Source organism: Ascidiaceihabitans donghaensis, assembly GCF_900302465.1.
Classification (GTDB): Bacteria; Pseudomonadota; Alphaproteobacteria; order Rhodobacterales; family Rhodobacteraceae; genus Ascidiaceihabitans; species Ascidiaceihabitans donghaensis.
Genome location: NZ_OMOR01000001.1, coordinates 230687 through 286497, shown reverse-complemented (window position 1 = coordinate 286497; position 55811 = coordinate 230687). Strand labels below are relative to the sequence as shown.

The following is a 55811-nucleotide window of genomic DNA, read 5'->3' as shown; positions in this document are numbered from 1 at the left end:
TCGGTCTGTACCGGCGGGGGTGGTTGTAGACCAAATCAAACGCTTAGTGGACAAAGGCTTTAACGAGGTCGTGCTGACGGGTGTGGATTTGACCAGCTGGGGTGCTGATTTACCGGGCGAACCAAAACTGGGCGATCTGGTGATGCGAATCCTGAAGTTGATCCCCGATTTGCCAAGGCTTCGGATCAGTTCCATAGACAGCATCGAAGTCGACGACAACCTGATGCAGGCCATTGCCACTGAACCACGTCTTATGCCGCATTTGCACCTGTCGCTTCAGCATGGCGATGACATGATTTTGAAACGGATGAAGCGGCGGCACCTGCGCGATGATGCGATCCGCTTCACGCAAGACGCAAAAGCGTTGCGGCCAGATATGACATTTGGTGCCGATATTATTGCGGGGTTTCCAACCGAAACCGACGCAATGTTTCAGAACTCATTAAAGCTGGTTCAGGATTGCGATCTGACGTGGTTGCACGTCTTTCCCTATTCGGCGCGCCAAGGCACGCCAGCGGCCAGAATGCCGGCTGTGAACGGTGCCGACATCAAGCTGCGCGCCGCGGCGTTGCGGGCGGCCGGTGACGCACAAGTCAAAGCGCATCTGTCACAGCAAGTGGGGCAGCGTCACAACGTCCTGATGGAGAACGCCACGATGGGGCGCACCCCACAGTTTACCGAAGTTGTTTTTGACGTCCCGCAGACCGAAGGCGCCATCGTGCACGCCCAGATTAAAGGTACGCAAGGACAACAGCTGACCGCGTAATGCAGATGTGATAGCTTTTTGCAGCAGATGGGGTAAGGTCCGGCAGTCTTAGCAAAAGTTCCCTCTATGCCATTCTTTGATTTTATCGATACCTTACCACGTTACGCGTCAATTGACCGCCCACAAGCCAACCGTCTGAACTTGCGACGCAGGTTTATCATCGGTCCCGTGAAACCCTATTTCAAGAACGCGCGCGTACTTGATCTGGCGTCCCATGACGGGCGTTGGTGTTATGCCTTTGCGGCGGCTGGTGCACGCGAAGTGGTCGGGTTTGAGGGGCGACAGGAATTGATAGATTCGTTTCCCGATTTCCCCGATGAAGAGCTGCGGAACAAGGTACAATTGCACTGCACCGATATCTTTGACGGCCTGGATGCAGCGATTGCCGAGGGCGAACGATTTGACGTGGTCGGAGTGCTGGGCATCTACTACCACATTATGGATCACCAACGTCTGTTAAAACAAATTCGCGCCGTGAAACCAAAGCTTGTCATCATCGACAGTGAGTTTTCAACACGCGACAATCCGATCATTCAGCTGGTGCAAGAACGCACAGACCAAATTCTAAACGCTATACCGGAATACGACGGGCACGAGATCGCCGTCAAAGGCGTGCCGTCCTTTCGCGCGATGGAATTGATGGCGGACAGCGCCGGTTTTGATCTGGAATGGAACGATGTCAGCGATATTCCGCGGGGCAGGCGTGGCGGGGTCGCAGACTATTACCGAAAAACCAACATGCGCCGCGCCACTTGCTTTTTAAGACCAAAGGGCGACACGTAACGCTTAGGCTCAGGACCCATCAAACCAGCGCCACAGCATTAGTGGGTCCTGAGCCTATGTCCCGACAAACATATGGTTGGCTGGCGTCACACCGCGATCGTATGTGCAAAACGTGTCTGTGGCATCAGGTGTCGTTGTGTGGATTTTGATGTTTGTGATGACCTCGACAGCGCCCGCGTCCAAACACGCCTGTTCAGCGGCTTTCACAATTGTCAGCAAATGATCTAGATCACCCTGCATTGTGGTTTCCATCGCACCCACTTGAAACGGTACGCCCGCCGCCTGAACCACGGCAATCGCACGGTCCACGACTTCGAAATTATTGCCTTCCCTCAAACGGGGAATCACCTGAAACGCCAGCATCGTTTTCGTGTTTGGATTCATCTTTCATCTCCCCTGAAATGCAAAAGGCCCCACACGATGGTTCGCGCGGGGCCTTTCAAAACTTTGGATGCGTTTAGTGCTTACGCTTGTGCGGTGCCCAAAGACGCTTGTTTGTCAGGTACAACAGAACCGACAGGATCGTCAAAAACAGCACACCCACAAAACCGGCTTGCTTACGCGCCATCATTTTCGGCTCAGCCGTCCACATCAAGAACGCAGATACGTCTTCGGCGATGTGATGCAGGTCGTTCGCATGACCGTCTGCATATTCAACATCTTCACCGTACAACGGAGGCGCCATCGAAATCCAACCGCCCGGAAAGGCCGTGTTTTCGTAGAACGTAACACCTGCCTGTTCTTTTTCTTCACCGGTGTAGCCGGTCAACAGGGATGCGATATATTCAGGACCGCCCATGCCTTTGAAGAACTGGTTGATGCCCAAACCGTAGGGGCCGTGGAAACCTGCACGCGCTTTGGCCATCATGGACAAATCGGGCGCGTTTTCCAAACCGGATTCCGGGAAGAAATCGGCAGGGCCACGGGGACGATCGTCATCCAGCTCGGGATCAAAGATATCGAACTGCGCGGCATAGGCGCGGATCTGATCTTCGTCCATGTGCGGACCACCTTCGTCGGACAGCGTGCGGATCGGCACAAACTTCAGGCCGTGACACGCAGAGCAAACTTCGGTGTACACCTGCAAACCACGTTGCAGCTGGTTTTGGTCATATTTGCCGAAAGGACCTTCGAAGGAGTATTCGAAGTTTTCGACGTGCCCGGCACCGCCAGCGGCGAAGGCACCTGTGGCCAGCCCAAGGGCCGCCACAGCACTGATTGCGAGTTTCTTGAACATACGCATATCCTCTTATTCGGCTGGTTGCTGGGCAGAGCCCGCAGCCGCATCGCCACCGTAGTGTGCGTTAAAGTCATCTTCGATTGTCGCAGGCGGTGTGTCCGGTTTCTCGATCACGCCAAGCAATGGCAGAATGACCAGGAAGTACCCGAACCAATAGGCCGAGGCGATCAAAGACAATGTTGCGTATGGTTCTTCCGCAGGCATCGCACCCAGCCACATCAGGGCAAAGAAATCGACAACCAACAGCGCAAACCACCACTTGAACATTGGACGGTAACGGCCAGAGCGAACGCTTGATGTGTCCAGCCACGGCGCAAGCGCCATAACCGCAATCGCACCAAACATAGCTAGAACACCAAAGAACTTCGCATCGATGATCCCACCGGTCACAAAGGACGCGATTTGCACGACCCAAACCTCTGAGGTGAAGGCACGCAAAATCGCATAGAACGGCAAGAAGTACCATTCAGGAACAATATGCGCAGGCGTCGCCAGCGGGTTTGCTTCAATGTAGTTGTCCGGGTGCCCCAGATAGTTCGGCATAAACCCAACCACTGCGAAGAATACCGCCAGGATCACGGCCAACGCGAACAAGTCCTTGATCACGAAGTAGGGCCAGAATGGAAGCGTGTCTTTTTCTGCTTCTTCCTTGGACCCACGACGCACTTCAACGCCTGTCGGGTTGTTGTTGCCGGTGGTGTGGAACGCCCAGATGTGCACGATCACAAGACCGGCAATCACGAAGGGCAGCAAGTAGTGCAAGCTGAAGAAACGGTTCAGCGTGGCGTTGTCCACCGCTGGTCCACCCAAAAGCCATGTCTGCAACGCTTCACCCACAAACGGGATCGCACCAAACAGGCCGGTGATCACGGTCGCACCCCAGAAGGACATTTGTCCCCATGGCAAAACGTAACCCATAAACGCGGTGCCCATCATCATCAGATAGATAAGCATGCCGATGATCCATGTGATTTCGCGCGGCGCTTTGTAAGACCCGTAATACAAACCACGGAAGATGTGGGCGTACACGGCAATAAAGAACAAGGACGCACCGTTTGCATGCAAATACCGCAGCATATAGCCGCCGTTCACGTTGCGCATGATGTGTTCAACAGACGCAAAGGCGTTGTCGACATGCGGCGTATAATGCATCGCCAAAACGATACCGGTGATGATTTGCAACGCCAGACAGAACGTCAGAACAATGCCCCAGATCCACATCCAGTTCAGGTTCTTGGGTGTTGGGATCATCAATGTGTCATAAAGCAAACCAACAACAGGCAAGCGCGAGTGAAGCCACTTTTCGCCGCCAGTTTTGGGCTCATAATGGTCGTGAGGAATTCCAGCCATAGGTCTTTCTCCTTAACCGAGTTTGATCGTGGTTTCATCCACGAATTCTGCAGGGGGAACCGGCAGGTTCGTAGGCGCCGGGCCTTTGCGAATACGACCAGCTGTGTCGTAGTGCGAACCATGGCACGGGCAGAACCAGCCGCCAAAGTCGCCCGCATCACCCAAAGGCACACAGCCCAAGTGCGTGCAAACGCCCATCATCACCAGCCATTCGCCGTCTTCCGACAAGGCACGGTTCGCGTCAGATGCGTCCACGTCGCCCAGGTTTGCGTTTTCAGCGCCTTGATCCGGCAAATCAGCCAGATCAACAGCCCGTGCCGCTTCAATTTCTTCGTCTGTACGGCGACGGATAAAGACAGGCTTGCCCAACCACTTCACCGTGATTTGCGTGCCCGGCTCAACATCGGCAACGTCCACGCGGATCGACGCCAAGGCGCGCACATCTGCTGAGGGGTTCATCTGGTTGACCAAAGGCCAAACCGCAGCGCCTGTCGCGACCGCACCGGCGCCAGCTGTGGCGTAGTACAGAAAGTCCCGGCGGGTGCCTTCGTGTTCTTCGTGATCGGACACGTGGGTTCTCCATTTATTCAAGGCCAAACCAGGCCATTGGGCGTAAGGGCGGCGTCAAAACGCAGCCGTGCTGAGGCGGTATCTAGCTTGGTGAAGCGCACCCGTCCAGACACATCATTGACGCATCTGGTCGCAGGTAGAGGTTAAGTTTAAGAAAACAGGTATTTTTAAGTGTAATTGCGCTGCAATTTTCAAGGTGCGTCAGGCGTCTTACGCAAATTTATACCGAATCGGAGCGGGTTTTCAGACTGGCTTCGCGTCCAAATCTGAAAACCACCACATCGTGTCCTGAAAAAGCGGAACACATTCCGGTAAAGTCCGGCAGGTTCAGGCGTCCGTACTTACCCCGCAGGCGGCACCGTCGCTTTCATATCGTCGCGTTCTGCAAACTTGGCATACCAATCCGCCAAAGCGTCATTTCCTTTGCGCCAGTTGCGGGCGTCATGTCGGAAATCGACATAGCCCAGCGCACATGCCACCGCGATCTGTCCCATATCCAACGGTCCGTTTAAATGGCTCATCCAACGTGTGGTCAAGGCGGCACATCCGCTCACAATTTTACCCCACTGCGCGTCTGACCACTCATCCCATTGCTTGTCAGCCGGACGCATGCGCCCCTCATAGGTGACCAACAAAGCCGCATCCAGAATGCCATCCGCCGTCGCCTCAAGCGTCAGCGTGTCCCAGCGCCGCGCACCTGTCGGGTACAATGCCCCGCCTGCACGATCATCCAGATACTGGCAAATCACACGGCTGTCGTACAACGTCGGGCCATCCGGACGCTCAAGCGCAGGAATTTTATTGAGCGGGTTTTTTGCCTGTAGCCCGTCAACCGGATTAATGGGCGATGTTGAGGACGACACCAGCTCAACGTCGTCTGTTTGTCCTGTTTCGCTTAGCAAAATCATGACTTTGCGAACATAGGGTGAGGTCGGACTGTAATATAGCTTCATCGCAGGGTTCCTTTTGCAAGCGTCACATACACTATTGCCAGAGGTGCCGAAACTTACAACACGGTCATTTCCGAAGTCGCGCGACCATCATTTCGCACCCGACGCTCCACGCATCAAGGCAGCCAGCACGCGTGGATCAGTTCCGATTCCATAGGCATCAACCCCGTCAGCGGCCCGCAGCCGCACATCATCAGGCTTGTTCTGGCTTAGCTTCCACGTCCCGTCCACGCCCGTCACATCCATACGACACGGCACAATCTGGCGCATCATCTTGTGCAAAACGTCAGGGGTCATTTTGCTCGTGAGCCACGGGGGCTTGGGCAGCAGTTGGTCTTCAAAAAACGCAGATTGCCGGTCCAGCAAGTCATGCATCTTATCTTGGGGTTGCAACGTCAGTTCACCGCTCAAATGCACAGCCACATAGTTCCATGTGGGCACCTGATCGGGCACCTTGTACCAGTCCGGCGAGATGTAGCTATCAGGACCAGATACCGCAATCTTGCAACGCAAAGGCGTCTTTAAAGCGCGTGCAATCGGGTTGGAACGCACAAGATGAAGCTCCGCGGTTCTCCCATCCTCGGACAACAGAAACGGGATATGGCTGATGTGTGGGCCATCCGGCGCATTCACAGCTAGAACGCCAAATGCTGTCTCGCGGGCGTAGGCAAGATTGCGTTGTGCATCTTCGGTATGAAAGATCGGATTGGGATGCATCTGATTGGTCCACCATTTTTGCGCAGCGGCGATCGCCGACGTTCGAATTTTCATACAACATTTCACTTTGACCGAAGCGTCTTGAACGCTTCGTCACAGGTCGTTTTCTCTATTGCAGAGGACGCACAACTTCTGCAACTTAATCCTATTCTCAGGGCGGGGTGAAATTCCCCACCGGCGGTATGTGGGTTTGCCCCATGAGCCCGCGAGCGCCTCGGTTGTATAGCTTTCGAGGGTCAAGCAGATCAGGTGAGATGCCTGAGCCGACGGTCATAGTCCGGATGAAAGAGAATGTGCGTGTGACCTCCCGCTTGGGGGATCTCATTGCATGTAATCGCCTTGGGTGACGTGTCGAACCTAAAGGAGAACTATTATGACACACACCCGATACGCCTTTGTCAAAGCCGCATGGCACGCAGATATTGTGGACCGCAGCCTTGACGGGTTTTCAGAAACCATCCCCATGGACCAAATCGACACCTTCGATGTGCCCGGCGCGTTTGAAATGCCGCTTATGGCGCAAACGCTGGCAAAATCAGGCAAATATGATGCTGTGGTTTGTGCGGCTTTCGTGGTCGATGGCGGGATTTACCGGCACGATTTTGTAGCCTCTGCCGTCGTTGACGGCCTGATGCGGGCAGGAATGGACACCGGCGTGCCTGTGCTGTCGGTCTCCCTGACACCGCACCACTATCAGGAAACGGATCATCACAACACAATCTACCGCGAACACTTTGTGCAAAAAGGCCGAGAGGCCGCGGCGGCTGCGTTGCAAATTGTAGGGGCGCACAAAGCGCTAGCCTAAATACGCTTTCAAGGCAGACGGCGGGTTGTCCAACAATTCCGCCGTCGCAACTGGCGGGTTTGCCACACCATCTGCGACAAAGATGACCTGATCGGCCAATCGCCGCGCGTCGTCGGGGCTGTGGGTCACCATCAGCACCCCTGCCCCGGTTTCCATCGCGACACTCGCAACCAGATCAAGCATTTCTGCCCGCAAGGCCGGCCCCAAAGCCGCAAACGGTTCATCCAGCACCATCCACGGTTTGCCTTGCACCAAAGCCCGCGCCAAAGCTGCGCGACTTTGCTGGCCACCCGACAAAGCGGCTGGTTTGCGGTCCTCGAATCCCTCCAACCCTACACGATCCAAAGCGACGGAAATCTGTGCGGTTTCGGCCTGTGACAGACGCATCGCTGGCCGTATTCCCAGCCCAACATTCTGCGCAATACTGAGGTGTGGGAACAAGTTGTTGTCTTGAAACAGGATCGCCATATGGCGCTTGGATGGTAGGGCTTGGGTAATGTCGCGCCCGTCCAGTTGCACCTGCCCCTCGGCCACATCCACAAAGCCACATATCGCATTCACCAGTGTCGATTTTCCGGCACCGGACGGCCCAATCACAGCAACCTTGCAGCCAGCTTCAATCATCAAATCGGCGCGAAGCGAAAACGCACCCTGACACATCAGAACATTATTCAGCGATAGCATTGCGCCGCCCCCAAGCGTCTAAAATCCAGAACAGCCCAAAGGCCAAAACCAGCAAAATCAAAGCCGCGCCTGCCGCCGCCTCAGACCGGTAACTGCCCATCAAACGGTACATCTGCAGTGGCAGCGTTGCGCGGTCCGGGTCCGCGAACAGCGCGATAACGCCAAGATCGCCCACCGACAATGCCCCCGTCAAACCAGCTGCGAACCCGATCTGCGGGCGCAATCGCGGCAAAAAAACCCACATCCACAACCGCACACCTTGCAACCCCAGCGCTTGCGACAAACGGCTATAACTTTGCACCGTTTCGCGCATCACCGGCACCAAAATACGCAAGGCAAAAGGCAAAGCCATCAATGCGTTGACCAAGATTGTCACAACCAAGGCCCAATCGGCGGGGTCCGCGAACGGGAAGATGATGATAAACCACCCTGTCCCGATCATCAGCGGAGATGCCGCCAAACCCAACAGGCCTACCGTTTCCACCGATGCGCGACGCGTTGTGGCAATCCAACCCGCCAACGGCAAAGCAAGGGCCAGCAAAGCAAGAACAGAAACCAATGCAACCCACAGCGATGTCCATGCCGTTCCCCAAACATGCAAAGGCACATCACCCAAGCCACGCAAACCCGACAGCGTGATCGCCGCCAAAGGCAAAATCAGAAACAACGCCGCCGCGCCAATGAAACTGGCATCGATGCCGCGCTGAAGCCCACCGCGCACATCCCATCGCGTTTGCATCCGGTCCAAGCCGCCGCCAAAGCTGACCGGCGGGATCAACCATAGCGCCAGCACCGCTGCGCCCCCCGCCACCACAATCTGTAAAAGCGACAAAACAGCCGCCCGACCAAGGTCAAAATCAAAACGAAACGCCTGATAAATCGCCAGCTCGATCGTGGTCGCACGCGGCCCCCCGCCAAGGGTTAAGGCAACCGCAAAACTGGTCAGGCAAATCACAAACACCAGCGCAAAGGCCCCCGGCACAATGCGCAAAATCAAAGGCCATTCGATCAGGCGAAATACCATGCGTGGTGGCATGCCCAGTTGTGCCACAAGACGAAACCGTTCAGCCGGCACGCTTTGCCAGCCCTGCACCATCAGGCGCGTGGCCAGCGGCAAATTAAAAAACACATGCGCCAGAACAACACCAAAAAGCCCATAGATAGAGACTGTTTCAAAGCCAAACGCACGCAAGGCATCATTCAAAAGACCAGAGCGCCCGAAGATCGCAAGCAAGCCCAAAACCGCCACGATCACAGGCAGGATAAAAGGCGCGCCCAAAAGCGTGATCAACAACGACCGCCCGGCAAAGCGACGACGCGCCAAGGCACGAGCGACAAGAATGGCAAACAAACAGGAAAAAAAGGCAGACAAGATCGCCTGCCAAATGGTGAACCGCAGCGCCGCCCAATCGGCAGGCGTCATGGCAAATTCACCCTCCGCGCGCATCGCCACAGCGAGCAATGCGGACAGGATCAGCGCCGCGATCAAAACCGCGGCGCTGACCCCAAGCCTATGGCTTATTTGGAAAGCGCGTTTTGCCATTCAGGCAACGCAACATCACGCAAGGCATCTGCCTCATCCGCTGGGACCAACAACGCTTTGTCCGGTGAAATCAGTGTTTCAAACCCGTCGGGCAAACCGCCCGCAGGTGTCACCGCAGGATACATCCAATTCGTTGTGGGGATGATCGTCTGGAACGCATCCGACACCATGAATTGCAGGAATTGATCCGCCAGTTCCTGTTGGTCAGAGCCTTTCAATTTGCCCGCAACTTCGATCTGCAAATAATGCCCTTCGTCAAATGCCACAGCCGCTTTGGTTGCGTCTTCTTCGGCGATCAAATGATAGGCCGGAGAGGTCGTATAAGACAGAACCATGTCCGCCTCACCTTCCAGAAACAGGCCATACGCCTCGGACCAGCCAGGAGTGACCGTGACAACATTGTCCGCCAGTTCGGCCCAAACATCCGCCGCCTCGTCGCCGTAAGCCGCCTTGACCCACATCAACAATCCCAGACCGGGGGTCGAAGAACGGGGGTCTTGGATCACGATCTTTTTGTCGCTCGCGCCCAGCGCTTTGAAGTTGGTGGGCGCCGCCTCATCCGCGTTGTGCACAAAAGCGAAATACCCCCAGTCGTAGGGCGCAAATGTGTCGTCGGACCATTCGATTGGCAGGGCATACTCTGCTTCAACAGAATGCGTCGCAAACAGGCCAGTTTCCTTGGCCGCTGCCGTCAGGTTTGTATCCAAACCCAACACCACATCCGCCTCGGTGCGCGCGCCTTCCAGCTTCACACGCGCCAAAAGGGCCGCGCCATCGCCAGCGCCCACAAGGTTCAGCGTGCAGGCACATTCCGCCTCAAACGCCGCCTTCACAGCAGGGCCGGGGCCCCAGTCAGAGACAAAACTATCGTAGGTGTAAACAGTCAGTTCAGGCGTCTCGGTAAGTGCCGAGGTTGCAGTCAAAACGCCCGCTGCAAATGCAAGATACTTCATGGCATCCTCCTTTTGCGGCGATAGGGAAAAGGGGGCTGTTGCCGTTACCTTCCCTCCGCCGGTGTTAGCCGGTTCAGGTTCAACGGGTCAGCAGAATTGCAATCTCAGCTTTTGAAAAAGCCCCCCGAGGTAGCGCCTGCATAGGAGGTCGCGCAAAGACGCGCAAGGCAAAACCCCTTGAGGGCCTGCGCACACGCAGTTACAGAACGCATAAAGGGGAAGCTCCATGTCATACAACACCTTCGGCCATATGTTCCGCGTCACCACTTGGGGCGAAAGCCACGGGCCAGCTATTGGGGCGACCGTGGATGGTTGCCCGCCGAACGTGCCCGTGACGCCTGAAATGCTGCAAGTCTGGCTCGACATGCGCAAACCCGGCACTGGCAAGAACGTCACGCAGCGCAAAGAACCCGATGCGGTGAAAATCCTGTCAGGCGTGTTTGAGGGCAAGACGACCGGCACCCCCATCCAGCTACTGATCGAAAACACCGACCAGCGCAGCAAGGACTACGGCGACATCGTCGAAAAATTCCGCCCCGGCCATGCCGATATCTCCTACTGGATGAAATACGGCATCCGCGACTATCGCGGCGGCGGGCGGTCCTCTGCCCGTGAAACTGCATCTCGTGTGGCAGCAGGCGGCATCGCACGCGAAGCGATCAAACTGCTGGCCCCTGACCTGAAAATCACCGGCTACATGGTGCAAATGGGCGAAAAACATATCGACCGCAGCACCTTCGATTGGGACGCCATCGACCAAAATCCCTTCTGGGTGCCAAGCTTTGAGGCGGCCAAAGAATGGGAGACCTACCTCGACGGGATCCGCAAATCGCAAAACTCCGTGGGTGCGGTGATCGAGGTCACAGCCCGCAACGTGCCTGCAGGGCTTGGCGCACCAGTCTACGCAAAACTCGACACAGACCTCGCCGCCGCCATGATGTCGATCAACGCCGTCAAAGGCGTGGAAATCGGCGAAGGCATGGCCGCCGCAACCCTGATGGGCACCGAAAACGCGGACGAGATTCGCATGGGGCCAGATGGCCCGATCTTTTCAGACAACCACGCAGGCGGCATCCTAGGAGGGATCTCAACAGGGCAAGACGTGGTGGTGCGGTTCGCCGTAAAACCCACTTCCTCAATCACCACCCCACGTAAAACCATCACCAAAACGGGCGAGGAAACCGACATCATCACCAAAGGCCGCCACGACCCTTGCGTCGGCATCCGCGCCGTTCCAGTCGGTGAAGCCATGATGGCCTGCGTGATCCTTGACCACATCCTGATGCACCGCGGCCAACAAGGCGAAAACCAAGGCCATATAGGCTGATCCCCCTTCATCTCGCCAAATAAACCTCGGGGTTTGGGGCAGAGCCCCAATCCAAAACCAACCAAAGGCTCCACGCCAAAAATGGACAAACCCCACATAGAACACCGCCCCAGCACCGCCATCGCGCTGAAACTGACAGCCGTGTTCCTGTTCATGTGCATGGCCGCAATGATCAAAGAAGCGACCCAAGAAGTACCACCAGGACAGGCTGTTTTCTTCCGCTCGTCTTGCGCGATCCCTGTGATTCTACTTTGGTTGGCCCAACGCGGCGAATTGCGTGAAGGTCTGATCCCCAACAATCTGCTCAACCACATTTGGCGGGGGGTGTTTGGAACCTCGGCGATGATCCTGACCTTTGGCGGTTTGATGTTGATCCCCCTGCCAGAAGCCACCGCAATCGGGTATGCGACGCCTATGTTCACCGTCATCCTAGCTGCCGTATTTCTAGGCGAACGCGTGCGTATCTTTCGCCTGTCTGCCGTCGCCTTGGGCCTGTTTGGGGTAATGATCGTGATGGCGCCGCGCATGTCGTTGGACGCAGATACCCTTACCACGGGCGCAACCCTCGGGGCATTTATGACCCTTGCCGCTGCACTGTTGCGGGCGCTGGTGCAAATCCATGTGCGCAAGATGGTGGCGTCAGAACACACAGCAGCCATCGTCTTTTACTTTTCACTGACAGCCACATGCCTGTCGCTGTTGTCGATCCCCTTTGGTTGGGTTTGGCCGTCGCCCTACGCCTTGTCGCTGGTCGTTTGTGCAGGACTGGTTGGCGGCGTGGCGCAGATCATGGTCACCAGTTCGTACCGCTTTGGTGCAGCCTCCATGCTCGCCCCGTTTGACTATTCCTCTCTGATCTTCGCCAGCATCATCGGTTACGTGATATTCTCGGAAACAGTCACACTGAATATGGCATTGGGTGCCGGGCTGGTTGTTGCAGGCGGCGTCATCATTATTTGGCGCGAACGCCAGCTTGGCATGGACCGCGCCAAATCCCGTGCCGCAACGGCACCAAAAGGCGAATAGCGCAACCTGTGCTAGAGTAACCCCAGCGCAGGGAATCACCCGGCAAACCGGGGTCCCTGTCAAATTTCTGGGAGGAACTTTATGAACATCAAATACTTATCCGGACTGACATGTGCATTGGCACTGACAGCAGGGGCCGTATGGGCGGAATGCAACCCATCCAAATGGGGGGCCGATGACACAATTGGGTCGGCAAACCTTGTGACGGCAGAACGCACGTTGATGGCGTCCAAACTGATCAAACAGGGCAAATCCATGCCGCTTGGGATCACCATCGGCTCTGATACGCCCGCCTTCCCACCACGGTCTTTGAACCTGCAAGTCGTGCAACCCAACCAGCAAGGCGGCCAAAAGCTCAGCGGCTTTGGCTATGAGGGCAACTATAATGACGACGTGTTGCAAACATGGATCGGGATCGGCTCGCAACTGGACGGCCTTGGCCACCTTGGCGAGAACGGCAAATACTACAATTGCCTCGATGAAAAAGAGATTTCCGTCATCACAGGCTTGACGAAACTTGGCACCCACGACGTGCCGCCACTTGTCGGACGCGCAGTGATCGTGGACATGGCCAAACACTTTGGCGTGGAAACGATGGAAGCCGGTCAACACTTTGGTGAGGCCGAAATCAAAGCCGCCGCCGAAGCCCAAAACGTGACCATGGGCGAAGGGGACATCATCCTGTTCCACACAGGCTGGACCGACGGTAAATTCGAAAGCGAACCTGCCACATGGGGTGGCGCAGAGCCGGGCCTGAACAACGAGGGCGCGGTCTACCTTGCGTCGCTGAACCCGATGGCCGTGGGTGCTGACACTTGGGGCGTAGAATCCGTGCCTCCTGCTGAAGGCGACAAGCTGTTTTACGGCCACGTCACCCTTCTAAAAGACAACGGTATCTACATTCTGGAAACCATGAACACAGGCCCCGTCCTGCGCGATGGCGTAAATGAATTCATGTTCGTGCTGGGTCAGGCGCGGATCAAAGGATCGGTACAAGCGATGATAAATCCAGTGGCGTTGTACTAAAACATCCATGTGCGGCGGGAAGCCTCGCCGCATATATCACTTCGCGTGACACGCCGACGCTTCAACCACCAGACCATCTGGGCCGAACCGCAGTGTCTCGGCGGCCAGTACATCACGATGATTGCGGTAGGTGATTACGCACATGCCGTAGCCGTGCATCACATCGACGACCACAAAAGACAGATTGGGTTGCGCCTCTAATGCGCGGGACCAGTAGTCGCGCAAAGCGTCCTTGCCGCGCAACTCGCCCGTGCCGACCAAACGCATCGCTTTTTGGGATCGAAAGACCACATCCGGCGCATAATGCGCCAGGATGCGGTCAAGGGAATGGGAGTTCCATGCGGCCTCCCATTCTATCGCAAAGGCGGAATAGTCCAATTAGACGCGCACCAGCTTTTCGTAGCTTTCCGAAATATCACGCGTCAAAGCGCCGACTTCAAAGTTGTAGTCACCAATCTGCCCAACAGGGGTCACTTCAGCGGCGGTGCCTGTCAGCCAGCATTGTTCAAACCCTTCCAGCTCTTCGGGCATGATCACGCGTTCGTTCACCTTCACGCCTTTTTCCTTAAGCATCTCGATGACCGTTTGACGGGTCAAACCGTTCAGGAATGCATCGGCCAATGGCGTATGCACTTCACCGTCTTTCACAAAGAAGATGTTGGCGCCTGTCGCTTCGGCCACATAACCGCGATAGTCGAACATCATCGCGTCGGAACACCCTTTGGCTTCGGCTGCGTGTTTGGACATGGTTGCGATCATGTAAAGACCAGCGGCCTTGGCTTGCGACGGTGCGGTTTCCGGCGATGGACGCTTCCACTTGGCGATGTCCAGCTTGGCGCCTTTCATTTTGGCGTCGCCGTAATAATTGCCCCATTCCCAAACGGCCACGGCCATATGGACAGGGTTTCGGGCTGATGCGACGCCCATGTCCTCGCCTGCCCCGCGCCATGCGACAGCACGCACGTACGCGTCTGTCAGACCGTTTGCGTCCAAAGCCGCTTGCTTGGCCGCTTCGATTTCATCGACAGAGTAAGGAATATCAAAGTCGATCAGCTTGCCAGATGTGATCAGACGCTCGGAATGTTCACGCGACTTGAAGATTTTGCCGGAATAGCAACGCTCGCCCTCAAAGACAGAGGACGCATAGTGCATGGCATGGGTCAGAATGTGGACATTTGCGTCCCGCCATTCGACCAATTGGCCGTCCATCCAGATTTTACCGTCGCGATCATCATATCCGCCAGCCATAGCCAAGCCCTTTCCTATTTTGCATTAATTGCGCCATTGCGTCCGGTTCGGACATAAAATTGCGCAAAACCTGTGATTAGCTAGGCGTTTGATGTTGGAATGTCAACAACACTGACGTATGCTGTAACAAATGGCGTGAAGAGGGACGAAGTGATGTCAGACGGAGCGTACCGGGGCGAGAACCTTTTGTTCCTCACCGATGAACAATTGCGGCAAGGAATCGAGGCGATGTTTTTCGCCTATCGTGGGTTCACAGCCGATCCCGACCGGATTTTGGGCGATATGGCGTACGGTCGGGCCCACCATCGCGCCATCCACTTTATCAATCGCGCCCCGGGCACAACGGTGAACAATTTGTTGCATATCCTCGGGGTGACGAAACAATCGCTCAATCGTGTGTTGCGGACGTTGATTGCCGATGGTCTTGTCGAAAGCACCGTAGGCAAATCGGACAAACGCGAACGCCACCTACATCTTACCGAGGAAGGAAAGCAATTGGAGCAGACCCTATCGGACGCGCAACGCGCACGTATGCGTGCAGCGTTTCGTGACGCTGGTCCCGACGCGGTTGCAGGATTTCGCACCGTGCTCGAAGCCATGATGGACCCTGAAATGCGACGTGCCTACACGCGTCTGAAAGAGAGCGGCCAATGAGCGAATTAGACGCCCACCTGCTGATTGTGGATGACGATGAACGCATTCGGGTTCTGTTGCAGAAGTTTCTGATGAAAAACGGATTTCTGGTGACCGCCGCCCGCGATGCCGCCCATGCAAGGCGCATCTTGTCGGGGCTTGATTTCGACATGATGATATTGGATGTGATGATGCCGGGTGAAGACGGGATTTCGCTGTGCAAATCTATCCGCGAAACCAACGCCACACCGATCATGCTGCTGACCGCCAAAGGCGAAACCGACAACCGGATCGAAGGATTGGAAGCCGGGGCCGATGATTATCTACCCAAACCCTTTGAACCCAAAGAACTGCTGTTGCGGATCAACGCCGTACTGAGGCGCATGCCTGAGACCCCTGCTGAAGACACTGTACCCAAGATTTTGCATCTGGGCGACATCCGCTACGACATGGAGCGCGGAGAGATGTGGCAGGGCGAAGACCTCGTGCGCCTGACAGCCACAGAAATGCAATTGATGAAGCTGTTTTCCGCCAAACCCGGAGAGCCCATCAGCCGTGCGCAACTGGTCGAAGATCTGGGCCGCGATCGTGGTCAGGCGCAGGAACGCGCGGTTGACGTGCAAATCACCCGGCTGCGTCGCAAGATCGAAGCCAACCCCAAGCAGCCACGCTACCTGCAAACGGTACGCGGTGCAGGATACATGCTTGCGCCGGACTAGCGCGTCGTTTTCTTTGAAAGAAAACGCGCCGCAGTGTTTCAAACACTGCGCTTCCCCAGACGAAAGCCTTAGCCATGACCACTGTCCTTCTGTCACACACCGACTGCCTGTCCCACGTGAATCCACCCGGCGCACCGGAACAGGTCGCGCGCCTGCACTATATTCTCGAAGCGCTTGAAGATCTGGACCTAATACGCACAGATGCTCCCATGGCCACGGATGCAGACCTGTTGCGCTGCCATCCGCAATCGCACCTCGACCACATTCGAAACAGCATTCCGGCAGACGGGTACACCGCCCTTGATGCCGACACCTCTGTGTCACCCGGATCACTGAACGCCGCCTACCGCGCGGCAGGTGGCGCTGTAAAAGCCGTCGATATGGTCATGGGCGGCGAAGTCGCAAACGCATTTGTTGCGACCCGCCCACCAGGGCACCACGCCGAACAAACAACGCCGATGGGGTTTTGCCTGTTTGGCAATGTCGCAATCGCCGCCAAACATGCGCTTGATCATCACGGCCTCGACCGCGTTGCTGTTGTCGATTTCGACGTCCACCACGGCAACGGCACCCAAGCACTGCTTCAAGACGATCCGCGCGCTTTGGTCGTGACCTCACAACAGATGCCGCTTTGGCCCGGCACCGGAGATGCATCCGAACGCGGGCCACATGATACAATCATCAATCTGCCCTTGCCGCCGGCGTCGGATGGCGCACATGCAATAGACGTCTACAAAAGCAAAGTCTTGCCTGCCTTGATCCGGTTCAAGCCCCAAATGATTTTGATTTCGGCGGGCTTTGATGCCCATCAGGACGATCCTTTGGCAAATCTCAATTGGTCTACCGATGACTTTGGCAAAATGACGAAAATGATCCTGCAAACTGCACAAGACCTGTGCAAAGGCCGGGTGGTATCGGTGTTGGAAGGCGGTTATGATCTGGATGCGCTGGCCGCTTCGGCACGCGTACATGTGCAAGAACTGATAAAGGCCGCGACATGAGTGACACAGCTGTAGACGAGATGAGCTTTGAACAGGCTATGGCCGAACTGGAACAGGTTCTGGGCCAGCTGGAACGCGGCGATGTGGCGCTGGACGAATCCATCGCGCTTTACGAACGTGGTGCGCTTTTGAAAAAGCGGTGTGAGACAAAACTGAAAGAGGCCGAGGAAAAGGTGGCAGCCATCACCTTGGACAGCGACGGCAACCCCACAGGTTTGAAACCCGTCGAAGGGCTGTAAACGCTTATGTTTCAAACGCGCCTCAAGGTGTGCGCCGCTGCAGTGCAAGCGCATTTTGATACTGTTTTGGGACGTCTCGATGACCTTCCTGTTGTTCAGGCCATGGGCCACGCCACCAACGGCGGCAAGCGGCTGCGCGGTTTTCTGGTGATGGAAACTGCGCGATTGCACGACATTCCTGACGCCACATCGATTTGGGCCGCAACAGCCATCGAATCGCTACACGCCTATTCACTGGTCCACGACGACCTGCCCTGCATGGACGACGATGACCTGCGCCGCGGCCAACCCACAGTGCACAAAAAATGGGACGAAGCGACGGCGGTTCTGGCCGGTGATGCCTTGCAAACGCTGTCTTTTGAACTTGTCACCGACCCCCGGGCTGGCACCGGTGAAGTGCGTGCGGATCTGGCGCAAAGCCTTGCCATCGCCAGCGGCGCGCAAGGCATGGTTTTGGGGCAAGCACTGGATATAGCCGCAGAAACCGCCAAAACCCCGTTAACGCTGAACCAAATCACCCACCTGCAACAAGGCAAGACCGGTGCGTTGATCGCATGGTCTGCTATGGCGGGTGCGCGTCTCGCTCAGGCTGATACCACAGCCTTGCGGGATTATTCCCATGCCCTTGGCCTCGCCTTTCAAATTGCCGATGACGTTCTTGACGTGGAAGGCGACGCGGAAACCGTGGGCAAGGCAACCGGAAAAGATGCTGATGCAGGCAAAGCCACATTCGTGTCCTTGCTGGGGCTAGACGAGGCGAAACGCCGCGCCAATGAGTTGGTGGAATCGGCCTCGGATGCCTTAAGTGTATATGGTGAGGACGCCGAAGTGCTGCGCCAAGCCGCCCAATTCGTCGTCGCACGCAAAAGCTAGGAAAACGGCAATGTCCGACCTGAAAAATGATCGCCCGAACACCCCGCTGCTGGACACTGTCCAACGTCCCGCAGACCTGAAACGGTTCTCTGATGCAGAGCTGATCAAAATTGCACAAGAGGTGCGTTCTGAAACGGTATCTGCGGTCTCTGTTACGGGGGGACACTTGGGTGCCGGCCTTGGTGTGGTCGAACTGACCGTCGCTTTGCACGCCGTGTTCAACACCCCCAAAGACAAGATTATCTGGGACGTGGGCCACCAGTGCTATCCACATAAAATCCTGACCGAACGACGCGATCGCATCCGCACATTGCGCCAAAAAGACGGGCTGAGCGGCTTCACCAAACGCTCTGAATCCCCCTACGATCCGTTCGGGGCCGCACATTCCTCAACGTCGATCTCTGCCGCTTTGGGTTTTGCCGTGGCGCGTGATTTGGGCGGCAACGTGCCCGAAGGCTTGGGCGACGCGATTGCCGTAATCGGTGACGGATCCATGAGTGCAGGCATGGCCTATGAGGCGTTAAACAACGCAGGCCATCTGAAAAAACGCATGATTGTGATCCTGAACGACAATGAAATGTCCATCGCCCCGCCTGTGGGTGCAATGTCCAGCTACCTCAGCCGTCTTTACGCGGAAGAGCCCTTTCAAGATCTGAAAGCCGCCGCCAAAGGGGCGATCAGCTTCTTGCCCGAACCATTCCGCGAAGGCGCAAAACGGGCCAAGGACATGCTAAAAGGCATGACCGTGGGCGGGACACTGTTCGAACAACTCGGGTTTTCATATCTTGGGCCCATCGACGGCCACGACATGAACCAGCTGCTGCCCGTCCTGCGCACTGTCAAAGACCGCGCCACCGGCCCTATTCTGATCCATGTCATCACCAAAAAAGGCAAGGGGTATGCCCCCGCCGAAGAAGCCCGCGACAAAGGTCACGGTGTGTCCAAGTTCAACGTGGTCACTGGCGAGCAGAAAAAGGCGCCGTCCAACGCGCCCAGCTACACCAAAGTATTTGCAGAACACCTGCTGAAAGAAGCCGCAGACGACGACAAAATCTGCGCTGTCACCGCAGCCATGCCCGATGGCACTGGGCTGAACCTGTTTGCTGAACGCTACCCGTCCCGCTGTTTCGATGTGGGCATCGCAGAGCAACACGGCGTGACATTTGCAGCGGCCCTTGCCGCGGGCGGGATGAAACCGTTTTGCGCGATGTACTCCACATTTTTGCAACGCGGCTACGATCAAGTTGTGCATGACGTTGCCATCCAGCGATTGCCCGTGCGCTTTGCCATCGACCGTGCCGGACTGGTGGGCGCAGACGGCGCGACACACGCAGGCGCATTTGACGTCGCATATCTGACGAACCTGCCCGGTTTCGTCGTGATGGCCGCAGCAGACGAGGCAGAACTGGCCCATATGGTCGCCACCGCCGCCGCCCACGATGACGGCCCAATTGCGTTCCGCTTCCCGCGTGGTGAAGGCAATGGCGTCGACATGCCCGAACGCGGCAAACCGTTGGAAATTGGCAAAGGCCGTATGATCCGACACGGTAAACAGGTGGCTTTACTGTCCTTTGGCACACGGCTGGCCGAAGTCGAAAAAGCAGCCGAAGCGCTGACCGCGAAGGGCATCACGCCCACCATTGCCGATGCGCGATTTGCAAAGCCACTGGACCGCGACCTAATCCTTGAATTGGCCGCTACCCACGAGGCGCTGATCACCATCGAAGAAGGTGCTGTGGGCGGGTTTGGTAGCCATGTTGCGCAATTGCTGGCCGAAGAAGGCGTGTTCGACACAGGGCTAAAATATCGTTCCATGGTCCTGCCAGACACATTCATCGACCATGCAAACCCCGCCGACATGTACGCCGACGCCAAGCTGAACGCGTCAGATATCGAAGCGAAAGTCCTAAACACTTTGGGCGTTGCAACGATTGGCGAAGCACGGGCCTGACCCAAGGTCGCCCTTTACGCAACACCATCTTGCCCCCACAGTTTGTGAGAACTTGAGGGGGCATCATGGACATCCACAGCAAACCAATCCTGACCTATCGTTGGACCGTGTTCCTTTTGGCGGCGGGATACTGTCTTTATCAGACATTTACCGCCAGTTACGACCACTTTGGCGGGCCATTTCGGTTCCTCACAATCTGGGCGCTGTTTGCATCGTTCTTTGCCGCCTCTCGGATGCTGGCACTGTCCCAAGACAGGATCACGCGCAAACATGAGGTCACAGCCCAAACTGCGGCCGTTCTGAATGTGATGGTGTGTTACCTTTATTGGAAACTGTGGTTCACGGATCCGGCGTTGGTGAACAACAACGGGCCGGTCATCTGGCATCAGGAATACTATTTGCACGCGCTTGGACCAGCGTTGCAAATCATCGACGCACTGTTCATTGGCCGGGTCTTCAGGCGCACGTGGCGGGCAGCACTGCCGCTTCTCGGGATCATTGCCGCCTACGTCGCTTGGACCGAACTGGTGGTGCAGCGCCTAAGCGACAGCTCGCCTGGTTCAATCACGTCGGGTTTGCCTTATCCCTTCCTGAACAACATGGAACTGGCTGAACGCGCCGCGTTTTACGGTCTTAACGCTGGTGTCGCGCTGGCGCTACTTGTTGTCTTTGGGCTTGTCGGTTGGGTCCTGCGACACGGACGCTAAGGCATCCAGTTTCGCCTCAAGTGATGCAAGGCGGGCAATCATTTCTTCGCGGTATGCTCCGGTTTCGGCGTTGGATTCTTCGGCATGGGCGTCCTGCATCGAGTTTACGATCAAACCCACCAACAGGTTCACAACCGCAAATGTCGTGACCATGATGAACGGCACAAAGAAGACCCAAGCGTATTCATAAACTTCCATGACGGGACGCACGATCCCCATGGACCAGCTTTCCAATGTCATGATCTGGAACAACGAATAGGCGGACTGTCCAAGGCTGCCAAACCATTCCGGAAACACTTCGCCAAACATCTTGGTCGCGATCACAGACGCGATGTAGAAGATCAGCGCCATCAATAAAAACACCGACCCCATGCCGGGCAAAGCCGTGATGAAGCCTTCGACAACGCGGCGCAGGCGGGGGGCGGCGGATATGACACGCAAAGCCCGCAAAATACGCAACGCGCGCAACGCCGAGAACCCTTCGCCAACGGGGGCCAGCGAAATACCAACGATGACAAAGTCGAAGACATTCCAACCGTTGCGGAAAAACGTAAGACGATAAGCGAAAAGCTTGGCCAAAAGTTCCAACACAAAAATCGACAAGCAGATTTTATCCAGCAGCAGAATGAAATCACCCGCAACCGCCATGACCGGCTTGGAAGTCTCAAGCCCTAGAATGACCGCATTGAACAGGATCACCCCAACAATAAAGTTGCTGACCCCGGGGCGGGCCAGAAAGGCTTTGGTTTTGTCTTGCAACGTCATCGCACACCTCTTGCGGTTTGCGCTTATATGCGATGCGCCGGACATACGAACAAGGGACTGCGCCCAGTTTTAAGCATCAAGTGCCAACAGAGCAGCCAAGCCTTCACGGTACGTCGGATATTTAAGCACAACGCCAAGTTCATCTTTAATCCGGTCGTTGCGCACTTTCTTGTTTTCCGCGTAGAAGCTGCGCGCCATCGGGGACATCTCTGCCGTCTCGAAGGGAACTGCTTCGGGGATCGGCAATCCAAGTAACTCTGCCGCGTGACCAATCACGTCCTGGGGCGGCGCAGGGTCATTGTCGCACACATTGTAGGCTGCCCCCGGATTGGGCTGCCCAATAGATGCAGCCAGAATTTGCGCGATGTCTTCCACATGGGTTCTCGAAAACACCTGATCTTTTTTGATGATACGGCGGGCGGTGCCATTGCGCACTTTGGCAAAAGGGCCACGGCCGGGGCCGTAAATTCCAGCCAACCGGAAGATGTGCAGTGGCAGATCGGGAATGGCGCCCCACCCTTCTTCTGCTTCTTTTCGGTACTGCCCGCGCTTGGTCGAAGGTTGAAGCGGCGTATTTTCATCGACCCAGCCCCCGCCGTGATCGCCATAAACACCCGTCGTGGAAAGATAACCCACCCACCGAATCTGCGCGGCATGTTTTGCGATTGCCTCGCGCCATTGCGTTAAAACCGGATCGCCATCCCCATCCGGTCCCGCAGAAATGAGGATGTGGTCCGCGCTTTGGATGGCCTCTGTCATGTCGGTGCCCGGCCAGATCAATGCCTCCACACCCGTTGCCGCCAACGCTTTTGCCTTTTCAGCGCTGCGCGTGGTTGCGATGATGCGCCACCCATGCGGCTGCAACAAAGATGTCAATGCGCGGGCCGAATAGCCGTGCCCGAATGAAAGCAAAGTGTGTGTCATTTCCCATAGGTGACAATTGGTGCGCCGCTTCGCAAGCCCTTGCGCAAAGATGTGACTTGGGGTCCACTTGGTCCATGACAAAACCACCTTCTTTGGATGGGGCCTATGACCTCAAGACACCGCAAGATTCGATAGACCTATATGCCGAATGGGCAAACACCTACGACACCGATTTTGCGGACGACCACGGCTATGTGCTGCATGCTCATGTGGCACGGGCCTATGTGAACGCGGGCGGCTATCAGCCGGTTCTGGATATGGGGGCGGGCACAGGATTGTGCGGTCAAGCGTTGCGCGACAGGGGTTTGGATGCTCTTGACGCTACAGATATTTCAGCTGACATGCTGAAGGTGGCAGAAACCAAAGGGCTGTATCAAACGCTGTTTGTTGGTGACATTATAGCCGGTCTTGATGTGGCGGACGGTGCGTATGCCGGTGCTGTCAGTTCCGGCACATTTACCCATGGACATGTCGGGCCAGAGGCACTGGACGAGCTGCTGCGTGTTGTACGGTCTGGCGGTGTGATCTGTATTTCCATCAACACAGAACACTTTGCCGCCCATGGATTCGAGGCTAAACTGGCAGCATTAGATCCTATGTGCCGTGAGATTTCCAAAGTGGAAGTGCCAATTTACGAAGGTGGCTCAGGCGATCACTCCAACGACACAGCCTTTGTGACCTTGATCCGGAAAGCCTAGCGTCCCTTCCAGACGGGATCACGTTTTTCGGCAAACGCCTTCGCACCTTCCAACTGATCCTCTGAGGCATAAAGCACATCAACCGATCGCAGTTGGCGTTTGGTAATGCGGTTCATCGTATCTTGGAACTTGCTGTCTTCGGCGTCTCGCACAATCTCCTTGATTGCGGCATAGACAAGCGGCGGCCCAGAGGCGAGAAGCCGCGCCAGTTCCCAGGCACGGTCCATCAATTGATCGCCCGGCAAGATTTCGTTGACGATGCCCCATCGGTTGGCTTCTTCGGGATCAAACCAACGGCCCGTCAAAAGCAGCTCCATGGCGATGTGGTAAGGGATACGCTTTGGCAGTTTCACGCTGGCGGCGTCGGCCACGGTGCCAGACCGAATTTCTGGCAAAGCAAAGCTTGCATGGTCGGCGGCCAAAATCATGTCGGCACTCAGCGCCAGCTCCAAACCACCGCCACAGCAAATGCCGTTGACCGCCGCGATGACAGGCTTGTTCAGATCGCGTAATTCCTGCAACCCGCCAAAGCCGCCAACACCGTAATCGCCGTCAACCTCATCCCCGTCAGCGGCGGCTTTCAGATCCCAACCTGGGCAGAAAAACTTGTCGCCACCACCGGTGATGATGGCCACGCGCAGCTCCGGATCATCACGGAAATCGGCAAAGACCTGCCCCATGATAACGCTGGTTTTCAAATCAATGGCATTGGCCTTCGGGCGGTCCAGCGTGACCTCCAAAATCGCGCCCTCGCGCTTGGTTTTGATCGGTGACATCTTAGGTCCTTTCAGGGGAAATTTTTATCAAAGCGTCAGCCGCGATTGCTGCGCGGGACGTACACATCAACGGATTGATTTCAACTTCTTCAATTCTGTCATGGCGGGCAACCACAAAGGACTGAACCCCCATAATTGCGGCAACGACTGCATCAAGGTCGGCGGCCGGTTTGCCCCGAAACCCTGTCAGCAAGGGAAAGGTCTTTAGGCGCGACAAAGCCGTTTTTATTGTGCCTGCATCACTTGGGATCAACAGCGACTGCGTATCTTGCAATATCTCTGTCATGACGCCGCCCGCACCCACCGTCAAAACAAACCCATGCGCAGGGTCCCGGACCACGCCAACCAACAGCTCCGCGACCGCGCCTGTTACCATCGCTTCGATCAAAACGTCGTCACCCGGTATATCCGCGGCGACAGCGTCCAGATCAGCTTTGGCAACATTCAAACGCACCGCATCCATTTCCGACTTATGGGCAAAACCGACACCTTTGACCACAAACGGGCCGCTGTGTTCCTCAGGTCCGGTGGCGGTATCAAACACTTGCGGAACAGACACACCAAAGCTTTGCAGCATGGTTTTGGCATCTCGTTCGGACACCAATGCGCCATCACGATCATCGCCAGCAGGCAACGGCGCCTCATGGACACTATCCGTCAAGGCGGCGGCCACCTGTGCTGCGGCAATAGCTTCTGTCAGACCGTTCATGGGCACGACGCCAGCCGCCATCAATTGCGCGGCCACATCCTGGGGCATTAATTCCGGCAATGTGGCCACAACAGCCACAGGACGACCGCTTGCCTCACGCACTGCAATTGCCGCGTCCGTGGCGCAGACCCAATCGGTGGCATCCGTGTGAGGATAATCCACAATCAGCAAGGTCAACCCGATGTGGTCTGCAGCCATCGGCAACCAAGCCGCCGTCATGGCATCCGTATCACGCCATACGTAGGTGTTGTAATCCAGCGGATTAGACAAGGCGACCATAGGGCCTAATGCGCTACGTAGAGCCTGCTTTTGATCATCTTGCAAAGCCGGAAATGACAAAGACGTTCCGTGTGCCGTATCAGCAGCCAGACTGGCTTCACCGCCAGAACAACTGATCGACGACAGCGTAGGGGCATCCAAAGGACCAGCCACATGCAACAGTTTCAATGTCTCTAGAAATGTCGGAACATCGTGTACACGGCCTATCCCGAACCGGCGCAACAACGCGTCCGCACCCGCATCACTTCCGGCCAAAGATGCCGTGTGTGAAACCGTAGCGCTTTGCGCTTGCTCGGATTTCCCCACTTTCAACGCCAGCAAAGGAATGCCTTTGGACGCGGCCTTCAGCGCAAGGGCGTGCCATTCGGCTATGTCACCAAACCCTTCGATGTGCAGCCCGATCACGGTCACGCGCGGATCATCCAAAAGGGCCATCGCAATCTGCGCTTGAGACGTTTGCGCCATGTTTCCGCATGCCACCATGTAGGCAATCGGCAAGGCACGCTGCTGCATGGTCAAATTGATGGCGATATTAGAGGATTGCGTCAGCACTGCCACGCCACGATCAACCGGCACACACCCATGTTGATCTGGCCACAAAAGGGCCTGATCCACCGCGTTTATAAAGCCATAGCAATTGGGTCCGAGAATCGGCATCGCGCCGGCGGCCTTTACCAAACGCGCCTGTAAATCTGCGCCTGCGTCATCCTCTGCCAAAGCCTCGGAAAAACCGGACGCAAAACAGACAGCACCGGCTGCACCCATGCCCGCCAGTTGGGCAACCAGATCAATGGTCAGAAATCTGTTCACGCCCAGAAACACTGCGTCCGGACATCCAGGCAAGTCATCCAAAGACGGCACAGCGCGGATACCATGCACCTCTATGCCCTTGGGGTGCACAACCCAGATGTCACCAGAAAACCCCATCTGCTGGCATTGCAAAACAATCTGGGCGCACCAGGCACCACCACCAACAACAGCAATAGACTTGGGGCGCAGCAATCGCGAAACATCAGACATGGAACGTTCTTCTTTTCGCTGTAAATATCCCGGGGGGAGGCGCGTCAGCGACGGGGGGCTGGCCCCCTGCCTTGGGCGACGCGCATAGGCAATAAAACACCTTACGCGCCCAAAGGCCGCAACAAATCACGACTGATGATGTGACGCTGTATCTCGGAGGTTCCGTCCCAGATCCGCTCAACGCGGGCATCGCGCCAAAAGCGCTCCAACGGGTAGTCATCCATCAAACCCATACCGCCATGCAACTGGATGGCAGCGTCCGTGACACGGGCCAACATCTCTGAAGCGTATAGTTTAGCCGACGCAATTTCGCGGTTCGCAGGCAACCCTTTGTCCAGACGATCCGCCGCAGCCAACGTCAGCAGATCGGCGGCGTCAATTTCCGTGATCATGTCTGCCAACTGGAAACTGACACCCTGAAACTTCCCAATGGGTTGTCCAAATTGTTCGCGTTGCGCCGCATAATCCAAAGCATAATCAAACGCACGGCGCGCCCGTCCAACCGACATTGTAGCGACGGTGATGCGGGTAGCATAAAGCCATGTGTTCATCACCTCAAAGCCACTGTCCACTTCACCCAGAACCTGCGCGTCTGGCAAACGGCAATCGTCAAATTCCAAAATCATGTTTTTGTAACCGCGATGGCTGACAGACTTATACCCGTCACGAATGACAAAGCCCGGCGTGCCGCGATCCACCAAAAACGCGGTGATGCGTTTCTTGGGGCCTTTAGGGGTCTGATCTTCGCCGGTGGCAATAAACACGATAATGAAATCCGCGTGTTCTGCCCCCGAGATGAAATGCTTGGTGCCATTGACCACCCAGTCGCCACCATCGCGCACCGCTGTGCATTTCATGCCGCGCACATCGGACCCCGCCCCGGGTTCAGTCATCGCCAACGCGTCCATGCGTTCGCCGCGCACAGCTGGCATCAAATAGCGCTCCACCTGTTCACCTTCACAGGCCATCAAGATGTTTTGCGGGCGACCAAAGAAATGATTCAACGCCATAGACCCGCGCCCCAATTCCCGTTCCACCAGCGCAAATTCGACGTGGTTCAACCCCGCACACCCGACGCTTTCGGGAAAGTTGCAGGCGTAAAATCCCAAATCAATGGTCTTTTGCTTAATGTCTTGCGCAATCTCGGCGGGCACTTCGCCGGTGCGCTCCACCAGTTCCTCATGTGGGTAAATCTCTTTTTCCACAAAAGAGCGTACCGTATCTGCGATCATCAATTGTTCGTCGGTTTGGCCGTAAATCATCTGTCTCTCCGTTACCGACTGTCTGCCGGGGTGTAATCAAACATTTCTTTCGCCGAAATGGCCTCTGCCCCGCCTTGGGCCGCGACACGTTTGGCTTGATCTGCAAAGGCCTGCGCGTTTGCCGCGCCAGGGTGTGCGCCGTTGGATTGCGCAACAAGGCTTGCACCCAGCCTTCGCCATTCAAAATATGCACCCGCTCAATCTGTTCGACAAATCCGGTGTCATCCGCACCAGAGCGACAGTGCAGCTTGCGAATGGACACAGGGGCCACGCCCGCATCTTGCAAGGCATGCCCCCACGACCGTTCGGTTCCGTCATATGCCTCTGCCGAGGACCAACACCCGATTTCATGCACCTCTTTGCCTGTGGCAATCGCGGCACGTGTCGGCACACAAATTGGCGACGGCGTGTAAGCGTTGGTAAAATTGGTGCCCCGATCGCGCAAACGCTCCAAGTTCGGCATTTGCGCGTGTTCAAGCGCCCACCAAGACAACTCGTCCGCCATCATGAACACAACATTGGTCATGAATACATCTTCTTCTTGCGCGCCCGCGTTTCGGTTGTGCCTTCTTCGCTGCCATCATGGAATGTCCCAAACCAGCGGTCCCAAGGCATTTCCTGATTGCCGTAGTTGCATTCAAAATAGCGGTGATGCAGCGTGTGATAAAATGTGCCTAAAGCCAGGGATCGTTTGTCCTTGATTAGCAAATCTTCATAGCCTGTGTGCGTCATCGCAGCCCCCGGCCCCTGATACAAAACATGAAAAATCAGGTGGATCGGATGCGACGCCACAACCCAATGCACGCACAGCGACGACAGATAGATCAAGTGTTCCACGGGGTGCATCGAAAACCCCGACCATGGCCCGATATTGATGTTGCGGTGATGCAGCGCATGATATCGCGTGTAGAAAAACGGCACATGCAGCAGGCGATGCACCCAATAGAAATGGAACGCCGACCAAACCGGCAGCAATACGATCCACAGCACAAACCAAACAGGGTTCGAGGCCAGCGTAATCACTGGAACATAGCCATTTGCCATCAGCCACATGGTGACCACCTGAAACGCCGTCAGTTGCGCGACACCGCTGGTCAGGGTCCAGAACATGTTGTCCTTGACCTGATCGGAAAACAAAAACGCGCGGTTGCCTTTGGCCTGATCGCGACCGTCAAACTTCAGCGTTTTGCCTTGGCCTTTGCGCATGTAAAAATACCAATGCAGGCCCCCGGCAATGGCCATCACAAAACCAAGGTTCACCAGATAGGTCTGGATCACCCAACCCATGGCAAAGCTTTGCGCGACTTCAAGCGCAGGATAGAAAAACGCGTAAGCTATCACCGCCAAAATCAGCAAAATCATACGTTCGCTCAGGGCCAACCAATTGCGGCGCAGCCAACCCGCGATATGGCGCGCATTGGTGCCTTTGGCGAAAATCGAAGGGTCCTCTAGCGGCAAATCAGGATGGTAATTCCAGACGCCATAGTCTTTGTCATCAGCTGGCATAGTTCGACCCTTCGTCATCCAGAATGGCCTTCAATTCCGCCAGATGGCGCGCGTCCTGTTCGGGGTAGGTTTCCAATTCCTGCGCGGTCTTTTCAGCCACCTCATCGGACAACACCCGCAAGGGCTGCCCCGTCTGCAACGCCATGATGTACGTCATACAGGCCCGTTCGAAATAATAGAGCCGATTAAAGGTATCTGCGACCGTTTCGCCCACAATCATGATGCCATGATTGCCCATAATCATGACCTTCTTCTTGGGGTCATCAAACAGCTTGGCGCAACGCTCACCTTCTTCCTCAAAGGCCAATCCGCCATAGCTTTCGTCGATCACATAGCGGTTGAAAAAGGTGCAAGCGTTCTGATCGACGGGGGGCAAACGGCTGTCTGCCAAAGCCGCCAAAGCCGTGGCATAAGGCGAATGAACGTGCATGGCGCAACGGGCGTGGGCGCAGTGGCGATGCATTCCGCCATGTAACCCCCAAGCCGTTGGGTCAGGCGCGTCAGGGCCTTCCATGGACGCCGGATCATTGGCGTCAACTTCGATTAGATCACTGGCTTTGATACGGGAAAAATGCATCTGGTTCGGGTTCATCAGAAACTTTGTACCATCGTCGTTGATCGCCAGTGAAAAATGGTTCGCAACTGCCTCGTGCATGTTTAAACGCACAGTCCAACGAAACGCCGCTGCCAAGTCCACACGCTCTTGCCAATGATCCATATTCGCCCGTGTCATACCGCACCCTTCCCGTTGTTTTGATGCACAATGCACAGCCCACAAAACCCAGACCAACGAAAAAACTTCTCATGATCCATAAGCTCAGCTAATGCTAATCTTATGAGCTTACCTCCACTGAACCAACTTCGTGCCTTTGAAGCCGCCGCAAGGCATCTGTCTTTCACCGCCGCTGCAGCTGAATTGAACATGACCCAAAGTGCCGTAAGCCAGCAGATCAAGTCGCTTGAAACGCACCTTGGGCAACCCTTGTTTTACCGGCGCCCTCGCGCTTTGGAGTTGACGGTGATGGGTTTGAACTATGTGCCCGTGGTGCGCGAAGCGTTCCAAACCCTTAGTCGCGGCACACGGATGTTGATGGATGGTGGCACCCAAAAGGCACTGCATATCGAATCCAACGTCACTTTTATCACGCAGTGGCTCGCCCCCCGTCTGCCCCGCTTGTACGCAAAACACCCCGACATGCACCTGCACATAACAACGTCCATATGGGACCAGATGGAACGCGTCGAAGAGGCGGATGTAGAATTTCGATTTCTCATGTCCCAAGATGCCGACCCACAGGCCGAAAGGGTCACATGGGACCACTTTTATCCAGTGTGCGCACCAGAGTATGTTGTGACTTTGGACACCATTTCCCGACACCGCTTATTCTATACCACAGCCATGCTGACAACATGGGACAGTTGGGCTGAAGGATTGGACGTGGGCACGCCAAAAATCACCCATTGCCAAGTATTAGAGACTGCTTTGGCTGCAGCACAAGCCGGCGCTGGCCTGACCATGGCCCACGACAGCGTGGTGGCAAACCTGTTGGATCAGGGGCGGCTGATCAAACCCTTTGAACACTCTGTTGTGATGCAAGAAGCCTATTACCTAAAGCTGCACCCCAAAGCGGATGGCAACACCCAGGCAGATGCGTTTATTGGCTGGATTAGAGACGAAATTGATATCTACAAAGGTCTGGAAGGCACCCACGCATAACCGTTTTCACACAAGATGTATGCCTCGCGCAGGCCATGCGGCTTGTCTGTGGGTTCTTGCAAAATCGTGACATCCGCCATGCCATGCGCCCGCAGGTATGCATCGTCGGGGTCAACATCATACAATCTGATCTCTACGCCTGCCCCACGCGGTGGGTTTTCCGGTAGAAGATCCAGCAAGGGGTTGCTGTGATAGGTGGCATCACTGTGCAACTGCAACACTTGGTCGCCGATTTTTGCAATGGCAAAATCTTTGCTGACTTGAAACATCTCGGCCTGAAATGCCCCGGCCAGAAAAGATGCCTCGCGCCCCACGTTGCGAACCAGAATGTTCACACCAATGCCGCGCAGTGATTTGCCGAAGTCTTCGGCGCTGACGTTTTCGTAATCCATGCGAAACTGTTACGTCGAACGTTGCGTATGGCAAGCATTATAACAAAGATAACAAAGCCCGCTCTGCTTGGCGCAACCCTTGCGGCCCGTTTGGAATGTCAGGCGGGGGCGAATCGTGCAGGGCGATGACCTTTGGGTGCACATAGCTGTTGCGTGCGATGGTTGGCGTGTTGTGCAGGCAATCGGCTGCGGCCTGTGTCATGGCCAAAATTGTAGGCGGCGTTTCTGATCGCAGCGCCACATCCAGCGCCGCAACCGATCCGTTCCATGTGCGAAAGGTCTTGGCTGTCAGCCCATCTTCGCCAGTCACATCCCGCAACCAGCTGTTCACATGTTCCGGACCGATGGACCTAAGTGAGCCATCCCCATCCACGCATTGCATAATCTCACCACCGGGCAAGTCATCCAGCCGGTGCAAAGCGCGGTGCAACCTGCGGTCTTGCAAGGTTTTGCGCACATCTTTGCCACCTTTACCTGTGTAAGCAACGTGCACTGTGCCTGCGTCAAAATCCACATGGCGCCCGCGTAAAGTGGTTGCCCCGAATGTCTTGTTCTCGGCGGCATAGTCTGGTGTTCCCACACGCAGCGACGCGCGATCTATCAGGCGCAAAACAACAGCCACCGTAAAATCTTCGCTTAGGTCGTCACGGGCGATGCCGCTGGCAATTTTACGTCTGATCGAAGGCAAAGCCGCACCAAACCGCGCCAAGTCATCGAATTTGGTCTGCGACCTGAACGCGCTGAAATCCGTGTGATAGCGATATTGCTTGCGGGTTCGGGCGTCGTAACCTGTAGCCTGCAAATGCCCGTTGGGACGGGGACTGATCCAGACCTTTTCATAGGCAGGTGGTACGGCCAAAGCATCTATGCGCTTTCGCTCTGCGGCTTGTTCGATGCGCGTGCCGTCAGGTGCGCGGTAGCTCCAGCCGCGGCCCGCTTTGCGTCGGGTGATGCCGGGGTGTGTGTCTGGGTACCACGTCAAGGTGTCTGGCAAATCTGTCTGCATAACTGACAAACGCCATACCCCACCTTTTGGTTCCCACAATCCGTAATCACCAGATCATAACCGACATCACGCGTAATTTGCGGCGTACGGGTTGGCATTCCGTATTCAACGAAGGGATGTGTGACACTATCCACCGGCTGCAAAAGGCCAATGGATGTAACAGTTTCAAGAAACGCACGCGCCACCACTTGCGCTTGTCTGTATTCTCAGAATAATCGGTACATGGAACACAAGACTTTCCCAAGCTGGCCCGATACCGCCCCCTATCTTATCGAAGTTGCTGCTGGCCGTGCGCCCGCGCAAACCGTCATTCGCGGCGGGATCTGGGTGAATGTCCACACGCGAGAGGCGCTCCCGGATCACGACATCGCCATCACCCATGGGCGGATTGCCTGCGTGGTGCCCGATGCCTCCCACTGCGTCGGTCCCGAAACCGAGGTGATCGAGGCCAATGGCCGCTACATGATCCCCGGCCTGTGCGACGGGCATATGCACATCGAATCCGGCATGCTGACCCCCGCAGAATTCGCCCGCGCCGTAATCCCCCATGGCACCACATCCATGTTCACCGACCCGCATGAGATCGCGAATGTTCTGGGCCTTGAAGGCGTGCGGTTGATGCATGACGAGGCGCTGATCCAGCCGATCAACGTGTTTACGCAGATGCCGTCCTGTGCGCCCTCAGCGCCGGGGATGGAAACCACCGGCTACGAGATCAGCGCCGAAGACGTGGCCGAAGCCATGACTTGGCCCGGCATCATCGGGCTGGGCGAGATGATGAACTTTCCCGGTGTCTCGAACGGCGACCCCAAAATGCTGGCCGAGATGGCCGCGACGCAAAACGCCGGCAAAACTGTGGGTGGGCATTATGCCTCACCGGACCTTGGTCCCGCCTTTGCGGCCTATGTCGCGGGCGGGCCCGCGGATGACCATGAAGGCACTTGCGAGGCCGACGCCATTGCGCGGATGCGCCAAGGGATGCGGTCGATGATCCGGCTGGGCAGCGCGTGGTACGATGTGGAAACGCAGATCACGGCGATCACCGAAAAGGGGCTGGATTCCCGCAACATGATCCTGTGCACCGACGATTGTCATTCAGGCACTTTGGTCAATGACGGGCATGTGAACCGCGCGGTGCGACATGCGATTGAGTGTGGTTGTGACCCGCTTGTGGCTTTGCAAATGGCGACGATCAACACCGCGACACATTTTGGGCTGGAACGCGAAATCGGGTCGCTGACGCCGGGGCGGCGAGCGGATGTGATCCTGACCTCTGATTTGAAAACACTGCCCATCGAACATGTGATGGCGCGGGGGAAAACAGTCTCTATTCAAGGCGAAATCCAAGTGGATTGCCCGCATCTGGACTGGCCGGAAAACGCGCGCAACACCGTACATATGGGCAAAACGCTGACGGGGTCAGACTTTGAGATCGCAGCGCCCAATGGTGCGAATTCCGTCACCGCAAACGTCATTGGCGTGGTGGAAAACCAAGCGCCCACCAAAGCGCTGAAAGCGGACCTGCCCGTGCGCGACGGGCTTGTGCAAAGCGAAGGCGACGTGTGCCAGATCGCGCTTGTTGAGCGGCACCGCGCGACAGGGGGCGTGGTGAACGCCTTTGTGTCGGGCTTTGGCTACAAGGGGCCAATGGCGATGGCCTCAACCGTGGCGCATGACAGTCACCACATGATTGTGGTCGGCACCGACCACGCAAACATGGCGCTGGCGGCAAACCGGCTCGCAGAAGTCGGCGGTGGCATCACGTTATATAAGGACGGCATTGAACAGGCTTTGGTCGAATTGCCTATTGCTGGCCTTATGTCCGACAGACCAGCCACAGAGGTCGCCGCCAAAGCCGACAAACTTATTGCCGCGATGGTCGATTGCGGCTGCACGCTGAACAACGCTTACATGCAACATTCGCTTTTGGCCCTCGTGGTCATCCCCGAACTGCGCATATCTGATCTGGGATTGGTCGATGTGCGAACTTTTGAATTTATCCCAATATTCGACGACGTATGAGAGAGAAAAGAATGACAATAATAAAAACACCAAACACACCAAAACCAGAACGCTTCACCGATGCCGCGGCCGCAGTTGATCGGTTGGAGGCGCTGTACACACAGGCCACGGAATTCCTATGCAAAACCTTCGCGGCTGCCCTGACCGAAGGCGCACCTGAGGGCCGCATGCGTGCCTTTTACCCAGAGGTGCGGATCACCACGACAAGCTACGCCAAAATCGACACGCGACTTTCCTTTGGGCATGTGTCGTCCCCGGGCACCTATGCTGCCACGATCACGCGCCCCGACCTGTTTCGCCATTATCTTATCCAGCAAATCGGCCTGCTGTTGGAACATCATGGTTGTGGCGTCAGTGTCGGGGCGTCCGACACGCCAATTCCTGTGCATTTTGCCGTTGCGAATGATGCCTCTATTACTGTGCCCCAAGAAGGGGCCGCCGACTTTACATTGCGCGATGTGTTTGACGTGCCGGACCTGAGCACCACCAACGATGACATTGTGAATGGCACCTATGTGTCGCCGGATGACACGCAACCCTTGGCACCTTTCACCGCGCAGCGCGTCGACTATTCCTTGGCGCGGCTTTCACATTATACGGCCACCGACGCCCGGCATTTCCAGAACCACGTGTTGTTCACAAACTACCAGTTCTACGTGTCAGAATTCGAAAACTACGCCCGTAAGATGCTGGACGACCCAAACAGTGGCTACACAAGTTTTGTGTCCACCAACAACGCGACAATCACCAAAGGCGATCAGACGTTGGAGGCTTCTGAGAAAATGCCGCAAATGCCGACTTATCACCTGACGCGGGCGGATGGGTCCGGGATCACGCTGGTCAACATCGGGGTGGGGCCGTCCAATGCGAAAACTGCAACGGACCACATCGCTGTTCTGCGTCCGCATGCGTGGTTGATGGTGGGGCATTGTGCTGGGCTGCGGAACTCTCAGGCCTTGGGTGACTTTGTGCTTGCCCATGCCTATCTGCGCGAAGACCACGTTCTTGACGATGACTTGCCAGTCTGGGTGCCCATCCCGGCGCTTGCAGAAATTCAGATCGCGCTGGAGCAAGCCGTGGCACAAGTCACAAAGTTGGAGGGTTATGAACTAAAGCGGGTGATGCGGACCGGCACCGTGGCAACAATCGACAACCGCAACTGGGAATTGCGCGACCAATCCGGACCGGTGCAACGCCTAAGCCAAAGCCGGGCGGTGGCGTTGGACATGGAAAGCGCCACAATTGCGGCTAATGGATACCGGTTTCGGGTGCCTTACGGCACGCTGTTGTGTGTTTCAGACAAACCACTGCACGGCGAATTAAAGCTGCCCGGGATGGCGTCAGACTTTTACAAAACGCAGGTGGCCAGCCATCTGATGATCGGGATACGGGCGATGGAGCATCTGCGCGAAATGCCGCTGGAACGCATCCAAAGTCGGAAATTGCGGTCATTTGAGGAAACGGCCTTCCTCTGACACCGAAAAAAACGCAAAAAACGTATATATTGAGGGTTTTTTTGAACACAATTCGTTGTGTTCAGACACAACATTCCGTTACATTCTGCGACAGAGGCCCAAAATCGGGCGGACGAAGGAGACCATAACAATGGCAAAACCAATGACAAAAACCCAACTCGTCGCCGCATTGGCCGAGGACATGGGGACAGACAAAAAAGCAGCGGGCGCAGCACTGGACGCAATGTGCGGCCTGATCACTCGCGAAGTGTCCGGCGGCGGTGCAGTGACTTTGCCAGGTGTTGGCAAAATCTATTGCCGCGAGCGTCCAGAGCGTATGGTTCGCAACCCTGCGACAGGTGAACAGTTCAAAAAAGAAGCAGACAAAGTGGTCAAAATGACCATTGCGAAAGCTTTGAAAGACAGCGTCAACGGCTAAGCCTGACAGCGTCTTTAGTATCGAAAAGGGTCGTCTTCGGGCGGCCCTTTTTTATGCGGCGGATGCACTGAAGTGCACCTTACCCCGGATCGCATCCGTTTGATAAAAATGGCCCTTACGATCCTTTAATCTGCCACGTTTCGCCAAATCCAACCGCCGCTTGCGCAGGCCTGCATTTTGGGAAAAGATCGCGCAAAATACAAAGGACTGCAGGCATGGACATTCGCGCGATCGGCATGGGGCTTTTGTTTGCCCTGATTTGGTCTTCTGCCTTCTCGTCCGCACGCATAATTGTGGCCGACGCCTCCCCTTTGGCATCCCTATCCTTGCGCTTTTTCATATCCGGATTGATCGGTGTTGCCATCGCACGCGCCCTTGGGCAAACGTGGCATCTGACCCGGGATCAATGGCGCGCCACATTTATTTTCGGGCTGTGCCAGAACGCCATCTACCTTGGGCTTAACTTTGTGGCCATGCAAACCATCGAAGCCTCTTTGGCGTCGATCATCGCATCGACCATGCCATTGATGGTTGCGCTGGCCGGATGGGTATTGTTTCGCGAAACCCTGCCACTTTTGGGTGTCGCAGGTTTGGTCTTGGGCGTGGTCGGCGTTGTCTTGATTATGGGCGCCAGACTGTCGGGCGGCGTTGACGTCTTCGGGCTATCATTATGTGTCATTGCAGCCGCAGCTTTGACAGTGGCCACCTTGTCGATGCGTGGCGCGTCATCCGGTGGTAATTTGATGATGGTGGTCGGGCTTCAGATGTTTGTGGGTGCAGGGGTTCTGGCGGGCGCATCTGCGCTCACCGAAACCATCACCGTGAACGTAACCCCGGAACTTGTGGCAGCTTTCATTTACACCACGCTGGCCCCCGGCCTGTTGGCCACCTGGATCTGGTTTGCGCTGGTGGCTCGGATCGGGGCAGTGCGGGCGGCAACCTTTCACTTTCTCAATCCCTTTTTCGGGGTCGCTATCGCGGCCCTTCTGCTTGGTGAACAACTGACCGCACGCGACATGATCGGAGTTGCAATCATTGCGCTTGGGATTTTGGCCGTTCAGGTATCGCGACAGCAGAAAACCTGATTTTGCGCCTTATCAGGGCCGTATTTTCGCGTTAACGTCTTGCGGAATTTAACACGTTTTGGAGTGCGTTTATGAACCGCCGTGCCTTTTGCTTGCTGTCTGTTTCGGCACTTGCTTTGCCCCATACAGCAATGGCGTATTCTTCCGTCACATTCCGCGCCGATGAATGGTCTGAATTGCGCAAATCGGATCAAACTCTTGTTTTGAATTTTCGGGCCAAATGGTCACTGACCTGTCAGATCAAACTTGAAATGATTGCCAAGCTGATTGCCGAAAATCCGGGCTACGGCCGACTGACTTTTGTGGACATTGATTGGGACACTTTCGGACAATCACAAATGACGCAGCGCATGAAGGTGACCCGCCGGTCGACTTTGGTTGTGATGAAAGGCGGACAGGAAGTCGCGCGCATCGTCAACGAACCCTATGAGCGTAAAATGCGCGCATTCTTGGATCAGGCTCTTGCAGCCTGACGCGAAGACGGATGACCATCCGCGCAAATATGCGTTTTTGTTGCTTCCTGGTTTTTCGCCTCTTGGATTTTCCTGTGCCATCGAAGCGCTCAGCCTGTCCAACCACCATCCGTCACGCACCCCCTTTTACCAATGGCGTTTGATCAGCGAAACGGGCGCGCCAGTACCGGCATACAATGGCGTCACGTTTCAAGTCGACTGCGCCCTGCCCGATCTGGACCGCCATGAAACGATCGTTGTTTGTGCCGGCGAAAACGTTGGGGAAGGCAGCACCAAACGCGTGTTAAACTGGCTGCGCCGCGAGTCCCGCAAAGGGATGGATATCGGGGCCTTGTCCTCGGGCACATATACGTTGGCCTTGGCAGGTTTGCTTGCAGGCAAACGGGTGACCACCCATTGGGAATATCACGGTGCCTTGACTGAAATGCTGCCGGATGTGGTCATCGAAGACAGCCTGTTTTCTATAGATGGTCGTATTTTCACCAGTGCAGGCGGGGCCGCGTCCATGGACATGATGCTGGCACGCATCCACGCAGATCACGGCACCGACCTGGCGACATGGGTCGCAGACCAGATGATTTACTCGACCCCCCGCCAACCCACTGCGGCCCAGCGCATGTCGGCCCAAAATCGTCCAGAGGCCCGCAACAGCAAGCTCGCGTTGGCGGTACAAATCATGGAAAACAACATCGAAGACCCCTTAAGTCCGGACGAAATCGCCGATGTCATTCAACTGAGCACGCGGCAGCTTGAACGCCTGTTTGCGAAGTACATCAACACCTCCCCCAAACGGTATTACTTGCGTCTACGCCTAAAACGAAGCCGCGAATTGCTTCGCCAAACCGCTATGTCTGTCACAGACGTTTGCGTGACTTGTGGCTTTCAGTCCCTGTCCCATTTTTCCAAAAGCTACCGCGCCGCCTACGGCATAAGCCCCGGTCAGGAAAAGCGTGGCCATGTGTTGGCTTGGGACCCACATTGATCCTTAACCATGTGGACGCTATGCAGTGACACAAGCCAAATTCAGAACGGATTTATTTAATGAATATCATGTTTGTGCACCAGAATATGCCCGGCCAATACCGCGAATTCGTACAATGGCTGGTTGGGCGCGGTGTCCACAACATTGTCTTTCTGACCCAGCGCAAAAACGCCCCCAAAATCGACGGGGTACGAACCATTGTTTACAAACCACACAACGTTGCCAAAGACGACGCCTACGGGCTGTCACGGACGTGGGAAAACGCCACAGGGTCCGGTTTTGGGGCGGCCCAAGCAGCCAGTAAACTGAAAGATACCGGATTTACCCCCGACATCATTATTGGTCATGTGGGCTGGGGCGAACTGACCTTTATGAAAGAGGTGTACCCGGACACACCCATCATCGGCTTCTTCGAATACTATTACAGCGCCCACGGCGGACCGGTAGGCTTTGATCCGGAAAGCCCAGTGTCCGCACATTCCCCCTATATTCTGGCCGCCAACAACGCTGTGCCTTTGGTAAACATCGAAGTCGTCGATTTGGGGCATTGCCCGACCTATTGGCAACGCGACCGCTTTCCCGAAAGCTTCCACGACAAATGCTATGTCTGTCATGACGGCATCCGCACCGACACGCTGTTGCCCGATCCAAACGTCGAACTGACGTTGGGCCGCGTGGACCGTGCGCTTACCCGTGCCGACGACGACATTGTCACCTACATGGCCCGCAATCTGGAAACCACGCGCGGCTTTCACCAGTTCATGCGTGCACTTCCCGGCATTCAGGCAGGCCACCCCAATGCCCGCGTGCTGGTGATTGGCGGCAACGACACATCCTATGGCGGCAAGTCCAAACACCCCGGCGGGCTGCGCGGGCAGATGGAGGCCGAAGTGGGCGATCGCGTCGATTGGAGCCGCGTGCATTTTCTGGGGCAAGTTCCGTTCGAGGACTACCAGAAGATCATCCAGATCAGCAAATGCCACCTATACCTGTCGATGCCCTTCGTGCTGTCGTGGTCCTGTCTGGAAAGCATGTCGATGGGGGCCACGATTGTGGCGTCCGATGTGGCGCCTGTCCGCGAGGCGATCACCCACGGTGAAACCGGTTTGATCGTGGATTTCTTTGATCCGGATGCGATTGCTGCGCAAGTTGTTGACGTTCTGCAGAATCCGGAAACCTACGCCCATATCGGGCCAGCCGCACGGGACCATGTGGTGAAAACCTACGACTTCCACACCGTATGCCTGCCCGAACACATTCGACAAATCAACGATCTGGTGCCTGAAGCAAAGCGCATGGCACTGCCATAAAGCTTGTTTCGATACACAACCTCTGCGTTAATCCCTGCATTGATAGATTTAACAGGAGGCAATTATGGCCGATGGAAACCCGCAAGGGATTGATGTTTCGCATTTTCAAGGCGACGTGGATTGGAACAAGGTTGCAGCAGGCGGGCAAAGCTTTGTCAGCATTAAAGCGACCCAAGGGCAAAGCGGCTATTCTGCCGCCAGCTACTACACAAACAATATTGAAAGGGCGCGCGAAGCTGACCTGATCTCGGGCGGGTATCACTTCTTTACCGGTGGCGATGATGGAAAAGCCCAAGCTGACTATTTTCTAAGCGTGGCAAAACCAAAGCCCGGTGATCTGTTGCCGATGCTGGATCTGGAAGAGACCAACGGCGCCAGTGCCAGCGTGATTGTCGAGGAAGCTTTGGCATGGCTAAGTGCTGTGGAAAAAGCCGTGGGCAAAAAGCCGTTCCTATACACCACAGCCAGCTTCTTTGCAGGGATCGGCAACCCGTCGGGTTTCGAAGATTACCCGCTTTGGGTAGCCAATTACGGCGTGTCAAAGCCACACATGCCACAGGGCTGGAAGATTTACACGATCTGGCAGCATTCCCAGTCAGGGTCATGTAGCGGCGTGTCCGGTAACGTGGATATGGACAGCTTCAACGGGCCGCGCAGCACCCTCGATGTCTTTCGCGTTTAGGGCATCAATCCCTAGTTTGTGGCCGCACTGACCACACCAAAGGATGCACCAACCAATTGCAAGATTGTGCGGGCGTTGGTCACGGGGCTTTCTGTGGCCAACACCAGATCCTTGTGATGGATCGGGAAATTGCGTGCCGAAAACAAGCCATCCGACGATGTCAGATCAAGCGTAAACACAACCCGCGTCTGGCGCGGGCCACGCACGCCGGGGCGCACAGCGGCATCAGAATATTCGCGCAAGATCAGGATGCCTTTGGGATCAGCACGGGTGTCGTTCACACCGCCAATAATAGACACCGCGTCCAAGGCAGACACTTGCGCTTGATCGAAGCGAAACTGAGCCTCTGAACCGGCAGCCCCGAGGGACAAGAAATAACGATCGTCTTCTTCAACAATAACTTTGTCACCACCACGCAAGCGCGTGTCCAGCGTCGGGTTTTCGTACAAATGATCAATGGACGTGCCATAAACCGTATGGCCACGCTGCAAACGCACCTGCGGGTTGCGCATATCTTTGGGCACACCGCCGCCAGCAGCGATTAGGCTCAGGACCGAAAAGTCATTGTTGGGCATCGGATAATTGCCCGGTGTGCTGACGCCGCCCACAAGATCAACCGAATTGCCACGACCGGCCGCCAGCGACAACTGAACCTGCGCAGACGGGGAAATAGACTCAAGCGACCGCTGGATAACGGACCGTGCTGCATCAGGGCTGCGTCCTGCGATGTTCACCTTGCCGACGTAAGGCACAAAGATAGACCCTGCGGGGCTGACGACTGAATCGCCCAAGTCCGCAGCAGGCTCTGACGGGCCTGTCAAAAGCGAATTTGCATCGCTGTCCCAGACCCGCAGATTGACCACATCGCCAGCGCGAATAATGTTGGTCGCAGCGCCGTGGCTGTGCTTGATCCAGTTGTAGGATTTGGTGTTTGTGGCGGGCCACGTGGCGACACTGGGCAAGAATGCCTTGGTCACGGGGTAAATCGCAAAGCCTGCATTCTCGTCATCTGCTTCGCGCAAAATCTCGTTGTCGACGGCAGCGCCACGCGGCAAAGTCGAACATCCTGCAAGACCCAAAGCCAAGCAGAACCCCAAGGTTCGCTTAATATTCAACAGCATAGCAACTCTGCCCTTTTTCGATTTGCGCCTACGCACCAATGACTTTTTCGGTTATTTCCCCCCAAGGGCATCCGAAAGTATTGGAAATTTGTTGCGCGCAGGATACTGCCTGAAAGCATGTCGTCAATAGATGCCTCACACCTGCGCACATTATCCAAAATCGTTGTCGTCGGGGCAACGGGTCGGTTGGGGAAATGCATCCGCCCTTATTGGAAAGATTTGCCCGTTTTGTGGCAATCCAGACGTGTAGAATACGGTTTTGAGACCGTTGACGTGTTGAACGATCCTAAAGGCATGCGGCAGCTAATCAATGGTGCGGATGCCGTGCTGTGTCTGGCCGGTGAAACCTACAAACCAAATGCGAATATGGCACTCAACGTCGATCTGGCACGTGCTGTTCTGGACGCTGCGCGGGACACTGCCGCAGGACGCGTTTTTCTTGCCTCGTCCGCGGCGGTTTATGGCGCGGCCAATGGTCTATTGACCGAAGACGGCCCCGCCATACCCCAAAACGACTATGGCCGCGCCAAACTGGACATGGAACACATGGCACAAGCGCATTTGCACCCCAATACAGCATTGCGTATTAGCAATATCGCTGGTGCCGATGCCATTCTGGCAGGGTGGACACCGGAAATGGCATTGGACCAGCTTGAAGACGGCCGCGCACCGCGACGCAGCTACATAGGGTTGGAAACTCTGGCGCGTGTTTTGATGGGTTTGATGGGGCAAAGCGATTTGCCCAAACGCTTGAATGTTGCAACCCCGGGTCCCATTGGAATGGACAGTTTGCTGGATGCTGCAGGCTTGGCCTATACCTACCGCGCACCCGCAACAGGGGTGATTGGCTGTGTGAACCTGTGCACCAAGAGACTGCAAAACCACGTCAAACTGATGCCGGAAGACAGCGCACCCGAAACAATGGTGGCCCAATGGCGGCGCAGTCAGGACATCCAATGACGTGGCGCAAACGCATATTCGATCTGTTTTTCGCCAGCCTTTTGGTGATAATCCTTGGGCCTGTGATTGCAGTATTGTGTATCTACATCCTGATCAAACAGGGACGGCCATTGTTTTATGTGGCGGAGCGGATGAAAACACCGGATCAATCGTTCGGGCTTTGGAAGTTCCGCACCATGACGGTGGTCGACACCGACGCGGGCGTGTCAGGCGGAGACAAAACGGCACGCATAACCCCCATTGGCGCAAAACTGCGGTCGAAACGTCTGGATGAATTCCCACAGCTTTGGAATATCCTGAAAGGCGACCTTAGCTTTGTGGGGCCGCGCCCGCCCTTGCGCGAATATGTCGACCGTTTCCCCCAGACTTACAAAGACGTGTTGAAATCACGGCCCGGTGTGACGGGGCTTGCCACCATCCGCTTTCACAAACACGAAGACATGCTGCTGGCGCGGTGCGAAACGGCAGCGCAAACCGATGATATCTACACCCGAATCTGTGTGCCGCGCAAAGCACGGCTGGACCTGATTTATCAGCGCAATCAATCAACCTGTTACGATTTTGATCTGGTTTTTCAGACCATCGGGAACCTGTTTCGGCGGAAAAACAAGCGTTAGAACGCCTAATGCGTTGCTTTTAAGGGTTTTCCCCTCAAATCAGTGGCCCATTTCAGCAACTATGGGTAAAGTCGGCAGGAACAGTTTTAGGTAAGCTTGTGCATCTATTGAACTTCATCAAAGCGCTGAGCCGCGCACAAAAGCGCAACATTATGCTGGCGGTGGACCTGATCCTGGTGCCTGTGGCCATGGTTTTTGCGTTCAGCTTGCAGGTGTCCCCGATGATGGCACAACAAGTTGCGCTGCAAAACATGCCCGTGTTGGCGGCACTGCTTGTTATTTCGGTTTTGGTGTCAATCTGGCTTGGGGTCTGCGCCATTCAGCTAAGCGCCTATGATGCGACATCCATCGGCACCACTGCGATTTTTGCAGGCCTTCTGGGGGCCGCTTCCTTTGGATTGTCCAGCCTGTTCGGGCCTGCTTTGCCCTTTGGCACTCATGTTGTGTTTGCTCTTAGCTTTCTGGTGCTTTCGGTTGTGGTTCGGGCCTTGATGCTGAAAGTCGTGCAAGCGGCGTATCGCAGATCCAAAGACGCCATTCGCGTTTTGATTTACGGGGCGGGTGCCACTGGCACGCAACTGGTGTCAGCACTGCGCAATCACAAATCCATCATGCCCGTCGCATTTCTGGACGACAACGCGGCGATGCATGGCATGACGTTGTCCCACCTGCCCGTCCATTCGCCAGTCCGCCTGCACCAGATCGTTGAAAAAATGCGGATCGACCGGGTGCTGCTGGCGATGCCGTCACTCAGTCAGCCACGTCAGATGCAAATTGCACATCGCCTGCAAGAACAAGGACTTGAAGTACAAGCCCTGCCATCGTTCGCGCAATTGATTGGCGAAGATACCCTGATCGACCAACTGACATCGCTTGAGCCGAACGTGTTTTTGAACCGTGACGAAATGTCGGAAACCTTCGACGATTCGCGGTCAAACTACACAGAGCGGAACGTGCTGGTAACAGGCGCTGGCGGATCCATTGGATCAGAACTTTGCCGTCAAATTTTAGAATGTCGCCCCGCCAAACTGGTGCTTTTCGAATTGTCCGAACTGGCGCTGTTTCGCATCGACATGGAATTGGCACAGATCGCTGAAAAAGCGCAGATCACCATCGTGCCAGTACTAGGGTCCGTTACCGACGCGCGACAGGTCCGCAAATTGCTACAAGATCACGACATTCAGGTCGTGTTGCACGCCGCCGCCTACAAACATGTGCCGTTGGTCGAAGCCAACCCGCTGTCCGGGCTGGCCAACAACGTGCTTGGTACGCAAACCATCGCCCAAGAGGCCGTGGCCGCCGGCGTAGAACGCTTTATGTTGATTTCATCCGACAAAGCCGTGCGCCCCACCAATGTGATGGGAGCCTCCAAACGCCTTGCCGAACTGGTGGTTCAGGACCTCGCAACACGGGCCAATCCGCCCAGCGCAGGCAACGCGGGCACTGTTTTGTCCATGGTCCGTTTTGGGAACGTGCTTGGGTCTTCGGGATCTGTGGTGCCCCTGTTTCAGGACCAACTGCGCCGTGGTGGACCGCTGACAGTCACGCACCCGAATGTGGCGCGCTTTTTCATGACGGTACAAGAGGCCGTAACGCTGGTGTTGCGGGCCGGTGCGATGGCCCAGGGTGGCGAAGTCTTTGTGCTTGATATGGGCAAACCGGTTCCGATCGAACGCCTTGCGCGCCAAATCATTGAAAGCGGCGGTTACACCGTGCGCGACAAAGCCAATCCCGATGGCGATATTGAAATTGCGTTCACTGGACTAAGACCCGGTGAGAAAATGATGGAAGAACTGACGCTGTCCGGCAATCTTCTGGGCACTGGTCACTGCAAGATTTTCTATTCAGACGAAGCACAATTGTCCGAAATCGAAGTGGCCACCGCCACACGCGCACTACGCGAAGCCATGGTCAACGGCGACGAAGACGCAGCGCGTGATGTGGCCCGACGCTGGGTCGAGGGCTACGGCAGCACCCGCACAATTCCCCCTTTTTCGGGATACACGACGATAACCCCCGTTACTTAATAGTCACTTGATTGCCGCGGTCTGCCCCCTGTTGCAGGCATGAGGCGCACAAACAATTGATTGAACCACCGTACCGTGATGTAAGCGTGGGCAAATAATGCTTTTCCACAGAGGTCATTTATGCCGCTTCACCGCACGACATTTCAGGCTTTCACACTGAAGACAGCCAAACGGATCGCCGTGACGTGTGCTGCGATTGCCATGACGGGGCAGTTGGCCAGCGCCGAAGAAAAATCGACGCGGCTTTTGCATAAAAACCAACCCTCGCAGAACTTCTACGGCTTGCCTGGCTTGATCGATATGCCTTCGGCCGAGGCGTTGCCAGACGGCCAGTTTGCCGTGACGCTGTCTTACTTCGCAGGCATCAGCCGCAACACGATCACTTTTCAGGCCACCCCGCGCCTGACAGCCAGCTTTCGCTACGCAGGCACCAAAGACTTCAACATCGGCGGTTTTGTCGATTACCGCGACCGCAGCTTTGACATCCGTTATCTGGCCGTGCGCGAAAAACGGTACATGCCGGCATTGGCCGTGGGCTTGCAGGACTTTGCAGGCACCGGCATCTATTCGGGCGAATACGTGGTCGCCACCAAAACCTTCAACAATCCGCTCAGCCTGCCGGGCACCATCAAAGTGACCGCTGGTGTGGGTTGGGGCCGATTGGCAGATGGTGGTGTGTTTGATCCAGCGCGTCCGCGCTTTACCGGCGGCACCAGCGGTTCCAACGGCGGTAGCCCCAGCTACGACACGTGGTTTCGCGGCAAAGCATCGCCCTTTGCAGGCATCGAATGGCAGGTCAACGACCGCTTGGGGCTGAAGCTCGAATATTCATCCGACACTTATGACCGCGAAGTGCGCCAAGGCGTGTTGGAACGTAAATCCAACATAAACTTCGGTGCGGAATACCAGTATTCAGAACGCGTGCGTTTGGGGGCCTACTATCTTTACGGGTCTGAGTTCGGGATCAACGCCCAAATCCAGCTGAACCCGCGCCGCGCCCTGAACCCGTTGCGCGTATCGGCGCCACGTGCGGTTGTCGTGCGCCCCACACGCAAAGCCAACCCTGAAGCATGGCGCACAGACTGGGCGCAAAGTGCATCCGCGCCCACGCAATTGCGCGACCTGTTGATGCCTGAACTGCAAAACCAAGGGCTAAAGCTTTATGCGTTGTCTGTTACCGCATCCTCTGCGGAACTGCGGTTCATCAATCAACGCTATCAATCCGATTCCATCGCGGTTGGCCGTGCCGCACGCAGCTTGGCACGGATTTTGCCGCCTTCGGTTGAGACGTTCAAATTGGTGATTGTGCAGAACGATCTGCCTGTGTCTTTGGTCACCATTCGCCGGTCCGACCTTGAAGCATTGGAATTCCAACCCGATGCCGCCGACGCCCTGTTTGCCGTGACCGGATTCGGAGACGCAACGCCGCAATTGGTGGGTGAAGTACGCCCCGAAGACGCAACACCGAAATTCAGCTACTCGATCGGGCCCTATGTCGATCCAAGCTATTTTGACCCCGACAAACCCGTGCGGGCTGACGCAGGTATTCGCGCCGCAGCCAGCTACAAGTTTGCGCCAGGCTGGAAATTGGCAGGCTCTATCAAACATCGTTTGATCGGCAACATCGGCGACAGCACACGTACTTCGAACTCAGTTTTGCCACGGGTGCGCACCAACGGGCTGCTGTATTCTCAAGGCTCTACGACGCGCCTAAGCCAGCTGTACCTGTCCAAACAGTGGAAACCGGGCAACAGCACCTATGCAAGGGTGACAGCAGGTTATCTAGAGCAGATGTTTGCGGGCGTTTCTGGGGAATTACTTTGGAAACCATCCGCCAGCCGCTTGGCGCTTGGGGTTGAAGCCAACTATGTGAAACAACGTGACTTTGACGGGGCTTTCGGGCTTTTGGACTATACTGTCGCGACAGGGCACGTGTCGGCCTACTATGAATTCGGCAACGGCTACCACGGTCAATTGGATGTGGGACGCTATCTTGCGGGTGACATCGGCGGCACTGTAACGCTTACACGCGAATTTCGAAACGGTTGGGCCGTGGGTGGGTTCTTTACATTGACGGACGTTTCATCAGCCGATTTCGGGGAAGGGTCATTCGACAAGGGTATCAATCTGACCATTCCGGTAAACTGGTTCCTTGGCAAACCGACGCAGCGCACAATTTCAACCACCATCCGCCCGATCCAACGCGACGGCGGCGCACGGTTGATCGTGCCGGGACGATTGTATGAACAGGTACGGGGCGCTCAGAAAAAGGCCTTGTCCAGCGATTGGGCGAGGGTCTGGGAATGAAGCATCTGACAAAAATCTGCGCAGGCCTTTGCCTTGGCCTACTGGCGGCATGTTCCGGCGGGGAAGACAGTTCAAACAGCCAAACCGCCGTTCTGAAAGAGCTGCGCACAGTTGTAAAAGAAAACCGCAAGTCGCGCAAAGCACCAGCAACCAAATTCCAGATAACGCGGGCAATTTTGGACCTGCAAACCGTAGGCTCGCTAGAAGTCACAGTCGAATCCACCAATCAAACCGCCTATCTTATTCCTGGCGCGTTTCGGACAGATCACCTGCCCGGCAAGATCGCAGTGTGGCGGACAATTACTGGCGAAAACGTGGTGTTGCGTGAAGGTGTTTTGATCTCGACGCGCGGACTGGGCCGTGATTTGGCCTCAAGCGACGCATCCGCATCCCTTCGCGCGATCAAAGCACGCGGGAACGGCGGCGGTGAACGACGTATGCAGGTGCGCAACGACGTTAACGGCGCGTTCGATCTGTTGCTGCAATGTGAAACGGCTGTCGTTGGAAATGAAAGCATCGACATCATCGAATTACGATTTCAGACCCTACATCTGCGCGAAACCTGCCAGTCAACATTGGGAACTGTGCGCAACGACTACTGGGTGAATCACTCCGGCAAAGTCCTGCAATCACGGCAATGGGCGGGGCCGGATCTTGGATACCTTAAAATTCGGTTGCTTAAATAGGACGCTTTGCGGCAAAAAAAGCACTCAATTTTGTATAGAAAGTGTGATTTTCCCCTGCAAAATCCTAAGTAGTTGTGTTACCGAACAAACAAGATTAATCTCGACTCATCAGATCTGAGGAATTCAAATGAAAAAAGCATATGCATTGACGGCGGTTTTGGCCCTGTTGGCAGCGCCAGTCGCAGCCCAGCAATTGCCAACAAACAACACCGTTTCCGGCGGTCAGGGCGACGTGAACCTTGACGGTCAAGCCATCACAGCAGCGGCCTTCGGCCTGACAGGCACGGTAACAGCCGTTGCAATCGTCGGTACCGTTCTGTTCGTAACAGTCGTAACAGACGACGGTGAAGAAGTAGTCGTGACAACGACAGCACCAAGCTGAACGCTACAGCGCTGTTGCACTGAGTTATTGAAACGGGCGTATCTATCCAGATGCGCCCGTTTTCTTATGCCACAACCGTTTCTACCCTGCGACCTGGCTCAGCGCCTTCTCGACAGCATCCATGATTTTAGCGGATTGCGGTTTGGTACTGGACCGCCAAGTCCCCACCACATTGCCCTCCCCGTCCAACAACACTTTGTTGAAGTTCCAGTTCGGCACAAAACCTGTTTGCGCGTTTACGTATTTGTAAAACGCATGGGCATCTGACCCTTTGACATGGGTGATGTCCGCCATGGGCACATCCAAAGCAAAGTTCAGATCACAGAACTCTTTCACATCCGCTGCGCTTTTCAGTTCCTGATTAAAATCATCCGAAGGGACAGCCAACACAATCAAGCCCTGATCTTTGTAGCGATCATACAACCCCTGAACCCCATCGTATTGATAGGTGAACCCGCATTGCGATGCCGTGTTCACCACCAGCACAGGATGGCCGGCCCAATCCTGGAGATGCAACATCCCGCCATCAATCGATGCAAACGACACGGCTGGCATATCGGCCTGCGCTGTTGTGCCCAATGCTATGATACTTGCAACAAGTCTCTGTTTCAGCATGTGATGGCTCCCTTTTATGTGAATGATACGCGGACCACTCTGTGACAGATCACCCTTTGATTTTTGCGCAAACGCACCATCTAATAGAACAAGCCAAGAAAAGGACATTGCGCCATGACCCAATACACCAAAAACCCCGACGTCATTGCGACCCTCTCGCCCGAAGAGTTCTATGTGACACAAGAAAGCGGCACAGAACGGCCCGGCACCGGAAAACTGTTGAACAACAAGGAACCGGGCATTTATGTAGACATCGTATCCGGTGAACCCCTGTTCGCTTCCGGCGACAAATACGAAAGCGGTTGCGGTTGGCCCAGCTTCACCAAACCTATTGTGGACGCCTACGTCGAAGAATTCAGCGACAGCACACTTGGTATGGTACGCACGGAGGTTCGTTCCAAACACGGCGACAGCCATCTGGGGCATGTCTTTCCGGATGGTCCGCGGGATCGTGGCGGATTACGTTACTGCATCAACTCCGCCTCCTTGCGGTTCGTGCACCGCGACGACATGGAGGCCGAAGGATATGGCGATTACATCAATCAGGTAGAGGACGTGGCATGACACAAGAACGCGCAGTACTGGCAGGCGGATGCTTCTGGGGAATGGAGGACCTGATCCGCAAGCGCCCTGGCATCCTGTCGACGCGGGTTGGTTACACAGGTGGCGACGTTCCCAACGCGACATATCGTGATCATGGAACACACGCAGAAGGGATCGAAATCATCTTCGACCCCTCGGTGACGACCTATCGTGAAATTTTGGAATTCTTCTTCCAAATCCACGACCCGACCACTCCAAACCGGCAAGGCAATGATCGCGGACTAAGCTACCGGTCTGCCATCTACTACGTGAATGAAACCCAGAAAGACGTGGCAGAAGACACAATCAAAGATGTAGATGCATCGGGGCTGTGGCCGGGAAAAGTGGTGACAGAAGTGGAAGCCGTATCAGACTTCTGGGAAGCCGAACCAGAACACCAAGACTATCTGGAACGGATACCAAATGGCTACACCTGCCACTTCATCCGCCCGGGCTGGGTGCTGCCAAAACGGGCTGCAGAATAAACCCCGTTTTCTTTTCGCTTTAAATATCCCGGGGGTTTGGGGGCTGGCCCTCATTGCTGCCTTGTTTGCGAGCTGGCCTCCAATTTACAGGGCGTTCGGCGTTAACCGGTTATTCCGCGACTCTTGGACGCCCGGCAGCCTCAACTGTCAAAAACGCCTCTACAAACACCTCGCGGGCTTCTGCCTGCGCGGTGCGAATATCACGCTCCACACGCAATTGAATGTCTTCGGCACCGGCCGCTTGCGCATCTGACACAGCACGTTTCCCCAGAACATCCTCCAGATGTGCCAAGGCGACATCGGAGGACCCGAAATCTTCAATTCCAGTATCCAGATGTAATCGGAACAAACCCTCGCTGGGCGACGTAATTGATCCGCTCACACGCATCGTAACGCGGCCCACAACTGCACCAATCGCATTCGCAACACCGGCATGGGCAGGCAAAATCATTTCGCAGCCCATCAAGTCACCCACAGCAGGATAATAGCTGGCAGCAGAAGCTCCAAGACCAACAACAGGCACATTCAGCCCCGCATCAAGCCGCAACAAACCACGGTGCGTGCGCAAACCACGTTGGGTCAAAATGTGACGGGCCAATACGTCCTCAGGCAGGCCAAAATCTTCAGCTTCTTCTGCAAAAGCAGCCTCTAACAAGGCCAAACCTGTTTGATGGGTCAACTGGTCGACGATCATCCGTGCCATGATCGCAGGGTCTTTCGCCAGAATGTCGCCCGCACCTGTGCGCCTGCGGCCAAACACAATCAACGCTTTTTCGGCGGCATCCTTGTCCCAGACGTCCACGCGGCCCAGAACATGGCTCGCGTCAGAAGGGGTTACGGCAGACACCTGAACCAACCCGCGTTCAACCAAACGCCGCAATGCCGCCGTTTCCGCGCGGCTTTTCAAGACGTCACCCAATGGATGCACGGCGTGGCCTATTCTGGCCAGCAAGGCTGCATCACGATCAGAAATGCCCTCTTCGCTTTGCCCCTGCACGGCGCGGACAAAACGCCCGTCATGATCGCCCGGCGTGGTGCTTCGCAATTGGCTATCCAAAGCTTTGTGCACAACCTCAGGTGCATCCACGGCCATCAAAGACACAGGCACAACACGGCGCGGCCCAAGGGTCACGCCACCTTGCAGTCCTTCACTTAGAAAATGCACTTCGCTGTCACCACCCAAGCCTGTGGTGCGCATGGCGACGGCCTCGACCATAGTGCGGTAGGGGCCGACGCGTGCACCGCCCGGATCAATGGCAGGCCGCCCGTCTCGCAAAATCGCAACATCCGTGGTGGTGCCGCCTATATCGGAAACCAGCGCATGATCTGCGCCCGTCATCCAGCGTGCACCCACGATGGACGCGGCAGGGCCGGACAGAATTGTTTCAATGGGACGGGACCGTGCCTGAACGGCTGAGATCAACGCGCCATCACCACGTACAACCATCATGGGTGCCGAAATACCAAGGCCCTTCAATGTGTCTTCGGCGCGGCCAATTAACCTTTCAATCATTCCGATAAGACGCGCATTCAGCAAAGCGGTCAAAGCGCGTTTTGGACCATTCAATTTGGCCGACAATTGATGCGACGAAGACACAGGCAAGCCTGACAATTGCGCAATCAAAGCCGCCGCTTTCAGCTCGTGCGCGGGGTTGCGAGTGGCAAATTGACTTGCAACTGCAAAGCCACTGACAGCAGACATATGTGTCTCTACAAAGGCTTTTAGTGCGTTTTCATCAAGAGGTGCGACCTCACCGCCTGCATGATTGTGGCCGCCCTCCAAAACAATCGCAGGATCGCCTTTCAACGCATCTGTCAGACCGTGCTTGTCCAGGTCCTGGGCGCGAAAGCCGATGTAGATCAAAGCAACTCGACCACCCTGGCCCTCCACCAATGCGTTGGTGGCTAAAGTCGTGGACAAAGACGCCATGGATACGTCGGCAGGATCCACACCGGACTGCTGCAAAACCGATCCGACAGCCCCTCCTACGCCAATCGCCAAATCATGGCGTGTGGTCAACGCCTTGGCAGACGCAATAATCTCGCGCTCATCCCTGATTAAAACGGCATCAGTGTATGTGCCGCCGGTGTCTACACCCAAAAGTATCGCCATGGTCTGCCTCTTATTCTTTAAACCGGCATAACGGTTAAGTGCGACACGTCTTGTCCAGTTGCGTCACAGCCCAACGCGCTGCGTCAGATACGGTGGCATCAGGGTCCTCACACAAAGCTTGTGCCGCATCGCGGAACGTCAACACCCCGGAATTTCCGATGGCGTATAAAACATTGCGAACAAATCGATCACGCCCGATGCGTTTCACCGGTGATCCGGAAAACTTGGCCCGGAACGCGGCATCGTCCAAACCAACCAGTGCTGCTAAATCGGGGGCCGCCAAATCATCACGGGCGGCGTACCGGATGTCCGACGCTGCAACAGCAAACTTATTCCACGGGCAAGCTGCCAGACAATCGTCACACCCATAGATGTGATTGCCCATCAAAGACCGCAGCTCCTCGGCAACGGGACCTTTGTGCTCGATGGTCAAATAGGAAATGCAACGGCGTGCGTCTAACTGATAAGGCGCGGGAAATGCATCTGTTGGACAGGCATCCAGACAGGCACGGCACGACCCGCAATGATCGACCTCGGGGGTATCAGGGATCAAATCCAGCGTGGTAAAAACAGAGCCTAGAAAGGCCCAATTGCCCCAATCACGACTGACAAGATTTGTGTGCTTGCCCTGCCAGCCCAAACCGGCGGCCATGCCCAAGGCCTTCTCCGGCACAGGGGCAGTGTCCACGAACACCTTCACCTCGCCACCTGCCTCAGCGATCAACCACCGCGCCAATCGCTTCAGGCGCTTTTTCACAATGTCATGATAATCGCGGTTCTGGGCGTAGACGGAAATCGCACCCTTTTCAGACATGGCTAAAACGTCTCGGGGATCAAACTCGGGGGCATAGCTTTCGGCCAACATCAAAACAGACCGTGCGTCAGGCCACAATGCAGACGGATCACCGCGCCATGCGATACGGTCGGCCATCCAGCCCATCTGGCCATGAAATCCGGCGTCGACAAAGGCTGACAAACGCGCAGGAACGTCTGGCACAGCATCAGGCCGACAGACACGCGCCATCACAAAGCCTTCTTCAAGGGCACGGGCGACAAGACGGTCTTTCAAATCGTCCATATCTTCTTTTCGCTAAAAATATCCCGGGGTCCGGGGCAGCGCCCCGGTCCAACGAGGGTTTTAAAAATCCAGATCATTGTAGTGGCGTGGCGGCGGAAATCCGGACACCTGGTCAGCCAGAATGGAACGGAACGCCGGACGCGATTTGATCTTGGCATACCAATCCTTCACAATATCTGAACGGTTCCAATCGACATCGGAAATATAGTCCAAAGACGACAGATGGGCCGCTGCAGCGAAATCAGCCAACGTCATGGCATCTCCTGCCAACCAACGACGGTGATCCAGCAACCACGTCATGTAATCCAGATGGTACTTGATCGCCTTGGCGCCGGCCTTGACGTTCTTACTATCAGGATAACCTTGCTTCATCACCTTCTTGTTGACGCGTTCGTACAACAGGTTGGACGTGACTTCGTGATGAAACTTATCATCAAACCACGTCACCAAACGACGTACTTCCAACTTTGCCGCAGTGTCAGTCGGCATCAAAGAAGGCTCGGGGCGCGTTTCCTCGATATACTCACAAATTGCAGCGCTTTCAGACATCATGATGCCGTCCAAACGCAAAACAGGCACTTTGCCTGCAGGATTGCGACGCATGAAATCGGGATCCTGTTCCCAGTATTTCTCTTCAACCAGTTCAACCTCGATCTTCTTTTCAGCAAGACTTAGGCGCACCTTGCGGCAGAACGGGGACAAGGGAACGTGAAATAGGCGGGCCATCAGCAATCCATGGACAATTTGAGGTGTTTGTCTTCAATGCCTGCACACGCAGGGTTTTTCAACTCTCGAAACAACCAGCACGGCCATCAGCGCGAATTGTAGCCGCTCCATCCATGATCTGGGCGGCCCGTTTGCGCACAGAGGCGGACGGCTTCGACGCTGACCGCGTCTTAGGGCCCGGCAAAATCGCAGCCAGCCGGGCGGCCTGCACACCACTTAGGTCTTCGGGACCGACCCCAAAGTAATGCCGCGCTGCCGCTTCGACTCCAAATACACCTTCGTCAAATTCCGCGACATTCAGATACACTTCGACGATGCGACGCTTGGACCAGACCGCTTCGACCAAAAGCGTTCCAAAAGCTTCCATCGCTTTGCGTGTATAATTCCGACCATGCCACAAATAAACGTTCTTGACCGTTTGCTGGCTTAACGTAGAAGCCCCGCGGTTTGATCCATCTTCGATAGCATCTTTGATGGCCTCAACATCGAATCCCCAATGGCGACAGAAATTTGCATCCTCAGCCGCCACAACCGATCGGGCCATAACGGGGGCCACTTCTTCTAACGACACCCATTGGTAATCAACGCCGCCCAAACGGTTCTTTTCCTGAGACATGTAAATGGTGGTGAACGGGTTCACGACAGTGCCCAAAACAACCAACAAAACCGCAACCAGAAACGCAACGCTGAACACGCGCACAGACTGCCACATCAACCACCGCAAAGGACGACGTGGGGTGCCTTTTGGCTTTGTTGGTTTTTTGGTACGCTTCGCCATGGTTCAGCTATAGGCAGCGCATGCTGGTTTGTGAACGCTTAACGCGCGATCTGCTCTGCCAAATATGTCCCGATCAACCGCGACCCCAAGCGCGATGGATGCACACGGTCATAAAAGAACTGCGCGCGATTGCCCGGCTCAATCACATCTTCCGCATCCACAAACCGCAAATTGGGCATCTCTTTCGCAAGACGGGACAGACGTATTTCCATTTCGACCAACGCATCCCGACAGCCGGAAAACGGACCTGTGAACCCGGTGGCATAGTACCCAACCCACAATATATCAGTCTCTAATTTCCGTAAAAACGCAGGCATCAACCCTTGCAAATCAGCATCAATAAGCAAATCCAAATACGGAAAACACGCGCCGCACCCGCAGCCATTGGCAAAGTCGTTGGCCCCGCCGTTCACAACAACCAAATCCCAATCGCCTGCCACATATTGGGACCGGATATCGCCATTACCGGACCGTGTTGCAAAATTTGCACCTGATACAGCAACGCTTGTGATCTCAGCGCCTAAAGCCTCACCCATAACACTGGGAATGTCTTTACCGCTCCATGCGTTCCACGCCATCACGCTGTCGCCCATCGCAAGAATGCGCAATGGCTCTGCCCTCAAAGGCAAAGCCATCACAATCATCAAGATCAGATAACGAAACACTTTATTCTGCCGGAATGGCCGTTTCTTCATGGGACAACGGTGCTGGCAAATGCACCA

60 protein-coding genes and 2 riboswitches (2 of these 62 running past the window's edge) are annotated in these 55811 nt (G+C 55.7%); of the genes, 31 read left to right on the top strand and 29 right to left on the bottom strand.

Going from position 1 to position 55811, the window contains the following annotated elements; genetic code table 11:
- Positions 1 to 766, top strand: partial view of a tRNA (N(6)-L-threonylcarbamoyladenosine(37)-C(2))-methylthiotransferase MtaB gene (gene mtaB / locus ASD8599_RS01440; RefSeq protein ID WP_108826894.1) — the 3' portion only. 488 nt of this gene lie to the left of the window's left edge; the window shows 766 of its 1254 coding nt (coding positions 489-1254); its start codon lies off the left edge, out of view; it ends in the stop codon at positions 764 to 766.
- Between the two features lie 66 nt (positions 767 to 832).
- The gene (locus ASD8599_RS01435; protein WP_108826893.1) at positions 833 to 1549 is read left to right on the top strand and encodes a class I SAM-dependent methyltransferase; all 717 of its coding nucleotides are present in this window, start codon (positions 833 to 835) and stop codon (positions 1547 to 1549) included.
- A 54-nt stretch (positions 1550 to 1603) separates the two neighbouring features.
- Here the strand turns inward: ASD8599_RS01435 and ASD8599_RS01430 are convergent, their stop codons facing one another.
- The 6 genes from ASD8599_RS01430 to ASD8599_RS01405 form a co-directional block, all read right to left on the bottom strand.
- The gene (locus ASD8599_RS01430) at positions 1604 to 1933 is read right to left on the bottom strand and encodes a thiamine-binding protein (protein ID WP_108826892.1); all 330 of its coding nucleotides are present in this window, start codon (positions 1931 to 1933) and stop codon (positions 1604 to 1606) included.
- 73 nt (positions 1934 to 2006) lie between these two features.
- Entirely contained in the window at positions 2007 to 2786 is a 780-nt protein-coding gene (locus ASD8599_RS01425; protein ID WP_108826891.1) for a cytochrome c1, read from the bottom strand.
- A 12-nt stretch (positions 2787 to 2798) separates the two neighbouring features.
- Positions 2799 to 4139 (bottom strand): cytochrome b, encoded by a 1341-nt coding sequence (gene petB / locus ASD8599_RS01420; RefSeq protein WP_108826890.1) that lies wholly within the window; start codon positions 4137 to 4139, stop codon positions 2799 to 2801.
- A gap of 12 nt (positions 4140 to 4151) precedes the next feature.
- The gene (gene petA / locus ASD8599_RS01415; protein WP_108826889.1) at positions 4152 to 4709 is read right to left on the bottom strand and encodes a ubiquinol-cytochrome c reductase iron-sulfur subunit; all 558 of its coding nucleotides are present in this window, start codon (positions 4707 to 4709) and stop codon (positions 4152 to 4154) included.
- Between the two features lie 341 nt (positions 4710 to 5050).
- The gene (locus tag ASD8599_RS01410; protein ID WP_108826888.1) at positions 5051 to 5662 is read right to left on the bottom strand and encodes a glutathione S-transferase; all 612 of its coding nucleotides are present in this window, start codon (positions 5660 to 5662) and stop codon (positions 5051 to 5053) included.
- A gap of 87 nt (positions 5663 to 5749) precedes the next feature.
- Positions 5750 to 6376: an FMN-binding negative transcriptional regulator gene (locus tag ASD8599_RS01405; RefSeq protein ID WP_108829946.1), complete on the bottom strand. Its 627-nt coding sequence runs from the start codon at positions 6374 to 6376 to the stop codon at positions 5750 to 5752.
- A 143-nt stretch (positions 6377 to 6519) separates the two neighbouring features.
- A riboswitch (FMN riboswitch) is annotated at positions 6520 to 6673 on the top strand.
- 76 nt (positions 6674 to 6749) lie between these two features.
- On the opposite strand from ASD8599_RS01405, the gene ASD8599_RS01400 reads away from it, so the two are divergent.
- A complete protein-coding gene (locus ASD8599_RS01400; RefSeq protein WP_108826887.1) occupies positions 6750 to 7181 on the top strand; it encodes a 6,7-dimethyl-8-ribityllumazine synthase in 432 nt (143 codons plus the stop codon).
- On the opposite strand, the gene ASD8599_RS01395 is transcribed toward ASD8599_RS01400, so the two are convergent.
- From ASD8599_RS01395 to thiB, 3 genes are read right to left on the bottom strand one after another with little or no spacing between them, the layout of a single operon-like run.
- Complete coding sequence (locus ASD8599_RS01395) at positions 7173 to 7865, bottom strand: thiamine ABC transporter ATP-binding protein (RefSeq protein WP_108826886.1); 693 nt, start codon at positions 7863 to 7865, stop codon at positions 7173 to 7175. The genes ASD8599_RS01400 and ASD8599_RS01395 overlap by 9 nt on opposite strands.
- A complete protein-coding gene (locus ASD8599_RS01390; RefSeq protein ID WP_108826885.1) occupies positions 7849 to 9408 on the bottom strand; it encodes a thiamine/thiamine pyrophosphate ABC transporter permease ThiP in 1560 nt (519 codons plus the stop codon). The genes ASD8599_RS01395 and ASD8599_RS01390 overlap by 17 nt, the downstream gene beginning before the upstream one ends.
- Entirely contained in the window at positions 9384 to 10361 is a 978-nt protein-coding gene (thiB, locus tag ASD8599_RS01385) for a thiamine ABC transporter substrate binding subunit (RefSeq protein WP_108826884.1), read from the bottom strand. Before thiB ends, ASD8599_RS01390 begins: the two co-directional genes overlap by 25 nt.
- A 33-nt stretch (positions 10362 to 10394) precedes the next feature.
- Positions 10395 to 10498: riboswitch (TPP riboswitch) on the bottom strand.
- Between the two features lie 89 nt (positions 10499 to 10587).
- Between thiB and aroC the strand changes: the two genes are divergently transcribed.
- From aroC to ASD8599_RS01370, 3 genes are all read left to right on the top strand, one after another.
- Positions 10588 to 11688 (top strand): chorismate synthase, encoded by a 1101-nt coding sequence (aroC, locus tag ASD8599_RS01380; RefSeq protein WP_108826883.1) that lies wholly within the window; start codon positions 10588 to 10590, stop codon positions 11686 to 11688.
- Positions 11689 to 11769: 81 nt separating this feature from the next.
- Positions 11770 to 12714 carry a DMT family transporter gene (locus ASD8599_RS01375; RefSeq protein WP_108826882.1) on the top strand — a complete coding sequence of 315 codons (945 nt, stop codon included), beginning with the start codon at positions 11770 to 11772 and terminating at the stop codon, positions 12712 to 12714.
- An 81-nt stretch (positions 12715 to 12795) separates the two neighbouring features.
- The gene (locus ASD8599_RS01370; RefSeq protein WP_108826881.1) at positions 12796 to 13740 is read left to right on the top strand and encodes a cyclase family protein; all 945 of its coding nucleotides are present in this window, start codon (positions 12796 to 12798) and stop codon (positions 13738 to 13740) included.
- Positions 13741 to 13776: 36 nt separating this feature from the next.
- Here the strand turns inward: ASD8599_RS01370 and ASD8599_RS01365 are convergent, their stop codons facing one another.
- Positions 13777 to 14118 (bottom strand): nuclear transport factor 2 family protein, encoded by a 342-nt coding sequence (locus ASD8599_RS01365; RefSeq protein WP_108826880.1) that lies wholly within the window; start codon positions 14116 to 14118, stop codon positions 13777 to 13779.
- Positions 14119 to 14988, bottom strand: coding sequence for a branched-chain amino acid aminotransferase (locus ASD8599_RS01360; RefSeq protein WP_108826879.1), 870 nt, complete (start codon positions 14986 to 14988; stop codon positions 14119 to 14121). It abuts the gene before it with no gap.
- Positions 14989 to 15141: 153 nt separating this feature from the next.
- Here ASD8599_RS01360 and ASD8599_RS01355 point away from each other — a divergent pair, with 153 nt between their 5' ends.
- The 7 genes from ASD8599_RS01355 to ASD8599_RS01325 all read left to right on the top strand — a co-directional run bounded on the left by ASD8599_RS01355 (position 15142) and on the right by ASD8599_RS01325 (position 21111).
- Positions 15142 to 15642, top strand: a complete 501-nt coding sequence (locus tag ASD8599_RS01355) for a MarR family winged helix-turn-helix transcriptional regulator (RefSeq protein ID WP_108826878.1) — start codon at positions 15142 to 15144, stop codon at positions 15640 to 15642.
- The gene (locus ASD8599_RS01350) at positions 15639 to 16340 is read left to right on the top strand and encodes a response regulator (protein ID WP_108826877.1); all 702 of its coding nucleotides are present in this window, start codon (positions 15639 to 15641) and stop codon (positions 16338 to 16340) included. The genes ASD8599_RS01355 and ASD8599_RS01350 overlap by 4 nt, the downstream gene beginning before the upstream one ends.
- A gap of 74 nt (positions 16341 to 16414) precedes the next feature.
- Positions 16415 to 17341 (top strand): histone deacetylase family protein, encoded by a 927-nt coding sequence (locus tag ASD8599_RS01345; protein WP_108826876.1) that lies wholly within the window; start codon positions 16415 to 16417, stop codon positions 17339 to 17341.
- Complete coding sequence (locus tag ASD8599_RS01340; RefSeq protein WP_108826875.1) at positions 17338 to 17580, top strand: exodeoxyribonuclease VII small subunit; 243 nt, start codon at positions 17338 to 17340, stop codon at positions 17578 to 17580. Before ASD8599_RS01345 ends, ASD8599_RS01340 begins: the two co-directional genes overlap by 4 nt.
- A 6-nt stretch (positions 17581 to 17586) precedes the next feature.
- Entirely contained in the window at positions 17587 to 18453 is an 867-nt protein-coding gene (locus ASD8599_RS01335) for a polyprenyl synthetase family protein (protein ID WP_108826874.1), read from the top strand.
- A gap of 10 nt (positions 18454 to 18463) precedes the next feature.
- Positions 18464 to 20404: a 1-deoxy-D-xylulose-5-phosphate synthase gene (gene dxs / locus ASD8599_RS01330; protein ID WP_108826873.1), complete on the top strand. Its 1941-nt coding sequence runs from the start codon at positions 18464 to 18466 to the stop codon at positions 20402 to 20404.
- A 65-nt stretch (positions 20405 to 20469) separates the two neighbouring features.
- A complete protein-coding gene (locus tag ASD8599_RS01325) occupies positions 20470 to 21111 on the top strand; it encodes an androgen-induced gene 1 family protein (protein WP_108826872.1) in 642 nt (213 codons plus the stop codon).
- Here the strand turns inward: ASD8599_RS01325 and ASD8599_RS01320 are convergent.
- Both ASD8599_RS01320 and ASD8599_RS01315 read right to left on the bottom strand, forming a co-directional pair.
- The gene (locus tag ASD8599_RS01320; RefSeq protein ID WP_181364375.1) at positions 21061 to 21876 is read right to left on the bottom strand and encodes an ion transporter; all 816 of its coding nucleotides are present in this window, start codon (positions 21874 to 21876) and stop codon (positions 21061 to 21063) included. The genes ASD8599_RS01325 and ASD8599_RS01320 overlap by 51 nt on opposite strands.
- A 69-nt stretch (positions 21877 to 21945) precedes the next feature.
- Entirely contained in the window at positions 21946 to 22800 is an 855-nt protein-coding gene (locus tag ASD8599_RS01315) for an SDR family oxidoreductase (protein WP_108826871.1), read from the bottom strand.
- Between the two features lie 74 nt (positions 22801 to 22874).
- On the opposite strand from ASD8599_RS01315, the gene ASD8599_RS01310 reads away from it, so the two are divergent.
- Positions 22875 to 23498 (top strand): class I SAM-dependent DNA methyltransferase, encoded by a 624-nt coding sequence (locus tag ASD8599_RS01310; protein ID WP_108826870.1) that lies wholly within the window; start codon positions 22875 to 22877, stop codon positions 23496 to 23498.
- Here the strand turns inward: ASD8599_RS01310 and ASD8599_RS01305 are convergent.
- The 6 genes from ASD8599_RS01305 to ASD8599_RS01280 form a co-directional block, all read right to left on the bottom strand.
- On the bottom strand, positions 23495 to 24274 hold the full coding sequence (locus ASD8599_RS01305) for a carnitinyl-CoA dehydratase (RefSeq protein WP_108826869.1): 780 nt from the start codon (positions 24272 to 24274) through the stop codon (positions 23495 to 23497). The two genes, ASD8599_RS01310 and ASD8599_RS01305, sit on opposite strands and share 4 nt — an antisense overlap.
- A 1-nt stretch (position 24275) precedes the next feature.
- Positions 24276 to 26282, bottom strand: a complete 2007-nt coding sequence (locus ASD8599_RS01300) for an acetate--CoA ligase family protein (RefSeq protein WP_108826868.1) — start codon at positions 26280 to 26282, stop codon at positions 24276 to 24278.
- 101 nt (positions 26283 to 26383) lie between these two features.
- Positions 26384 to 27544 (bottom strand): acyl-CoA dehydrogenase family protein, encoded by a 1161-nt coding sequence (locus ASD8599_RS01295; RefSeq protein WP_108826867.1) that lies wholly within the window; start codon positions 27542 to 27544, stop codon positions 26384 to 26386.
- Positions 27462 to 28070 carry a sulfatase-like hydrolase/transferase gene (locus ASD8599_RS01290; RefSeq protein WP_108826866.1) on the bottom strand — a complete coding sequence of 203 codons (609 nt, stop codon included), beginning with the start codon at positions 28068 to 28070 and terminating at the stop codon, positions 27462 to 27464. Before ASD8599_RS01290 ends, ASD8599_RS01295 begins: the two co-directional genes overlap by 83 nt.
- A complete protein-coding gene (locus tag ASD8599_RS01285; RefSeq protein ID WP_108826865.1) occupies positions 28067 to 29050 on the bottom strand; it encodes a sterol desaturase family protein in 984 nt (327 codons plus the stop codon). The genes ASD8599_RS01290 and ASD8599_RS01285 overlap by 4 nt, the downstream gene beginning before the upstream one ends.
- Positions 29040 to 29783: a class II aldolase and adducin N-terminal domain-containing protein gene (locus ASD8599_RS01280; RefSeq protein WP_108826864.1), complete on the bottom strand. Its 744-nt coding sequence runs from the start codon at positions 29781 to 29783 to the stop codon at positions 29040 to 29042. Before ASD8599_RS01280 ends, ASD8599_RS01285 begins: the two co-directional genes overlap by 11 nt.
- 102 nt (positions 29784 to 29885) lie before the next feature.
- Between ASD8599_RS01280 and ASD8599_RS01275 the strand changes: the two genes are divergently transcribed.
- Positions 29886 to 30767: a LysR family transcriptional regulator gene (locus ASD8599_RS01275; RefSeq protein WP_108826863.1), complete on the top strand. Its 882-nt coding sequence runs from the start codon at positions 29886 to 29888 to the stop codon at positions 30765 to 30767.
- On the opposite strand, the gene ASD8599_RS01270 is transcribed toward ASD8599_RS01275, so the two are convergent.
- Together ASD8599_RS01270 and ASD8599_RS01265 are read right to left on the bottom strand one after the other, a co-directional pair.
- Positions 30737 to 31159: a VOC family protein gene (locus tag ASD8599_RS01270; RefSeq protein WP_108826862.1), complete on the bottom strand. Its 423-nt coding sequence runs from the start codon at positions 31157 to 31159 to the stop codon at positions 30737 to 30739. The genes ASD8599_RS01275 and ASD8599_RS01270 overlap by 31 nt on opposite strands.
- 37 nt (positions 31160 to 31196) lie before the next feature.
- Positions 31197 to 32165, bottom strand: coding sequence for a DNA topoisomerase IB (locus ASD8599_RS01265; RefSeq protein ID WP_108826861.1), 969 nt, complete (start codon positions 32163 to 32165; stop codon positions 31197 to 31199).
- Positions 32166 to 32387: 222 nt separating this feature from the next.
- On the opposite strand from ASD8599_RS01265, the gene ade reads away from it, so the two are divergent.
- The 8 genes from ade (at position 32388) to ASD8599_RS01225 (ending at position 40612) form a co-directional block, all read left to right on the top strand.
- Positions 32388 to 34187, top strand: a complete 1800-nt coding sequence (gene ade, locus ASD8599_RS01260) for an adenine deaminase (RefSeq protein WP_108826860.1) — start codon at positions 32388 to 32390, stop codon at positions 34185 to 34187.
- 11 nt (positions 34188 to 34198) lie between these two features.
- Positions 34199 to 35662, top strand: coding sequence for an AMP nucleosidase (locus ASD8599_RS01255; protein ID WP_108826859.1), 1464 nt, complete (start codon positions 34199 to 34201; stop codon positions 35660 to 35662).
- 130 nt (positions 35663 to 35792) lie between these two features.
- A complete protein-coding gene (locus ASD8599_RS01250; protein ID WP_108826858.1) occupies positions 35793 to 36080 on the top strand; it encodes an HU family DNA-binding protein in 288 nt (95 codons plus the stop codon).
- 215 nt (positions 36081 to 36295) lie between these two features.
- Positions 36296 to 37165, top strand: a complete 870-nt coding sequence (locus ASD8599_RS01245) for a DMT family transporter (RefSeq protein ID WP_108826857.1) — start codon at positions 36296 to 36298, stop codon at positions 37163 to 37165.
- 71 nt (positions 37166 to 37236) lie between these two features.
- On the top strand, positions 37237 to 37638 hold the full coding sequence (locus tag ASD8599_RS01240; RefSeq protein ID WP_108826856.1) for a thioredoxin family protein: 402 nt from the start codon (positions 37237 to 37239) through the stop codon (positions 37636 to 37638).
- Positions 37628 to 38620 carry a GlxA family transcriptional regulator gene (locus ASD8599_RS01235; protein WP_245925899.1) on the top strand — a complete coding sequence of 331 codons (993 nt, stop codon included), beginning with the start codon at positions 37628 to 37630 and terminating at the stop codon, positions 38618 to 38620. Before ASD8599_RS01240 ends, ASD8599_RS01235 begins: the two co-directional genes overlap by 11 nt.
- Before the next feature lie 59 nt (positions 38621 to 38679).
- Positions 38680 to 39930 carry a glycosyltransferase family 4 protein gene (locus tag ASD8599_RS01230; RefSeq protein WP_108826854.1) on the top strand — a complete coding sequence of 417 codons (1251 nt, stop codon included), beginning with the start codon at positions 38680 to 38682 and terminating at the stop codon, positions 39928 to 39930.
- Positions 39931 to 39994: 64 nt separating this feature from the next.
- Entirely contained in the window at positions 39995 to 40612 is a 618-nt protein-coding gene (locus ASD8599_RS01225; protein ID WP_108826853.1) for a glycoside hydrolase family 25 protein, read from the top strand.
- Between the two features lie 11 nt (positions 40613 to 40623).
- On the opposite strand, the gene ASD8599_RS01220 is transcribed toward ASD8599_RS01225, so the two are convergent.
- Positions 40624 to 41733 carry a polysaccharide biosynthesis/export family protein gene (locus ASD8599_RS01220; RefSeq protein ID WP_108826852.1) on the bottom strand — a complete coding sequence of 370 codons (1110 nt, stop codon included), beginning with the start codon at positions 41731 to 41733 and terminating at the stop codon, positions 40624 to 40626.
- A 117-nt stretch (positions 41734 to 41850) separates the two neighbouring features.
- Here ASD8599_RS01220 and ASD8599_RS01215 point away from each other — a divergent pair, with 117 nt between their 5' ends.
- The 6 genes from ASD8599_RS01215 to ASD8599_RS01190 all read left to right on the top strand — a co-directional run bounded on the left by ASD8599_RS01215 (position 41851) and on the right by ASD8599_RS01190 (position 48712).
- Complete coding sequence (locus tag ASD8599_RS01215; RefSeq protein ID WP_108826851.1) at positions 41851 to 42693, top strand: NAD-dependent epimerase/dehydratase family protein; 843 nt, start codon at positions 41851 to 41853, stop codon at positions 42691 to 42693.
- Positions 42690 to 43310, top strand: a complete 621-nt coding sequence (locus tag ASD8599_RS01210) for a sugar transferase (RefSeq protein WP_108826850.1) — start codon at positions 42690 to 42692, stop codon at positions 43308 to 43310. Before ASD8599_RS01215 ends, ASD8599_RS01210 begins: the two co-directional genes overlap by 4 nt.
- Before the next feature lie 98 nt (positions 43311 to 43408).
- Positions 43409 to 45337 (top strand): polysaccharide biosynthesis protein, encoded by a 1929-nt coding sequence (locus ASD8599_RS01205; RefSeq protein WP_306418859.1) that lies wholly within the window; start codon positions 43409 to 43411, stop codon positions 45335 to 45337.
- Between the two features lie 120 nt (positions 45338 to 45457).
- Positions 45458 to 47644: a YjbH domain-containing protein gene (locus ASD8599_RS01200; RefSeq protein WP_108826849.1), complete on the top strand. Its 2187-nt coding sequence runs from the start codon at positions 45458 to 45460 to the stop codon at positions 47642 to 47644.
- Entirely contained in the window at positions 47641 to 48330 is a 690-nt protein-coding gene (locus ASD8599_RS01195; RefSeq protein ID WP_108826848.1) for a YjbF family lipoprotein, read from the top strand. Before ASD8599_RS01200 ends, ASD8599_RS01195 begins: the two co-directional genes overlap by 4 nt.
- 127 nt (positions 48331 to 48457) lie before the next feature.
- Positions 48458 to 48712 (top strand): hypothetical protein, encoded by a 255-nt coding sequence (locus tag ASD8599_RS01190; RefSeq protein WP_108826847.1) that lies wholly within the window; start codon positions 48458 to 48460, stop codon positions 48710 to 48712.
- 81 nt (positions 48713 to 48793) lie between these two features.
- Here the strand turns inward: ASD8599_RS01190 and ASD8599_RS01185 are convergent, their stop codons facing one another.
- The gene (locus tag ASD8599_RS01185; RefSeq protein ID WP_108826846.1) at positions 48794 to 49327 is read right to left on the bottom strand and encodes a glutathione peroxidase; all 534 of its coding nucleotides are present in this window, start codon (positions 49325 to 49327) and stop codon (positions 48794 to 48796) included.
- A gap of 114 nt (positions 49328 to 49441) precedes the next feature.
- On the opposite strand from ASD8599_RS01185, the gene msrB reads away from it, so the two are divergent.
- Both msrB and msrA read left to right on the top strand, forming a co-directional pair.
- Positions 49442 to 49891, top strand: a complete 450-nt coding sequence (gene msrB / locus ASD8599_RS01180) for a peptide-methionine (R)-S-oxide reductase MsrB (RefSeq protein ID WP_108826845.1) — start codon at positions 49442 to 49444, stop codon at positions 49889 to 49891.
- A complete protein-coding gene (msrA, locus tag ASD8599_RS01175; protein WP_108826844.1) occupies positions 49888 to 50394 on the top strand; it encodes a peptide-methionine (S)-S-oxide reductase MsrA in 507 nt (168 codons plus the stop codon). Before msrB ends, msrA begins: the two co-directional genes overlap by 4 nt.
- 109 nt (positions 50395 to 50503) lie before the next feature.
- On the opposite strand, the gene ASD8599_RS01170 is transcribed toward msrA, so the two are convergent.
- The 6 genes in view from ASD8599_RS01170 to gltB are tightly spaced (at most 60 nt apart) and all read right to left on the bottom strand, a layout consistent with a single transcriptional unit that may run on beyond the window.
- Positions 50504 to 52507, bottom strand: coding sequence for a hydantoinase/oxoprolinase N-terminal domain-containing protein (locus tag ASD8599_RS01170; protein ID WP_108826843.1), 2004 nt, complete (start codon positions 52505 to 52507; stop codon positions 50504 to 50506).
- 34 nt (positions 52508 to 52541) lie between these two features.
- On the bottom strand, positions 52542 to 53585 hold the full coding sequence (queG, locus tag ASD8599_RS01165; RefSeq protein WP_108826842.1) for a tRNA epoxyqueuosine(34) reductase QueG: 1044 nt from the start codon (positions 53583 to 53585) through the stop codon (positions 52542 to 52544).
- A 60-nt stretch (positions 53586 to 53645) separates the two neighbouring features.
- Positions 53646 to 54311 (bottom strand): FtsZ-binding protein FzlA, encoded by a 666-nt coding sequence (gene fzlA, locus ASD8599_RS01160; RefSeq protein ID WP_108826841.1) that lies wholly within the window; start codon positions 54309 to 54311, stop codon positions 53646 to 53648.
- Between the two features lie 58 nt (positions 54312 to 54369).
- Positions 54370 to 55089, bottom strand: coding sequence for a monofunctional biosynthetic peptidoglycan transglycosylase (gene mtgA, locus ASD8599_RS01155; RefSeq protein WP_108826840.1), 720 nt, complete (start codon positions 55087 to 55089; stop codon positions 54370 to 54372).
- 38 nt (positions 55090 to 55127) lie between these two features.
- A complete protein-coding gene (locus tag ASD8599_RS01150; protein WP_181364374.1) occupies positions 55128 to 55754 on the bottom strand; it encodes an SGNH/GDSL hydrolase family protein in 627 nt (208 codons plus the stop codon).
- 1 nt (position 55755) lies between these two features.
- A protein-coding gene (gltB, locus tag ASD8599_RS01145) for a glutamate synthase large subunit (RefSeq protein ID WP_108826838.1) crosses the window boundary here: on the bottom strand, positions 55756 to 55811 show its final stretch. 4474 nt of this gene lie beyond the right edge of the window; 56 of the gene's 4530 nt are visible here — the last part of the coding sequence; the start codon falls outside the window, past its right edge; the stop codon is at positions 55756 to 55758.

Bases quoted from the DNA above. Each gene is read 5' to 3' on its own strand.
- ASD8599_RS01345 (WP_108826876.1), top strand. From the start codon at position 16,415: ATGACCACTGTCCTTCTGTCACACACCGACTGCCTGTCCCACGTGAAT.
- ASD8599_RS01270 (WP_108826862.1), bottom strand. From the start codon at position 31,159: ATGGATTACGAAAACGTCAGCGCCGAAGACTTCGGCAAATCACTGCGC.
- ASD8599_RS01200 (WP_108826849.1), top strand. From the start codon at position 45,458: ATGCCGCTTCACCGCACGACATTTCAGGCTTTCACACTGAAGACAGCC.
- ASD8599_RS01340 (WP_108826875.1), top strand. From the start codon at position 17,338: ATGAGTGACACAGCTGTAGACGAGATGAGCTTTGAACAGGCTATGGCC.
- ASD8599_RS01220 (WP_108826852.1), bottom strand. From the start codon at position 41,733: ATGCTGTTGAATATTAAGCGAACCTTGGGGTTCTGCTTGGCTTTGGGT.
- ASD8599_RS01225 (WP_108826853.1), top strand. From the start codon at position 39,995: ATGGCCGATGGAAACCCGCAAGGGATTGATGTTTCGCATTTTCAAGGC.
- ade (WP_108826860.1), top strand. From the start codon at position 32,388: ATGGAACACAAGACTTTCCCAAGCTGGCCCGATACCGCCCCCTATCTT.
- dxs (WP_108826873.1), top strand. From the start codon at position 18,464: ATGTCCGACCTGAAAAATGATCGCCCGAACACCCCGCTGCTGGACACT.
- ASD8599_RS01285 (WP_108826865.1), bottom strand. From the start codon at position 29,050: ATGCCAGCTGATGACAAAGACTATGGCGTCTGGAATTACCATCCTGAT.
- ASD8599_RS01195 (WP_108826848.1), top strand. From the start codon at position 47,641: ATGAAGCATCTGACAAAAATCTGCGCAGGCCTTTGCCTTGGCCTACTG.
- ASD8599_RS01410 (WP_108826888.1), bottom strand. From the start codon at position 5,662: ATGAAGCTATATTACAGTCCGACCTCACCCTATGTTCGCAAAGTCATG.
- msrA (WP_108826844.1), top strand. From the start codon at position 49,888: ATGACACAAGAACGCGCAGTACTGGCAGGCGGATGCTTCTGGGGAATG.
- ASD8599_RS01350 (WP_108826877.1), top strand. From the start codon at position 15,639: ATGAGCGAATTAGACGCCCACCTGCTGATTGTGGATGACGATGAACGC.
- ASD8599_RS01315 (WP_108826871.1), bottom strand. From the start codon at position 22,800: ATGACACACACTTTGCTTTCATTCGGGCACGGCTATTCGGCCCGCGCA.
- thiB (WP_108826884.1), bottom strand. From the start codon at position 10,361: ATGAAGTATCTTGCATTTGCAGCGGGCGTTTTGACTGCAACCTCGGCA.
- ASD8599_RS01395 (WP_108826886.1), bottom strand. From the start codon at position 7,865: ATGCTATCGCTGAATAATGTTCTGATGTGTCAGGGTGCGTTTTCGCTT.
- msrB (WP_108826845.1), top strand. From the start codon at position 49,442: ATGACCCAATACACCAAAAACCCCGACGTCATTGCGACCCTCTCGCCC.
- ASD8599_RS01190 (WP_108826847.1), top strand. From the start codon at position 48,458: ATGAAAAAAGCATATGCATTGACGGCGGTTTTGGCCCTGTTGGCAGCG.
- mtgA (WP_108826840.1), bottom strand. From the start codon at position 55,089: ATGGCGAAGCGTACCAAAAAACCAACAAAGCCAAAAGGCACCCCACGT.
- ASD8599_RS01215 (WP_108826851.1), top strand. From the start codon at position 41,851: ATGTCGTCAATAGATGCCTCACACCTGCGCACATTATCCAAAATCGTT.
- ASD8599_RS01230 (WP_108826854.1), top strand. From the start codon at position 38,680: ATGAATATCATGTTTGTGCACCAGAATATGCCCGGCCAATACCGCGAA.
- ASD8599_RS01390 (WP_108826885.1), bottom strand. From the start codon at position 9,408: ATGGCAAAACGCGCTTTCCAAATAAGCCATAGGCTTGGGGTCAGCGCC.
- ASD8599_RS01245 (WP_108826857.1), top strand. From the start codon at position 36,296: ATGGACATTCGCGCGATCGGCATGGGGCTTTTGTTTGCCCTGATTTGG.
- ASD8599_RS01360 (WP_108826879.1), bottom strand. From the start codon at position 14,988: ATGGCTGGCGGATATGATGATCGCGACGGTAAAATCTGGATGGACGGC.
- ASD8599_RS01325 (WP_108826872.1), top strand. From the start codon at position 20,470: ATGGACATCCACAGCAAACCAATCCTGACCTATCGTTGGACCGTGTTC.
- ASD8599_RS01185 (WP_108826846.1), bottom strand. From the start codon at position 49,327: ATGCTGAAACAGAGACTTGTTGCAAGTATCATAGCATTGGGCACAACA.
- ASD8599_RS01265 (WP_108826861.1), bottom strand. From the start codon at position 32,165: ATGCAGACAGATTTGCCAGACACCTTGACGTGGTACCCAGACACACAC.
- ASD8599_RS01300 (WP_108826868.1), bottom strand. From the start codon at position 26,282: ATGTCTGATGTTTCGCGATTGCTGCGCCCCAAGTCTATTGCTGTTGTT.
- ASD8599_RS01295 (WP_108826867.1), bottom strand. From the start codon at position 27,544: ATGATTTACGGCCAAACCGACGAACAATTGATGATCGCAGATACGGTA.
- ASD8599_RS01305 (WP_108826869.1), bottom strand. From the start codon at position 24,274: ATGTCACCGATCAAAACCAAGCGCGAGGGCGCGATTTTGGAGGTCACG.
- ASD8599_RS01430 (WP_108826892.1), bottom strand. From the start codon at position 1,933: ATGAATCCAAACACGAAAACGATGCTGGCGTTTCAGGTGATTCCCCGT.
- ASD8599_RS01280 (WP_108826864.1), bottom strand. From the start codon at position 29,783: ATGACACGGGCGAATATGGATCATTGGCAAGAGCGTGTGGACTTGGCA.
- ASD8599_RS01355 (WP_108826878.1), top strand. From the start codon at position 15,142: ATGTCAGACGGAGCGTACCGGGGCGAGAACCTTTTGTTCCTCACCGAT.
- aroC (WP_108826883.1), top strand. From the start codon at position 10,588: ATGTCATACAACACCTTCGGCCATATGTTCCGCGTCACCACTTGGGGC.
- ASD8599_RS01250 (WP_108826858.1), top strand. From the start codon at position 35,793: ATGGCAAAACCAATGACAAAAACCCAACTCGTCGCCGCATTGGCCGAG.
- ASD8599_RS01255 (WP_108826859.1), top strand. From the start codon at position 34,199: ATGACAATAATAAAAACACCAAACACACCAAAACCAGAACGCTTCACC.
- ASD8599_RS01320 (WP_181364375.1), bottom strand. From the start codon at position 21,876: ATGACGTTGCAAGACAAAACCAAAGCCTTTCTGGCCCGCCCCGGGGTC.
- ASD8599_RS01290 (WP_108826866.1), bottom strand. From the start codon at position 28,070: ATGACCAATGTTGTGTTCATGATGGCGGACGAGTTGTCTTGGTGGGCG.
- ASD8599_RS01400 (WP_108826887.1), top strand. From the start codon at position 6,750: ATGACACACACCCGATACGCCTTTGTCAAAGCCGCATGGCACGCAGAT.
- ASD8599_RS01425 (WP_108826891.1), bottom strand. From the start codon at position 2,786: ATGTTCAAGAAACTCGCAATCAGTGCTGTGGCGGCCCTTGGGCTGGCC.
- fzlA (WP_108826841.1), bottom strand. From the start codon at position 54,311: ATGGCCCGCCTATTTCACGTTCCCTTGTCCCCGTTCTGCCGCAAGGTG.
- ASD8599_RS01310 (WP_108826870.1), top strand. From the start codon at position 22,875: ATGACAAAACCACCTTCTTTGGATGGGGCCTATGACCTCAAGACACCG.
- ASD8599_RS01370 (WP_108826881.1), top strand. From the start codon at position 12,796: ATGAACATCAAATACTTATCCGGACTGACATGTGCATTGGCACTGACA.
- ASD8599_RS01210 (WP_108826850.1), top strand. From the start codon at position 42,690: ATGACGTGGCGCAAACGCATATTCGATCTGTTTTTCGCCAGCCTTTTG.
- ASD8599_RS01435 (WP_108826893.1), top strand. From the start codon at position 833: ATGCCATTCTTTGATTTTATCGATACCTTACCACGTTACGCGTCAATT.
- ASD8599_RS01335 (WP_108826874.1), top strand. From the start codon at position 17,587: ATGTTTCAAACGCGCCTCAAGGTGTGCGCCGCTGCAGTGCAAGCGCAT.
- petB (WP_108826890.1), bottom strand. From the start codon at position 4,139: ATGGCTGGAATTCCTCACGACCATTATGAGCCCAAAACTGGCGGCGAA.
- ASD8599_RS01240 (WP_108826856.1), top strand. From the start codon at position 37,237: ATGAACCGCCGTGCCTTTTGCTTGCTGTCTGTTTCGGCACTTGCTTTG.
- queG (WP_108826842.1), bottom strand. From the start codon at position 53,585: ATGGACGATTTGAAAGACCGTCTTGTCGCCCGTGCCCTTGAAGAAGGC.
- ASD8599_RS01275 (WP_108826863.1), top strand. From the start codon at position 29,886: ATGAGCTTACCTCCACTGAACCAACTTCGTGCCTTTGAAGCCGCCGCA.
- ASD8599_RS01405 (WP_108829946.1), bottom strand. From the start codon at position 6,376: ATGCATCCCAATCCGATCTTTCATACCGAAGATGCACAACGCAATCTT.
- ASD8599_RS01170 (WP_108826843.1), bottom strand. From the start codon at position 52,507: ATGGCGATACTTTTGGGTGTAGACACCGGCGGCACATACACTGATGCC.
- ASD8599_RS01375 (WP_108826882.1), top strand. From the start codon at position 11,770: ATGGACAAACCCCACATAGAACACCGCCCCAGCACCGCCATCGCGCTG.